Origin of the sequence: Halorutilus salinus (genome assembly GCF_026242195.1) — an archaeon.
Classification (GTDB): domain Archaea; phylum Halobacteriota; class Halobacteria; order Halobacteriales; family Halorutilaceae; genus Halorutilus; species Halorutilus salinus.
Window position 1 is genome coordinate 108,086 of record NZ_RKLV01000002.1, and the last position, 55,286, is coordinate 163,371.

Genomic DNA, 55,286 nt, shown 5'->3' on the forward strand with positions numbered 1-55,286 from the left:
CGCCGTCGGCGAACGCGGTGAGGCGTATCACCCACGCACCTACGAGCACCGTAATGAGAGGTAGATAGACACGCCGTAGACGCCTCGAAACCGCCTCGACCGCGGGCGTCTTCACCGCGGGTTCGCGCAGGTCGTCGCTCAGTAGCTCGCGCCAGTTCAACTGCTCCGCACCGTCGGCTTCGAGCGCGTTGGCGAAGACGTTCTCCTCCAGCAGACGTACACGTGACCTCCATATATCGTAGACACGGTACCGGCGCGCCTCTATACCGAGGAACACGGTTACGGTCGCCACGCCGACGAGTACGACGTAATGGGGACGCGTCTCCGACGAGAAAGCCCATGTTAGGAGCGTCGCCGTTAGCACGACAGCCCAGTTGGTCGTCCTGTCGATACGTGTACGCCAAGCCGTCGTACGTCCGAGTTCACCGCGGTACAGATGCGCCATCATCGACAGAAAGTCGGAGCGTTCGTCTGCTATATCTCCGGCTATCTCGCCCCCTTCCGCGTCATCTTCGTCGGGTGGTGCCTGCGCCATACCTACCGTACGTGACCTAACGTGTAAATCCTACGCCGGTTCAGGCTGACTGTGTACGTCGCTGGCGCGTTTCCGTAATTACGAGAACTCGCAGAGTTCTCTCATTAGGAAACGCGCTGTGACAGCGCGTTTCCGTAATCACGGGAAATCGGAGATTTCCCTGATTAGGAAAAACTCCCTGACGGAGTTTTTCCGTAATCGTTAATAACCGTACGCGCCGAACAACATCTACTCAGGAGAAAGAGGTGCAAGAATGGCTGACAAACCCCACATGAACTTGGCTGTAATAGGCCACGTCGACCACGGAAAGAGCACGCTCGTAGGACGCCTCCTTTTCGAGACGGAGAACGTCCCCGAGCACGTGATTGAACAGTACCGCGAAGAAGCAGAGGAGAAGGGCAAGAGCGGGTTCGAGTTCGCGTACGTGATGGACTCGCTCGACGAGGAGCGCGAACGCGGCGTTACCATCGATATCGCGCATCAGGAGTTCGACACCGACGAGTACTACTTCACCATCATCGACGCGCCCGGGCACCGCGACTTCGTCAAGAACATGATTACGGGCGCTTCGCAGGCTGACAACGCCGTACTCGTCGTTGATGTCGGCGACGGCGTCCAGCCGCAGACGAAGGAACATGTCTTCCTCGCCAAGACGCTCGGTATCGACGAACTCATAATCGCCATCAACAAGATGGACACCGTCGACTACGACGAGTCCGACTACAACCAGACGATCGAGGAGGTCAAGGAACTCCTCAAGCAGGTGCAGTTCAACACCGACGACACGACGTTCATCCCCGTCTCGGCTTTCGAGGGCGACAACGTCGCGGAGCCGAGCGACAACACCGACTGGTACGACGGTCCGACGCTCCTCAAGGCGCTTAATAACCTCGCGGAGCCTTCGGAGCCGACCGACCTTCCGCTCCGCCTCCCCATACAGGACGTTTACTCGATTTCGGGTATCGGTACAGTCCCCGTCGGACGTATCGAAACCGGCGAGATGGAGCCGGGCGACAACGTGACCTTCCAGCCGAGCGATGTTGGTGGGGAGTGTAAGACGATAGAGATGCACCACGAGGAGGTCGACTACGCGGGACCCGGCGACAACGTCGGCTTCAACGTACGCGGCGTCGGTCAGGACGACATCCGCAGGGGCGACGTATGTGGTCCCGCAGAGAACCCGCCCACGGTCGCCGAGTCGTTCCAGGCCCAGATCGTCGTGATGCAACACCCCAGCGTCATCACCGCGGGCTACACGCCCGTCTTCCACGCACACACGGCGCAGGTTGCGTGCACAATAGAAAGCATCGACCAGAAGCTCGATCCGTCGAGCGGCGATGTCGAGGAGGAGAACCCCGACTACATACAGGCGGGCGACGCCGCGGTCGTCACGGTTCGTCCCCAGAAGCCGCTCTCCATCGAACCCGCAAGCGAGATTCCGCAGTTAGGGAGCTTCGCCATCCGCGACATGGGACAGACCATCGCGGCGGGTAAGGTTCTCACCGTAGACGAGCGATAATGCAGACAGCGCGTGTACGCCTGTCCGGCACCAGCCCTGACGAGCTGGAAAACATCACGAGCCGTATCAAAGAGATCGCAGAGCGCACCGGTGTGAACTTCTCGGGTCCGGTGCCTCTACCGACGAAGAACCTCGAAATACCCGTTCGCAAGTCGCCCGACGGCGAAGGCTCGGCGACTTGGGAGCACTGGGAGCTACGCGTCCACAAACGCCTCGTCGACCTCGATGCCGATGAGCGCACCCTGCGACAGCTCATGCGCGTGCAGGTTCCCGAAGACGTCTCGATAGAGATAGAGCTGGAGAACTGAGAGCGCGACAAGGAGCGTAAGACGGATTACGGCGCATCCTCTACGTGTTAACGTGGGCCCATAGATCAGTGGTAGATCGCTTCCTTCGCAAGGAAGAGGCCCCGGGTTCAAATCCCGGTGGGTCCACTCGTTATCGTCTAACCCAACCGTATCTGTCAGGTACCGTCCTGAACCAGACGTTCCGCCGGCGTCGCCAAGCCGTTCGCTCCGGCGGTCGGCTCACCCTGTTTCAGACGAGACTTAAACTGCCCCGTATCGTGGGAGAAACCGACTTGTGTACGATAACGAATTATACTGTATGTCAGTACCCGGCGAGATAGACCGTTACTTCGAGATGTCCGACGAAGAGCTAAAGAACAACCTAACGTCGCTCCTTAACGACATCGACGATGTTGAGGCGCTCGTCGAACAGCGCTCCGAGGACGTTCCGCGTCTCCTCAGCCGTCTCGACGGCACGGATGTCGAGGAGTTCGCCAACGACGCGCCCGAGGTCGCCGAGGAGTTTCAGGACTTCCTCTGGGATGCGACGAGCGCGCTCGTCGACCGCGACGAGGAGCTACAGGAGAACATCACGCAGAACGCGACGGTCAACTTTGAGGCGGACGACTCGCCGATGCGCGGGCACCTCCGTGTCGAAGACGAAGCCGGTACGCTCGAAGGCGGTGCGGGACACGTCGACGGCGCGGATCTGCATATCACAGGACCGTCGAACACCCTCGCGGGCATGCTTACAGGCTCGACCGACCCCGTGCAGGGGTTCATGGCGGGCGAGTTCGAGATGGACGGCGATGTCGACACCGGAATGGAGCTTGCTTCCGTGATGACCCCTGTACACGAGCGCCTTAACAAGTACGCCGACGAGGAGGCGACAGACTGAGACGGTACGACGTACGCTGACCACATGAGGTCGGTGAGTGCGATACGCGTCTCGCATTCGAACCCTACGGGCTGAGACAGACCGTGTAGCGGGATAGATTTTTGTATCAGCGCTCTTACAACTACTAAACATGTCGACAGAAACGCAGGAGGTAACCGTGAGGTTTGAGACGGACGAGGCGGACGAGGTTGCGGAGGAGGTACGTGCCGCGGTTGAGGAAACGTTATCGGGGCAGAAGGCGGACGGCTTCGTGCGTGACACCACCGACGGGATCGCGCGTGTCGCACGCGAGGAAGGCTTCTCGGACAAGGTTGTCGTTGACGTAGCGGCTTCGGTCAGCGACTCGGTAGACGAGGCTGGCTTCTCCGACGACCTCGTTGACGAGGGCGCGGACACTATCTCCCAAACCATCTCCGAGAACGACCACGCCGACGAGATGGTAGATCGCGTCGGTGACGAGATAGTGCGCCTTCTGCAAGGACCCAAGTCGGACGAGATCGTGCAGGACGTTGCTGACATAATCATCGCGCGCCTACCCGGCGTCCGACGCGTCGGTATGCTCAAACGCGCGATCAAAAAGATAGCCGACAGACTACTCGGAAAACGCGCCGACCTCGTCGTTGCGGACGTGGGTGACGTCATCGTAGACAAGATAGTCAACGAGGGTCACGCCGACGAGATGGTTGAGAACACGCTCAACATCGCGGGCGGCGAGGTGATCGAAGGAGGTGACTCACACGAACTCGTCGACGCGCTCGTTATGATGGCGGCGACGGAGATAGCCCGACAGGAGGCTTCGGAGGAGGTCGTCGAGGACGCCGTGGGCGCGCTCGCCGAGAGGTACGTCAACGAAGGGGCTTCCGACGAGTTCGTTACCGCCGTCGCCGACGCTTGCGAGCAGAACCTTTCGGACGAAGACCTGCGCCAGCTCGCCGAGGGGATAGGACAGGAGTAGACGCGGTACCGTCTATCTCAGAACCAGAAGCCCCGAACCCCAGTCTGTGTCCGAGTCGAAGGCGTCGGTCGTATCCGAAAGCGAAGACGAGATTATGATGAAAGCCGCGAACAGCATCAGGTACACACCGTATCCGACCTCTGTCGTCACAGCACCGAAGCTGTCCGACCTCTCCACGAGTATAAAGACGGTCGTCATACCGCCGAGTAACATGACGTACCCGCCTGCGTGGTGAAAGACGGCGAGGAACGAACCCGCGAGAACGACGACGACGAGTATCAGTACGACGAAGCTTATATGAGCCTCAACGCCCGCCGCCGCTGTCGCCAAGACATCGACGACCGACTCCGCTGTTTCGGTCGCTCCGGGTGTGATAGGCGTGCGGAAGTACGGCGTTATGAGAGAGGCAAGCCCTACGCCTACCCCGACGGCGCGTATAAGCGCGGGTTTGTCAGTCGTCCTGTCCTTGCTCCCCGTCTTGGCGTCGGCGCTCGTTGCCTCTTTCACACCGAGCGCGAGACCCGTCACTGTCAGCCCGAATCCGAGAACGAACGACATCATGCTTATCTCCCTCCCCGCTACGCCGGAGATCCCTACCACCATGAGAGCCGCCCCCGTTGTGGGTAACGCTAACGTAGAGTTGCTAACCACCGTTCCACCCAACGACGGTAAGCGCCGGCGAGTAATAAGCCTTTACCGAGCCGGAAGGTCGTCTTTGCTCCCGTACGGTCGGCTTAACAGGGACGTTTCGTTACTCCATCAGAAACCTTTTGAGCGGATAAACGGATTAAAGAACGATGACCCAACTCAGGCTCTCCAACACGCTGTCGGGTGACACGGAGGTCTTCGAGCCTTTGGACGACGACCGCGTTCTGCTCTACGTCTGCGGTCTTACGGTGAGCGACGACCCGCATCTCGGACACGCACGCACGTGGGTCTCGTTCGATGTGCTCCACCGTTATCTGGAGTACAAGGGCTACGATGTCGAACACGTTGAGAACGTCACCGACGTTGACGACAAGATAATACGGCGCGCAGAGGAGGAAGGTAAGACAGCCGGGGAGGTTGCGGCGCGGTACGCCGAACAGGTCTACGACGACATGGTTGCCCTGAACCTCCGGCGTGTCGACGTACGTCCTCATGTCACGGAACACGTCGACGACATCGTACGTATGGTTGAACGGCTCGTCGAACGAGGCTACGCGTACGAAGCCGAGGACGGCGTCTACTTCGACGTCTCCGAGTTCGACGCCTACGGTAAGCTGTCGGGACAGCGTGTCGATCAACTCGAACAGGGCGAGGAGGGAACCACGAAGGAAGCGCCTGAGGACTTCGCACTCTGGAAGCTCGCCGACGGCGAGGCACCCGACGAAGAGCCGACTTGGGAGTCCCCGTGGGGCGAAGGGCGTCCGGGATGGCATATAGAGTGTAGCGCGATGTCGACGACCCATCTCGGCGAGACGATCGATATACACGGCGGCGGGCGTGACCTCGTCTTCCCTCACCACGAGAACGAGATAGCACAGACGGAGGCGGCGACGGGCGAGGAGTTTACGCGTTACTGGCTACACGTCGGCTCCCTCCGTGTCGACGACGAGAAGATGTCTTCGTCGCTTGGAAACTTCTGGACGGTCCATGAGGCGCTTGAGGAGTACGACGCCAACGAGATACGCGGCTTTCTGTTAGGGACACGGTACACGAAGCCTCAGCGGTTCACGCGCGATGCTCTCGACGACGGCGCGGCGCGGTGGGAACGTCTACGGAACGGCTACAGGACGTGCGAGGAAGCCATGGACTCGGAGGAGGCGCGTGCGAAGGAGACCGACGGCGCGTTACGCGATGCGACGGAGGAGGCACGCGAAGCCTTCGTGGAGGCGATGGACGACGACCTCAACACGCCCGAAGCGCTCGCGGCGCTCGACGGTATCGTAGACGCCGTAAACGCTGAAGTTGAGGAACCGCCGTACGACTACGCCGGTCTTTTTTGCGCTTGGCGCGCGCTCGACGAACTCGCGGGCGACGTTCTCGGATTCGACTTCTCGCGCGACGGCGACACCGCGCGCGTCGTCGGGTCGGTTCTCGCTCTCCGTGAGGAGATGCGCGACGAAGGTGAGTACGAGACTGCGGACGCGTTACGCGACGCCCTCGAAGACGCGGGTGCAGAGGTACAGGATACCGACGACGGCGCTACGTACAGGCTTTAGTAGCCGACGGGACAGCCACGTACCTCGCCGCCGCGCATACCGTCGGCGAGCCAGTAGACCGAGAGCGCGAGCAGTACGAGCGCGACGAGCGAGAACTCCAAGCCGTTGAACGGAAGTAGCGTTAGAACGCCCGCCGCACCGAACAGCGACAGGATGCCCGCGAGAACCGCGGTGCCGCACGCGGCGCATCCCGCGCCGAGGACGCCGAGAGCCATGCCCGCGGCGCTACCCGAACCTTCGCGCAGAGAGACGCGGTTCTCACGCAACTGGTACGTCAGCATCGACAGGTTGACTCCAAAGAAAGCGGCGACTACGAGAAGCACGACGCCCTCCGTCGCCGTGAACGCCGTCCCGACGAACGGGTAGAGTCCGAACAGGACGGCGAGGCGCGCATCGAGCGCGAGGGTCCCCGACACAACCACGTTTATGAACAGGTTGATGTTCTGCGAGACGACGAACAGGTTAAGACCGACGAATCCGGTGACGGCGGACAGCGCCGCGTACGCGGGCGACGAGTTGACCAGACGCACCGTCCGTGCGACGAGTCGTGCGTCGTCCGTGTTAGTCGGTAGCCTCATAGTCCGAGCGCGTTTCTGAAGACCGACGTCGACTGTGGTCCGACGACCTGTGCAACCACCTCGTCGCCGTCTACGAGGAAGAACGTCGGCGTTCCGCGGACACCGGCGCGCTCGCCGACGCTCATGTCCGAATCCACCTCGTCGTCGTACTCGCCGTTCCGCGCGCTCTCAACTATACCGTCCGCGTCGACGGACGTGTCCCCGAGGAACTCACGCGTCCTCGGCAGGACGTCGTCCGTCGTGAAGTCGAACTCGTCGTAGTAGAAGCTCTTGAGTTCCCAGAATACGTCCTCGTCGCTCGCGTACGTCGCTTCGAGAGCCTTCGACGCGTCCGTGCCCCAAGGCTGGACGGGCTGGGTAAACAGACGGTAGTAGAAACGCGTGTCACCCATCTCTATCATCTCCTCGCGCATCGTCGGGAGGACGTTGGTCTCGAAGCTATGGCACGAATGGCACGAAGGGTCTTCGAAGGCGACGACCGCAGTCGGCGCGTCCGACGCTCCCAAACTCGGCTGTTCTTCGAGTCCGTCGGAGATAGGGTGGGAGTCGAGGGGTACGGTGTCGCCTTCATCGTTGTTTCCGCCTAGACAGCCCGTCACACCGACCGCACCCGCGGCGGCGACCGAAGCCATAAATCTACGTCTGTCCATGCGGAGATTACCCCGCGCCCACGGATATACCTGATGCGGGCGTGTTACACCGAAGCAATCTCTACGAAGTTCTTGAAGATACGGTCTCCGCCTTCGGTATGAGACACCTCCGGATGCCACTGGACGCCGTAGACGGGACGTGTCTCGTGACGCATCGCCTCGACCTCGCAGACGTCGCTCCGCGCGGTTCGGACGAAGCCGTCGGGAACCTCCTTTACCTCGTCGGCGTGCGACGCCCAGACCGAAACCGTCTCACCCAGACCCGCGAGCACACCCGAGTCGTCGAGTATCTCTACCTCAACGTCTGCGTATCCGCCGTACTCGCCAGCCTCTACACGCCCGCCGAAACGATCCGCGACTATCTGGTGACCGAGACAGATTCCAAGCACCGGCACGTCCCTTTCGAGGTACTCGGCGCTGTTCCCCGCCTCGTCACGCGACGGACCGCCGCTGAGGACGACGCCGTCGGCGTCGGCGAGAACGTCGTCGACGGGCGCCTCGTTGTCGACGACCTCGCATTCGACACCGAGTTCGCGGAGCGCGCGCCCTTCGAGATGCGTAAACTGCCCTCCGTTGTCGATTACGGCTATCACGGTCACCCTTCGCGCGGAACGCACAAAAACGCGCGGGTTTCCGACGGACTAAGATATATATGTCCGCGCTCCGACCTTCGTCCATGCCTTGGTTCCCGACGGTCGAATGGTACGACGAGTACCGCGAGGTTCTGAACAACAACCCGCGTTTCCGCAACCTCATACGTGACTGGGGCGAGGGGTTCAACGGCTCATTCGTTTTCGAGGTACGTAACATACCTGTCGATGACCACACGCTCGACGACATCCCCGACGAGATGCTCGGCGTCGACAGGATGCCCGACGAGATCTGGGACGACCTACCCGAAGCCCTCGAAACCGAGATAAAACGTGAGGGCATCGACAAGCCCGTCTACAGGTCGTTCAGCCTCCTCGACGAGAGCGTCCGCGATGCCCTCTCGGATGAGATTCGCGCGCTCCTCGAAGAGTCGGAGGAGCTTTTCGACGCCGACCCGACGTACGTCGAGGCTGTCGACGAGATCTCCGAAGAGCTACGTGACTTCCTACCGCCGCATCTCGACAGCCTTGTTCATCAGCTCGAAAGCTTCGTCACCGACGACCACGGTGCGTACGCCTACCTCGATATCGACGACGGTGAGGTTTCTGAGGCGCGCGCTCTCGAACCCGACGAGGTTGAGAATATAGACGCGGGGTTCCATCTCTACGGAGACTACGACGACTGGGAGTACTTTATGAAGAGTGACGAAACCGTCATAGGCGTCGTCATGGACGAGGTTCTGAAGCCGGAGGGTCAGATGCTGACGCTTATGGAGTACGCCGACGCACTAAACGAGATGGGCGAGACGCGCCACGACGTAGAGACGCGTTACATATTCGATGTCGGCGAGACGGATACCGACGCCGAGGAAAAGGCGACGCCTTAGCTGTCGGCGTCGTCGACGACCTTACCGCCCTCTGTCTTCGCGCCGCTCTTCTCTACGTTGTACTCCATCTTCTCTACGAACTCCTCGCGCATGTCGATACCGCAGATACGTGCCATACCGAAGGCTACGATCGCAACGTCTGCGAGTTCCTCGCCCACGGCGTCCTCCTTGTCCTTGTTGACCGCCTCGGCGAGTTCGCCTAACTCTTCGGTAAGCATGGAGATCCAGAGGAGTTCGTCCTCCTTCGTACCCTCGTGGTCTATACCCGCGGCGTCGTGGAACTCGCGCGTAAGCCGTTTGTACAGATCGTCCGTATCCTCTTCCATGCCGAACCCGTGTCGGGGCGACGGTTAAACCTAACGCGCTATCTTCAGACCGATGAGCGTCGTCTCGAACAACGTCACCATCGTCAGCGCCACCATCAGACCCGCAAAGCCCGTCGGGTCGAGCGAACCCGCGAGGAGCGCGGCGGCGGTTATGCATCCTCCCCAGACGTAGAGGCGTTTGTCCTCGAACCAACGTACGGAGGCTACACCCATCTTGACGCCGAACGTCATCAGAAGCGGTATCTGGAAGACGATACCGAAGGCGAGAGCGACGAGAAGTATTATGTTGAAAGTCTCGCTTAGACCCAGACCCGCAGTAGCGACGCCCTCGGAGTAGAAGATGAAGTAACGGAAAAGCAGGGGTAACGCGAAGAAGTACGCGAAAGCGAGACCCAGCGCCGTGAGTATCAGCGACGCGGGAACGACGGAGATGAAGTACCGGCGCTCGTTCGGGTACAGACCCGGCTTCATGAACTCGAACGTCTCGTAGACCAGAACCGGTGTAGCGACCGCCAGACCCGCAACCGCGCTTAGCTTCAGACGCGTCAGGATCTCACCGAAAGGCTGGTAGACATGCGGGTCGGATTCGACGAAGTTGTACCATATCGTCTGTAGCAGACCCTCTGACATGACAAAGACGACAGCCATTACGACCGTCGAGGCTATTACAACCACCATGACGCGGCGCACGAGTTCCTCTATATGCGCCGTCAGCGGCATCTCTTCGTCTGTCTGAATCGACACACCGGCGGTATGCCCGCTCGGCGCATAAAGCCTGTGTTGGGCGCGCGTAAGCGGAAAGGTTGATACGCGATGCCGACCAACCACCGACGATGACCGATACCGGCGGCTTCGTGCGCGGAGCCTACGACATACTCGACGCGGCGCGCGAGAACCTCGTGACGGTTCTCGTGTCGTTCCTTCTCGGTCTCGTATCAACCGTTCTTTTCTTACGCCTTTATCTCTTCGACAAGATACAGGAACAGACGCTTGCACGCGCCGCGGCGCAGGGGTACGACGTTGAAACCTCGTTCGTCAACCCGTTTGAGGTGATACTCCTACAGGCGAAGATAGGCGTCATCGCGGGGGTTCTGGTCGTCGTTCCTGTCGCCGTCTACCTCGCGCGTGGCTCGTTGAAGAGACGCGGCGTATGGTTTCCGTCGTCGTCACGTCCCCGTGTCGCGGGCTTCCTGATCGGCGTCGCCGGTCTTTTCGCCGTCGGCGTCGCGTACGCCTACGTCGTCATGATCCCGTACATAATGAGGTTCGTAGCCGCCATCGCCGTACGTGCGGGTGTACGTCCCTTCTTCCGTATATCGAGCTTTATCGACTTCGTCCTCGTCTACTCGGTTATCTTCGGCGTCGCGGCACAGCTACCTCTCCTCATGGTCTTTACCGTACGTTCGGGCGTCGTCTCTTACAGCTTCTACCGCGACAAATGGAGGCATTTCGTACTCGTCGCCGCCGTCATCTCCGCTCTCGTAACCTCACCCGATCCTATGACACAGGTCGTCGTCCTCGGTCCCCTCGTAGCCGTCTACTTCCTCGGTCTCGGTGCCGTCCGTGTCTTCGCGAGTGAGAACCTCGACGAGGAGACGGCTATAGCGGTCGATGAGACAGCCGAAGCCGACCAAGACCAAGGCGGTCGCCCTTCGAACGCAACCGCCGAGGGTGCGAAGGCGGCGACGCGATCCGCGGCGGAGGCGGGTGTCGACGCCGTTATGGATCGCGGTGCTATCGACGTTGCGGGCGCGGTTTTCAAGGACATGCGTTCCCATTCGAAGAAGCTCGGAGGTGTCTTCCTCGTCGTCGCGTCCGTCTCCTTCTACTGGCTCATCTACCACGGTGTCGACGCCATACGCCGGCAGACGGTCTCTCAGATGCCTCCCGAACTCGCCTCACAGGTCGAGACCGTACAGCTTGAGATATTCGAGTTCGTCTTCCTCGTCGTCAAGTACAGCGCGCTCGCGGGTGCGGTTGCGACGGTTCCGTTCGTCGTCTACTACTCGCGCGAAACCCTCATCTCCGAGAACGTCATAGGCGGCGACGGCTCACCCCTCTACTACGTCTCACGCGCCGCGGTCGTCGTCTCACTCTTCCTCGCCGGCGCGGCGTACGCCTACTACGGCACCATACCCGTGCTCGTCAGCGTACTGTCCAACTCGATCGTGGAGAGCGGAATGGAGGCGACTTTCACCGTCGGCGAGTTCATCGACTTCGTCTTCATAGTCACCGTACTCGTCGGCGTCATGGCTGAGATGCCCGCGGCGATGTACTTCCTCATCTCGTCGAAGCTCGTACGTTACGAGACGCTCAAGTCCAAGTGGAAGCACTTTACGGTCGTCGTCTTCGTCGTCGGCGCTCTCGTAACCTCGCCCGATCCGTTTACGATGATAGTCGTCGCGACGCCGCTTTCGGGCTTCTACCTCGTGTCGCTCGTCGTCACACGTGTCCTGTGCCACGGTACCATAAAGAAGGTGCGTGACGAGCGCAGTCAGCTAGGGCTGGCGGGCGAGAGCAACTGAGCGCGCGTCGGCGACACGGTTATGTTCCGTGCGTCCGACTCTGGGACATGGTCGAACACGTACTCGTACCTGTCGACGGCTCTCCGGGGTCGAAGAAGGCTTTCGAATGGGCGCTCGACGAGTTCGACGCGCAACGCGTCACGGTTCTCCATGTCGTCCATCCCTCGGACACGAGCCGGGACGAAGGCGAGACTGTCGATGTTGCGAAGGTGCTGATGAGCGGGGCGGTTGATGTTCTCGACGGCTTCGACGCCGAACGCGAGGGCGTCGGTATAGAAAGAAAGCTCACCGTCGGTAGAAACGAAGGCGACGCTATCGTGCGTTACGTCAAGGACAGCGATGCCGATACCGTTGTCATGGGAAGCCACGGACGTACCGGCGTTTCGCGCGTCGTACTCGGAAGCGTAGCCGAGAACGTCGTACGCAGGTCGCCCGTTCCGGTCGTCGTCGTACGTTAGGCTCCTGAGATACGTCTGTAGACGGAGCGCGCGCGGTCACCGACGCCTTCGGCTACCCATGTGGCATCGTCCCTGACATCCCTCAGAAGCTCGCCGCGTACGCTTTCGCCCGCGTCGTCCTCGCCGAGAAAACCGGCGACGCCTTCCCACGTCTCGTCGTTGTAGAACATCGTGACGTGTCCCGTCAGGAAGTCAGCGCGTCTCACACAGTTTCCCGTTCCTCCTGTTAGCTCCGACAGACAGCCGTCGGCTATCTCCGAAACGCTCCTTCCGACACGGACGTTGGTGTCGCCCTCGCGCGTCTCTGGAAGCCTTGCGTTCTTACGCGGTATGACGAGAGGGTCGTTGAGCGTGTAGACGGCGCAGTAGTCGACACCGTCGGCGAGACCCGGGTCGTTGAGCGTCCGTAGGAACTGGCTTCCCGGCGACAGGTCGCGCGCGCCCTTGCTACCGAGCACGGGGATACCGAACGGTACACCTACCAACGTACCCTGATGCGGGGAGCCAAACGTGAGTATACTGTCGACCTGTTCCTCGTACCCGAGCTTTTCGACGAAGTACCGCGCCACCATACCGCCCATAGAGTGACCTACGACGACTATCTCAGCCCCCTCGTACTCCTGTTCGAGCGTGTCGTACATATCCTGTACACGTACCTCGACCTTCTCAGCGTACTTGCGCGGCGAGTCGACGGTACGCGCCAGACCGTCGAAGTTCACCTCGATGATGTCGTAGCCCCAGTACTCGAACTTCTCACGTACGGGTCTCCACCACGGCGTAAAGTAGTCGTCGGCGAATCCGTGGGCGACGAACGCGACTTTCTTAGCCATCCGTTCCCCGTAGTACCGACGGGAAGTAAAGTCTTACCGCGACCGTCGCCGCCAGATTCATACGGTACCCGACGAACCGTACCGTATGCGTCTACGAGACCTACGTAACGCCGACCTCGACGACCTAAACGTACTGTACGAAGACGCCGATCTTCCCGAAGAGACGCCCGAAGGCGGTATGCGGGGTGCCGTACTCGCCGGACGCGGACCCGCACGTACCCCTCTCTGGAAGCGCACGGTGAGGTACGCGCCTTGGTCGGGTATGCGCCTCGGAGATACGGCGGGTGCGCCCGACGAGGACGGCATAAACCGTCTCGGCTACGGATCTCTGACGTTCGAGAGGTACGGCTTTGAGTCGTACGTCGAGAGCGACAGGGACGACGGCGCGCTCGTACTCGACTACGACGTACGCGAGAACCCGTACGCGCTCCGTCGTCTCAAGGAACGCGTCCGGCGCGTCGACGGTCTCTACCTCGGTAAGGCGTACCTACGTGTCGGCGGTACGGAGGTCTTCCTCCATTACTACGCGATGGAACCCGCCGAGCGCGAGATACCGATAAGGGGCTAACACCCGACATACCCGCGAGCAGTTCGCCTATGATATTATCGACCGGTATAATTATTTATATTGATGAAGTCCGTACTATTCGATATGAAATCGCCGCACCGGTTCGCGCTGGCGGCAGGCTTGGTCGCAGTCTCGGGTGCCGTAAGCGTCCTTGTTGCGCCGGAACTACCCGAACGGATGGTGACTCATTGGAACGCTACGGGCGAACCGGACGGCACGATGCCGAAGTCGGTTGCACTCGCTCTCTTTCCCACGCTGACGGCTCTCCTCCTCGGTATGTTCGCCGTCATTCCTCGCATTGATCCGCTTAGCGAGAACATCGACGAGTTCCGCCCGCTCTACGACCGGTTCGTCGTTGGCTTCACGGCGTTCATGACGATACTCCACGTGGGAATCGTCGCGTTCAACCTCGGCTACGAGTTCGACTTCATACAGTTGGTGCTGGTTGCTGTGGTCAGCCTCTTCTATTTTGTCGGTGTCCTCCTCAACCATGCGGAACGCAACTGGTTCGTCGGCATCCGGACGCCGTGGACGATGAGTAGTACCGAGGTCTGGGAGCGGACTCACGATCTCGGTGCGAAACTCTTCAAACTCACTGCGGCTGTAGCACTGGTGGGGTTGCTCTTTGAGGGGTACGCGATCTACTTCATAATCGTTCCGGCGCTTCTGACGGCCGGCATCACGTTTGTCTACTCGTACGTTCTATACGAGCGCCTTGAGAACGAGCCGGGTGGCGTGTAGCCGGGTAGTTTCAACAGAGGTATCGCATTCGTCCCCCGTGTTCCCTGCCACCGACGCGCATCGGCTTCCACGACCCTGAGTAACGCCCGCCGCCGCGCGTCCGGTTCGTCCATCGAGTCACGGACGCTTCGTCAGGGACTGTCGGAACACCCGGTTCACGTACACGTTCTCCGGATCGTACCCCAGAGTCTGACGGACGAGCCCGTCGAAGACACGCGTACACGGCAAGGGCGTCGTAACCGACATCATCCGTCTGCCATCCTCTACGTCACGCCTCTACTTCAACGTGCAAACCTGAGAAGCTAAGAGATCTGTTCCTCAACCACAGCATCGACCTCGTCGACGAACTCCTTGACGGAGCCTTCGGGTATCGTCGCGCCCGCGGCTATGTCGTGACCGCCGCCGTCGCCCCCGACCGCCGACGAGCATTCGCTCATAACCTCTGCGAGGTTGAGTCCGCGACGTACGAGCGACTTGGTGGCGCGCGACGAAACCTTCTTTTCGCCGTCCTCCTCGACATCGGCGAAGGCTATGACGGGCTTCCCTCTGTTGACACACGACTTCGAGTAGCTCATACCTGCGATGATACCGACGATCGTATCCTGTATCTCGTCGCCCGCGTCGAAGTACTGGACGTTGTCCATCTCCGTCACCCCGTTATCGCCGACGTACTCGACGCCGTTACGCAGGTTGCGTCTGTGCCCACGGAGTAGCTCGCGCGCCTCGGCGAGCGCCTCATCCCTGTCGCCCTTGCAGACGGAGAAGCCGACATCGGCGCGGTCGTACCGCGCCGTCGAGTTGAGGAGTGTCGAGAACTCGCTTGCGTCACGTAACTCCGTACCCGGTTTCTCTTCGAGCAACGTGTACGTCTCGCCGACGAGTTCCTCTATCTCCGACGAGTCGACGCCGTTCTCGACGCATTTACTGAACAGCGCGTTCGTCAGGAGCCGGCGTTCGTCCTCCGAGAGATCGACCCACCGACGCCAGTTGCCGTCCTCCTTCGCCTCAACACCCGCCTCTTCGAGTAGCTCCTTCGCACCCGCCGAGTTCTTCGACACACCGGGTATGAAGACGTCTGTCGAGTATTCGAGTAGCTTCGGGAGCGCGCGCGTCTGCCTGCCGAAAAGGAGCAGATCCTGCTTGGCTTCGAGGACGCCCGCCTCGACACCTTCACGTACGACGACCTTGTTCGCGCCGCTCAGACCGCCGCCTTGGTTCTGCATGTCGCCGACAGCGCCTACGACGGCGAGCGCCGCTAGGTCGCGGTTGTTGCCGTCTTCTCCCTCAAGCGCCCTGCCGAGGACGTACGCCGTACCTGCGCCCGACAGTTCGGACGAGCCGTCTATGTCGAAAAGAAGAGGGTTGAGATGGTACTCCGCCTCGGCGTCGGTTGCCGGCTGGTGGTGATCCGCCACCACGGGCGTGAAGTTGCGCGTCAGTACCTCGTCGAGTATACCGCTTCCGAAGTCGGTGAAAAGAACGGCGTCGTGACCCGCTTCCTCTATACCGTCGAGGTCTTCGTCGTCCAACTGCTTCGAGAAACGCGTCTCGTGCTCTACCCCGGCACGGTCGAGCGCTGTCGAAGCCACGCCTGCGCTCGTCAGACCGTCGGCGTCGATATGCGATATGAGGAGGAGGTCGTCGGCGTCGCGCAGGAAGCCGGCGCAGTCGTGTGCGCGTTCGAGAAAGCCGTCGTCGAGTTCTTCCATACGTTGGGATACGTCGCGTCCACAAAAAAGACCGCGGTTAGCCCTCGTCCCTGTCGACGAACCCGAAACGTGCGCCGCCGGCGTCGGCGTCGGTGACGTTCACCGACCAGCGGTGAACCTCTGCGGTACGGCGTACCGTGGACAGACCGAATCCCCCGCCTCCCTCCTTGGTGCTGTATCCGCCTTCAAAGACCTGTTCACGGTCTTCGGACGGTATGCCGGCTCCGTCGTCCTCGACGTAGAAGACGCAGTCCTCGTCCGTACCTATCTTGATATCCGCCCCGTCGGTATGCTCGACGGCGTTCCTGAAAAGGTTCTCCAAGACGGTTCTGAGCCTGTCCCTGTCACCCCGGAGTTCTACCTCGGTTTCGACATCGACAGCTTCCTCGGACACGGGCACCCCATCGACGGCTTCCTCTACGACCTCGGACAGACGTAGACGTTCGGGTTCGTAGACCTCGTCGCCTTGACGCGTGAAAGACAGAACCTCGTTTATGAGGCGTTCCATCCTCCCATGGGCGTTCTCGACCTTACCGAACCTCTCTTCAGCCTCCTCCGCTTCCCCATCCCGCGCAAGATCTAACTGCCCCTGAGCGACGTTAAGCGGGTTACGCAGGTCGTGCGATACGATGCTTGCGAACTCGTCGAGACTTCTGTTTCTGTCGCGCAGAAGACGGTTGGTGCGTTCGAGTTCGTCAGCCTTCCGAACCAGAGCCGTGTAGTAGTAGCCTGTTGCGGTGCCGAAAGACGCCGTGAGCGAGACGCTACTTATCGTAAAATGGAAAGCCTGTTCGGGAAAGACACCGCCGAGAAGCAAGACGTACCACTGGTTGATAGCCACCCCCATCGTCGCCGAGACGACAGCCCATAGGGCGACGGAGGCGACGAACTCCGGGTCGCGTCTACGTCCTATACCCACACCTGCCCCTGCGACGAGGAGTGCGAGCGCGAGCGGCGCGCTCGTGTTGACGATCGTCGAGATCGCCGTTTCGGGCGATACCAGACTGTAGACAACGACGACAGCCACCGTACCGAGACCTACGGCTGTAAGCGACCATCTCTTTATGAGACGGACCATGACAAGCAAAAACGGATGCCCTACTTATCACTCTTTGGTGTAACGGGGTGTTTTTACACCTCGCTCGCAAAGAAACACCGATGACAGGTCACGAAGTCGTGGTCGTCGGTGGCGGCTGTGTGGGCGTATCGACCGCGCGTCATCTCGCACGACGCGGCGTCGACGTAGCCGTCGTTGAGAAGGAGTACGCCCTCGCTCAGCACCAGAGCGGTAGGAACTCAGGCGTTCTCCATCCCGGCTTCAACTACGAACCCGGTACGCTCAAGGCTCGTTTCGCAGTCGAGGGTACACGCCGTATGAAGACGTACTGCGCCGAACGTGGCGTCCCAGTCGACGAATGCGGTGTTCTCGTCGTCGCTCAGAACGACGACGAGACGGATCGTCTATATGACCTGAAGGAACAGGCGGACGAGAACGGCGCGGAGGCACGTATCGTCGACGGCGACTTCCTCAAGGAGCGCGAACCACACGCCGAAGGGGTCGCGGCTCTCCACGCACCCGGAGCGGCTTCGGTCGACTCGCGCAAGTACGTCCATGCCCTCGCGGGCGACGCCGAGGCGGATGGCGCGGGTTTCTACATGGGACACGAGGTAAGTGACGCGACGCGCGACGGTGACGGATGGCGCGTCCGTACCGACAAGGGCGAACTCGATGCCGAGTACGTCGTAAACGCCGCGGGGCTTTACGCCGATACGCTCGCGCGTAAGATGGGCGCGCCAACCAAACACCGCGTGGTGCCGTTCCGTGGCGAGTACTACGAACTCGAACCCGACGCCACAGACCTGTGTAGGACGATGATATACCCCACACCCGACCCCGAACTACCTTTCCTCGGCGTCCATTACACGCGCAGAACCGACGGAAAGGTCATCGTCGGACCCAACGCCGTTCTCGCATTCGGGCGCGAGGCGTACACCAACCGCTCCGTCTCGTTCCGCGAACTTTTCGGGACACTGTCCTACACCGGATTCTGGCGTCTAATCTCGTCGCGCAAGATGCTCGGTGTCGCGTGGGACGAGCTAAACAAGTCGTACCGCAAGAGCCGTTTCGTCAAAGCCGCGCAACGTCTCGTCCCCGAAGCGACCGCCGATGACTTCGCACGGTCGTACGCAGGTGTCCGCGCCCAGCTCGTCTCACCCGACGGCGAACTCGTCAAACAGCCTCTCGTGGAGCACGCCGAGGCGTCGACGCACGTCCTCAACGCCGTCTCACCCGGTCTGACGTGCTCGCTTCCGTTCGGAGAGCATCTCGCCAACGAGGCTGAGGAACGACTGTAACTGTTTTGTACCACGAGCGCGACGCCTACCGTATGCCCCAAGAAGACTTCGACGGCTACGGCGGTAGACATGTCCCCGACGAACTCGAAGAGGCTCTCGAAAGGCTCGCAGAGGCTTTTGACGCACACAAGGACAGCGATGCGTTCCGCGAGAGGTACGAGTGCGCTCCTACGTGACTACGCCGGACGCCCGACGCCTCTCTACCACGCAGAGACGCTCTCGGATCGGTACGGCGCTGAGATATACCTCAAACGCGAGGATCTCCTGCATGGGGGCGCTCATAAGATAAACAACGCTCTCGGTCAGGCGCTCCTCGCCGACGAAGCCGGAAAGACACGTCTGATCGCCGAGACGGGCGCGGGACAGCACGGAACCGCGACGGCGATGGTCGGTGCTCTCCTCGGTCTCGATACGGAGATATACATGGGCGCGAAGGACATCGAGCGCCAGCGTATGAACGTCTTCCGTATGCGTCTCATGGGCGCGGAGGTGAACGAGGTGACGCGCGGGGGCGCAGGTCTTTCCGACTCCGTCGACACCGTCGTCAGAACGCCGTCCGCGTTCTGACTGTCCATCAGACGTAGTCTGATGACAGCTCTCGAAGACCTCGTTGAGAACGTCGAGGACACACACTACCTCGTCGGTAGTGTGGTGGGTCCCGACCCTTTCCCGCGTATGGTGCGTGAGTTCCAGAGCGTAATCGGCGACGAGGCGCGCGAACAGATGCTCCAAAAGACGGGTGCGCTCCCGGACGCCTGCGTCGCCTGCGTAGGCGGAGGCTCGAACGCCATGGGACTGTTCGACGCCTTCCGCGACGACAACGACGTGGCTTTCTACGGTGCGGAGGGCGGCGGCAAGGGCGCGGACAGCGGCGAACACGCCGCGCCCCTCACGGCGGGCGAGGACGGCGTTCTCCATGGTATGAAGACGCGCGTTATCGACGACGGTACCGATGTACATTCGGTCAGCGCGGGTCTCGACTACCCCGGTGTCGGACCCGAACACGCTATGTTCCGCGAGACGGGGCGCGCCGAGTACCGCGCCGTGACCGACGACGAGGCGTTGGAGGCGTTCCGCGATCTGTCGCGCGCCGAGGGGATCATACCCGCGCTTGAAACCGCACACGGTCTGGCGCTCGCTAAGAGCGTCGCCGACGACCACGGTACGTTACTCGTCAGCCTGTCGGGACGCGGCGACAAGGATATGGCGACCGCGGCGGAGAGGTTCGACCTGAGTTAAGATGCGAAGCTCTTATCGGGTGGGGACAAGTACGTGTACGTGTATGGCGACAAAGAACATCACTGTAGCCGAGGACGCCTACGAACTACTCAAGGCGCACAAACGCGACGACGAGAGCTTCAGCGACACTATCCGCCGTCTCACGGAGGGTGCCGACGTGATGGAGTACGCGGGTTCGTGTTCCGGTCTCGCAGAGACCGCCGAGGCGGCGCGCTCAGAACTCGAAGACGACCTTGAGGAAAAGGGGAATGAACTGTTTGGACAGTAGCTTCGTAATCGACTTCCTCGACCCGGATGGCGAACACCACGCCGAGGCGAAGGAATGGATGCGGCGACACGCGGACGAACCTCTCGTGGTGCCGTACATCTGCGCCTTCGAGGTTCTTCGTGGCGCGGTTCGCGGCGATAGCTACGAGAAGGTCGAGTCTTTCCTACGTAACCGGAGCGTCGACGTGCCGCACTCAGGTCTTTCGAACGCCGTCGACGCCGCCGGGTTCGACTCGCGCCTTCACGACGACGGTTCGCCCCTGTCCGCCCGCGATACGCTCGTCGCTTCCCACGCGTGGACGAAGGGATACACCCTCGTAACGCGCGACCGCGACTTCGAAGACGCTCCTGTAGAAACCGAGTTCTACGTCTAAAGCCTCACCTCTCGTACGTCGCTTCGAGATGCGCCGTCGCCACCGTCGAACCGTCGAGCGCCGCCCCGAGTTCGTCGCGCCCCGCGCCCGGTTCGAGGTCGAGTTCGTCCTCAACGGCATGGACGACGAACCTGTACGTATGCTTCCCGTCGCCCTCCGGCGGACAGGGAGCCGTGTAACCCATCTCGCCGGCGTCGTTGGTTCCTTGACGCGCCCCGCCGAGCGCCCCCACGGTCGGTTCGGGGCGTACGCCTCCGGGTATGTTCCCCACCTCGGCGGCTACGAACGCGACGAAAGAACGTTTCGTTGTACGCATACGGGAAGACAGACGCGCTCGTACAAAAAACGAAGGGTTGCGTCTACCTACAGACCGACGTCGAGGGCGCGTTCGACGACGCCCTCGCCGTACATCTCTGCGAGTGCGTCGTGCTGATCGGGACGGTTGCTGTAGACATCCTTGAACAGCTTGACGGGCGTCATCATCGCCTGATACGTCGCTTCGTCCCACATACGGTCGCTCTGTATATCGATCTCGACGCCGTCTATACGGACGGTTGCGGAGCGCGACATCGCTATAGCGCCCTTTCCGGCTTCCTTGGCTGACTCGAACTCCTCCATCGAGTCGACGATATCGTCCATACTGGGGACGTACGCAGTAAGGTCGACGAGTTCCTCGCGTAGCTCGTCCTCGTCGAGAACGAGTTCGTCGCCGCCGACCTCAAGCTCGTACGTCTCGCCCTCCTTTTCGAGATCGATACGTTCGCCGTTGTAGACCTGCGCGTCGCCTTCGTCGTCGAGTTCGACCGTCCGTCCGTCCGCCTCTACGGTCCAGTAGCCTTCCTGCGGCGGAAGGGGCGTCTTGTTTGCGACCTCGACCTGTCCGGGCGTGAGCGACCAGATGCCGAGCATACCCATCGCGGCGTTCGCCGTGATACGATCCTTGTAGCCCTCTACGTCACGTATGTCGTCGAACGGACCGTCGACAGAAATAAGCCCCGCGGCGCTCGCACCCCGCGACGTGTTGTGCCTGAGTTCCTTCCACTCGGGGAGACCGCCCGTCGGCGTAATCGCGCGCATGTCCTTCGTGTAGTCGACCTCGCCGTCGACGAGGAGGAACAGACGTTCGAGGTTGTTCGTCGGCTTCCCCATCTCGTCGCGGAGTTCGCCCATCGCCAGTTCCGCCTGTCCGCTCTCGATAATGACCGACATCTTGAGCGAACCTTCCTCAAGACCGTACTCGTTCTCGACGATGGTTATGAACTCGTCTGCCTTCTTCCAGTCGTCGATGTCGCCTACCTCCGGGATGACGAAGCCGTCGATGTCGTCGACAGCTCCCTTTTCAGGGTCGGCGATTTCGAGCATGTGCTGAAGACCTTTGTAACGCGTACTCGGGTCGTCGCGGTGCCAGACGACGCGCGGATGTATCTCTCCGGGGAACCCCGCGCCGTCATCGGCGACGACCTCAGCGATGTTCTCCGCGCCCTCGTCGCGCATGTTCGGCGCGGTCGCGTCCTCGTTGTCGGGCACCCAGACGTCGGGAGCCTGCATCCCTCTCAGCTGTATTGCCTTTCTTAGCTTCTTCGCCGAGTCGTCGACGCCTTGCTCTGCGGTCGGCGTCGTAAAGAACGTTCGGACGAACTCGCGTCCGTGTATGCGTGGTTCCGGCATACCCAAACCGTTGTCGACGCCGGGTATATTCCTTTTGTATTGGCTCCGTACCCCCGCCGGACGCCGTACACGCCCAATCCTTCCGGTACGCTGTTCTTACGTCGGTCGTCGAAAACAGGCGGGAGTTTTATTTATCGTCATCTTCTATCCCATCCTACTCATATGTCAAAGATAAGGGTGGTTCTGCGTCTCATACAGGCGACCCGTGTCCTCACGCCGTTGATGATAACCCATATACGTGACAGACGGAGGTTCCTTCTGTTCGGAGGCAGACGCGAGCTTAGCTACGAACAGCGGAAGGCGCGCGCCGAGAGGATGGCGGACGCCTTCGAGGAACTCGGTACGACGTACATTAAGCTGGCGCAGTTCATGACGACGCGTCCCGACCTCGTACCGCCTCTGTACGTCCGTGCGATGGAACGTCTACAGGACGAGGTTCCTCCTGAGGACTACGAAAAGGTCGAGGCGCTCCTTGAGGAGGAACTCGGAAGACCGACTGACGAGGTATTCGAGTACTTCAACGAGGAGGCGGTGTCAGGTGCGTCGATCGCGCAGGTGCATTTCGCGGGTATCGACGGCGAGGATGTTGCGGTCAAGGTACGGCGTCCGGGTCTCGAAAAGGTGGTTCAGGCGGATCTCGCCGTACTGAGCTTCTTCCTACCCCTCGCGCGCCGTTTCCTCCTGTACATGGGTCAGGAGTCGCACGCAGAGTCGGCGGAGGGGATAGCGAAGGAGCTTAAGAAGACGATACAGGAGGAGATGGACTTCGGGCGCGAGGCGCAGATAATGACGGAGATACGCGAGAACATCGAACGCGACAACCTCGACGACCGCGTGATCATACCGTACGTCTTCCACGAGTACTCGACGGAGAAGGTCATTGTGATGAGGTACGAGGAAGGCATCGCCGTCAAGCACGACGAGAAGCTCAAACGTGAGGGACACGACCCAGAGGAGATCGTCGACGCCATCGCCGACGCGTACCTGCATATGGCGTTCAGGCACGATGTCTTCCACGCCGACCCCCATCAGGGCAACCTTGCCGTCGCGCCTGACGGACGCGCGATCATCTACGACTACGGTATAGCCCAACGTCCGCCGGAGGATATACAGGAGAACTGGAAGGAGATGTTCATAGGCGTCGGTATGCACGACCCCGGTCAGGTTGTCGACTCTTTACAGGAGATGGGCGCGGTCGACCAGGACGTTGACCGCGAGACGTTGCTTGAAGTCGCCAACGTCATGATAATGGATATATCGGGTCAGGGACTCGACGACGCCGACATAGAACGTATAGAGGCGAAGGTTGACGAGACGCTCTACGACTATCCTATGAAGTTCCCGCAGGAGATCATACTGGGGATGCGCGCGACGTTCGGCGTCGAAGGACTCTGCGCCGACCTCGCGCCCGACTACGACTTTAGTCAGAAGCTACACGACTTCTTCCTCGAAGATCTCGACGAGAATCAGGTTCCGGCGCTCTCACACGTCGGCGAGGGTCCACAGTACAGGTGGCTCGACGAGGCTGACAGGTTCCTCGGTAGCATACGTACATCCTTGCCCATACCCTACCTCGACAGCGACCGTCCCGTGACGGCGTTCATACTCGACAACGCGAGGTTCCTACGTGTCGATCTGATGGACAGAGCCGGAGCCGTCCAGAACGGGCACACGGACGACGAAAACGTGGCGGTCGATATAGGTACCGACGACATCAAGCAGGAGGTTCGTGACGAGATGAAAAAGAGCGGCAAACGTAACTTCCTCACAGTCCTCGGCGGTACGTTCGCTCTCAGCGCCGCCGTCCTGTACACGGGCGGTTCCGGACTCGCCCCGTACTCGTTCGGTCTCGGTGCGCTCCTGTTCCTTCTCGCGTGGAGGACGTTCAAGGAGCGCGACACGGGCGTCATGGGTCCCAAGTACGTCGCCACGCGCCACCGTATGGAGCAGTGGGACGACCCTGAGGAGGAAGCAGAGAAAGAAGCTGGCAACGCCGGTATAGACGAAACTACTGTCTCTGAGACGAACGGTGAACTCGGCACCAAAGACGACGGTTTCCAGAGGTATGACAAAGAGAACGCGAAAGAAGCCCCCATCAGATAACTGACCAGCATGATCTGTGCCTTAGATTCAAGTGTTTGGAGGGATATAACCTCATACATGTGCACTAAAGCCGGCTTACTGTTCCTAAGGAGGCGCTCAGATTGAGGTCTGAGATACAGACTGTCCTAAGAGACACCCCTGTCGTATGCATGGAGATTTCGGTGGAGGAAAGGCTAAAAATGTGCGATGCCCTTTGGTCTGACAAGGACTCCGGAGAAGAACCGAGCTCATATGAATGGCTTTCGGAACCGGACGAAGTCAGAGACAAGATTCTTGAGAAGGTTAGACCGACCGAAGATGCAGGTAGCATACGTCTTGAACTTGAAAACAGAGAACTTGCCCTGCTCAGAGATGTTCTCCGGAAGTCGGGCTACAGGAGGGTTCGGGAAGAGATAATTAAGATTGCCAGACCCATCGAAGACATGAGCGGACAGACTCAGATCGATGCCTCTGTCAGAAAGGATGTCCTAGAAAACAAAGGCGGTGCATGCGTTGGGTGTGGGATGACAAAGCGAGAACACATAGACAAACATGACTGCCGTCTCCTACTTTATCATGTCGTTGACTACTGTAGATTCAATAGACAAGAAGATGCCAATCGGCTCGATAATCTGATCCCTCTTTGCAGGGACTGCAACGAAGCGATAGAAGGAACTGAAAAAGAAGACTCTAAAAAAGGGGAGAATAACCACGAATCCGAAAATAAAGGAACGGCAGACAGATTACTTGCCAGGCGTTTCAACGGCTCTTGACATCCTCACCCGCCTAAAGTCGGATGAATCCCACGTTGGGAATTTAAGATTTCCAACCGACACAACCTTATCAGGTGTTTCCACCGTTCGCGGTTATATCGGTTCGTGGCAGTGCCAAACAGCCGTTACTCCTACCTTCCGTAAGAAGATTCGGAGTTATCTTTTTCACCGTGCTTGATGGGAGTTTTACAGTACACCTTTCAGGATGCACCTTCACAACCTCTTTCGGATACTGCCTCGTTACTTCGGGCGGACAAGCCGCTTCCGTAGGTCAGTTGACCTAACTACAACTAAATTCCTGACTGTATTAACACTAACGGTTAGTTGAATCGTTCGACGGATTCATCACCCGTTCAGAAATCGAAGGTTTCTGAGTAAGCAAATCTCTGATTTGGATACACCTAAAGGCGGGTGTATTCTCTTGTACTATCTATAAATAACTATCAAAACCGCTCACAAATAAACGACGACTGACGAGGGCTACAGTATATACGAAGGCGGCTAGTGTAACGGTAACTACCATTGATAATTTTTGGATAACGTGGTCATTGTGCTTGTCGTGATATAGACATACCTCGGTTAGGGCTACCGGGTTCTCGCGAACTTGTCGAACGCGATCCTCCGTTACTTTCTTGTTTATCTCCAGTTCTTTCGGCAGCTCCGCCTCAAGACGTTCTGTTCCTGCGCGAGTATCGGCTCAGAAATGAACCGCAGAACGAAGGAAGTCAGCTACGTTAGTGTCCGTCTTCGCCGCCGAAGCCTTCGGACTCCTCGATACGTTCCTTCGCCGCGGGGTCGAACTCCGTCTCTATCTCCTGGTAACGGTCGGTGTTCGAAAGCTCGTGGTGGCTCTCGGTCGGATGTCCAATGTAGTCCTCTTCGAGGTCCCACTGAGCCTGCTCGTCGTTCTCGGCGAGGTTCTTGAAGTCCTCGTAGACCTTGTGCGCGCCGGCGTGGAGACCGAACAGCGTGATGAAGATGTACTTGTAGCCGAGGTCGCCGAGTTCCTGGAACGTGAGCGCGTCCTCCTGCTCGCTCCATTTGAACGAGGACGAGTAGTTGAACGCAAGCTTGAGGTCGGGGTGGGTCTCGTGTATCGTCTCCGCGTACTCGACGGCGTCCTCGCGCGAGGGATCGGGCATCTCGGGCCAGACTATGTCGACGCCTGCGTCGGCGTACATACGTCCGCGTTCGAGATGCTCCTCCCAGTCGCCGTTGGCGCTACCGTAAGCGTCGGTACGCGCGATGATGATGGTGTCCTCGTCCTGCTTGGCGTCGACGGCGGCGGAGAAACGTCCCTTCGCCGTGTCACGGTCGACGATCTGCTTGCCCGCGATATGTCCGCATCTCTTGGGCGTAACCTGATCCTCGATATGGACGGCGGCGACGCCAGCCTTCTCGTACTCACGGACAGCACGGCGGACGTTGTGGATTCCGCCGTATCCCGTGTCACAGTCGGCGACGACGGGGAGGTCGGTAGCCTCGACGATACGTTTGGCGTTCTCGACCATCTCTGTCATGTCGACGATTTCGAGGTCGGAGAAGCCGAACTGACCGAGAACCGTCGAGTAGCCCGACATGTACGCGGCGTCGTGCCCCGTCATCTCTGCGAGACGGGCGTCGAGAGCGTGGTACAGACCGGGTGCGAATACAAAGTCCTGCTCGTTAAGCTTCTCGCGTAGCTCGCGCGCCTTGTAGTTGTCAACGTCCCTGTACGTGTAGTCGTGTTCGTCGCGTCTTTCTCCTTCTGGCATGAGTCATCTGTCAGTTTGAATAATGCAGGTTTAAGCTAATCGGTTCGGGACGAGCATGGGAAGCCGTGACAACCGCCCTATCCGCGCATACCGCCGTTGATACCGAGTATCTGACCCGTCATGTACGCCGAGTCACGCGACGCGAGGAAACGTACGATACCCGTCAGATCCTCGACTTCCGCGAAACGTCCGAGGGGTATACGGTCGCGTATCTTCTCCTTCACACCCTCGTCGACCTTTTCGAGCATGTCGGTGCTCGTGAACCCCACCGCGACGCAGTTTGCGGTCGAGTTCGACGCGGCGAGTTCGAGCGCGAGCGTCCGTGTAAAGCCGAAAAGTCCGCTCTCCGCGGCGGTGAAGTTCGCCTGTCCGTAGTTTCCGCGTTGCGCCATCACGCTCGATACGTTGATTAGGCGTCCGTTCGACGATACGGAGATATCGTTGAAGAACGCCTTGGTGGCGTTGAAAGCGCCGCCGAGGTTGGTGTCGACGACACGATCCCAGTCCTCGCGTTCCATGTTTACGAACTTTCTGTCGACCGAGACACCCGCGTTGTTTACGAGAACGTCCGCGCCGCCGTACTCGTCACGTACCTCGTCGCGTACCGTGCGCATGTCGTCGAGATCGGAAACGTCACCCTGTACGGCGATAGCGTCGCCTTCGCCCGCGTTGATCTCGTCGACGACCTCGCGCGCCTCCTCCTCGCTCTCGTTGTAGTTGACGGCGACGCTCGCGCCGCGGCGTCCGAGATCGAGCGCTATCCCCCGTCCGATACCCCGCGATGCCCCCGTTACGACACAGACCTGTCTTTCGACCATGGGGGAGACACGCGCCACGGACGCAAAACTCTTTGTCCGGTTCGAAAACCGCTTATGCCTGCACCTTCATCTCGCACCATGGAAGACACCGAACGCATAGACTCAGAAGACGTCGAACACGTCGCCGAACTCGCGCGTGTACGTCTCACCGACGACGAAGCCGAGGGTTTCGTCGACGGCTTTAACGACGTTCTCGGCTACTTCGAGACGCTCGACGACGTACCTGACGACGTTGAGGCAGAGGATGATTACCAGAACGTACTGCGCGCCGACGAACCCGAACCGTCGCTGTCGCAGGAAGAGGCGCTGAGCAACGCCGACGGAACCGAGGAAGGCTACTTCGTAGGACCTAGCGTATCATGAGCGCGAGCGACGACCTGAACGCCTTCGTAACCCGGTGCGACCTCGGGGGCGGTGACGGACCCCTCGACGACCTGACCGTGGGGGTTAAGGACAACATCTCCACCGAGGGGGTCGAGACCACCTGCGGTTCGAAGGTTCTCGAAGGCTACGAACCTCCGTACGACGCGACCGCCGTCGAACGACTCAAGGACGCCGGGGCGCGTATCGTCGGCAAGACCAACATGGACGAGTTCGGTATGGGGACGACGACGGAGACGAGCGCACACGGGGCGACACGTAACCCGGTCGACACCGACCATGTCCCCGGCGGGTCGTCGGGCGGGAGCGCGGCGGCGGTCGCTTCGGGAGACGTTGACGCCGCGCTCGGCACGGACACGGGCGGTTCGGTACGTTGCCCCGCGGCGTTCTGCGGTGTCGTGGGTCTGAAGCCGACGTACGGTCTCGTCTCGCGTTACGGTCTCATCGCTTACGCCAACTCGCTCGAAACCGTCGGACCCATGGCGCGCGACGTAGAGACGACGGCGCGCGTCCTTGACGTAATTGCGGGCGAGGACGACCGCGACGGCACGTGTAACGCCGAAACCGACGACTACGCCGCCGCTGTCGAACAGCCGACGGGCGATGTAACCGTAGCGGTTCCCGACGAACTCGTAGGCGAGGGCGTCGATGAAGGCGTACGCGGGACTTTCGACGACGCACTCGGTACGCTCCGCGACGAGGGCGCTACCGTGCGTGAGGTCTCGATGCCGAGCCTCGAAAAGGCGCTCGCGGCGTACTACGTTATAGCGATGGGCGAGGCGTCGTCCAACCTCGCGCGTTTCGACGGCGTCCGTTACGGACCCGGCGGCGAGGGCGACGGCTGGAACGAGGCTTTTGCGGACGCACGCGCCCGCTTCGGCGACGAGGTGAAACGCCGTGTCATGCTCGGCACGTACGCCCTGAGCGAGGGCTACTACGGCGACTACTACGACAAGGCGCAGAACGCGCGCGCTCTTGTACGGCGCGACTTTGAGGCGGTTCTCGACGAGGCGGACGTCGTCGCCTCACCCACGATGCCTATCACGCCGTTCGAGATAGGCGAGGCGCTTGACGACCCCCTGCAGATGTACCTCGCCGACGCCAACACGACGCCCGTCAACCTCGCGGGGGTTCCGTCGGTCAGCGTACCCGCGGGGCGCGCCGACGACCTACCCGTCGGTCTACAGCTAACCGCGGGGCGTTTCGAGGAGAAAAAGCTCCTCCGCGTCGCGCGTGGTTTCGAGAAGGCACGGTAGATGAAGGAGGGCGCACGCGCCCTCGGCGTCGCCGAGTCTTACCGCGGCACGAGCGGCGACTCGTACCTCGCGGGTGCCGTCGTCCGCGCATCCCGCACCGTCGACGGCTTGGCGTTCACGACCACAGACATCGGCGGTACCGACGCGACCGAAGCCGTCGTCCGCCTCTACGACCGCGCCGACCGCGAAGACGTACGTCTTATACTCCTCTCCGGCGTCGCCCTTTCGTGGTACAGCATCGTCGACCTGAGCGCCGTCCACCAAACGACCGGCGTACCCGTCGTCTCCGTGACGTACGAGGAGAGCGACGGCTTGGGCGACGATCTCCGTGACGAGTTTGACGGCGACGCGCTTGAACAACGTCTGTCCATCTACGACTCGTTACCCGAACGCCGACACGTACCCGTCGGCGGAAACGATCTGTACGTCCGTTCCGTCGGTGTCCCCGACAACCGCGCCGACGGGCAGGTACGCGGCTTCACGTACGACGGAAGACCCGAACCCGCGCGTGTCGCACACCTCGCCGCGCGTGCACTCCTCGGCTTCGAGGACTGATACGTCTCGACACCGAAGCCTCTTTGAAACGCGGAGACAAGCCGACGTATGGAGTACACCGTCGACGCGTGCGACCGTTGCGACAGCCTCGTGGAAAGCCGTTCACGTATCGTCAACGGCGTCGGCGACGGTTCGCTCGGCGTCGTCTTCGTCGGCGAGGCACCCGGCGCGGACGAGGACGAACAGGGCGAGCCTTTCGTCGGGAGAAGCGGCGGGATTCTTACCGAGAAGCTCAACGACCTCGGCGTATCGCGCGACGAGGTACGTATCACCAACTCCGTACGTTGCAGACCTCCCGACAACCGTGATCCGCACGTCGGCGAACTCGAAAGCTGTCGTCCGTACCTCGTCGCCGAGATAGACACGTACGACCCCGATGTCGTATGTACGCTCGGAAGGGTTCCGACAACAAACCTCGTCGACGGTGTCACGGCTATGCGCGACGTTGTCGGCGACGAACTCCGTACCCGACTCGGCGCGAAGGAACGTACTGTCGTACCGTGCTACCACCCCGCGGCGATGCTCTACGACCGATCGAAGGAGGGGGTCATAGACGAGACGCTGGGGCGCGTCGTCGAACTCGCGCGGTCATAGCTCCTCCAACCTCCGGCGGAGATCATCCCAGTGAGAGCCTTTCCAGTACGTCTTTCCGCAGTCGTCGCACCGCCACGCTCGCTCTACGTCGTCGGGTACGTCGTCGGCTTCCGTGTCCGTCTCCGACAGACCGCCGTTGCAGTCGGAGCACCGGCGCGGTTCGTCGAGTTCGAACGTCACGCCCGTTTGGCGTAGTTCGCGCACCTGCTCGCCCACCTCCTTCGACCTGACGAGCACACCGTCCGTACGTTCCGCGAGTTCCACGTCACGCGTCACGAGGGTTCTTCGCGTCGCGTCGACGAGTTCGGCTACCTCTTCGTCGTCCACCGCCCCTTCGTCAGGGGCGTAAACGGCGTCGAGACCCGCCATACGCATGTACGTCGTCAGCTTTCCGAGCATCGCGTCCGTCACGAAGCCTTCCGTACAGTCGTCAGCCATCGAGCCAGTCTTCGAGTTCGTCCGCAGTCCGCGTGTTGAGTACGTCTTCGACTTCCGCCCATCCACGGCGTGCCGTCCAGACGCCGTACTTGACGTATCCGTACTCGCCCGGCGCGTGGGCGTCGGTGTTGACTGCGACGGGTACGCCGTGTTCGACGCACCGGCGCACCTGCGTGTCGCGTATATCGAGGCGTCGCGGGTTGGCGTTGAGTTCGAGCGCGACACCCTCGTCTTCGGCGGCGTCGAGGACCGCGTCGAAGTCGTACCCGTACCCCTCTCGGCTGTTGATCAGCCTCCCCGACGGATGCCCTAGGATATCCACACCGTCGTGACGTACCGCGGATACGAGCCGTTCGGTCGCTTCTTCCTTCGCCATATCCATACCGGTGTGTACGGACGCCACGACGACGTCGAGTTGGGAGAGCGTACCGTCGGAGACATCGAGGCTTCCGTCCTTCAGAACGTTCGCCTCCGCACCCGAAAAGAGACGTACGTCCGTATCTTCGCCGAGCGCCCGCACGTCGTCGGCGAGCGTCAGGAGTTCGTCGTCCGAAAGACCGCCGACGACACCGAGAGCCTCCGTATGTTCGGTAACGGCGAGGTAGTCGAGTCCCTTCTCCTCGGCACCCGCTACCATCCTCTCCAAAGTCGCTCCGCCGTCAGTCCGGGACGTGTGGCTGTGAAGCTCTCCGCGTACGTCTTCGACGTTTACGAGATCGGGGAGCGTACCGTCGCGCGCCACCTCTACCTCGCCGCGATCCTCGCGCATCTCCGGCGGGATGTAACCCATGCCGAGCGCGTCGTAGACCTCCTCCTCCGTCTCCCCCGCGACGCGTTCGCCCGTCTCGGCGTCCCAGACACCGTACTCGTTGAGCTTCAGACCCTCGCCGACCGCGACATCGCGTGTCTTTACGTTGTGCTTCTTCGAACCCGTGAAGTACTGGAGCGCCGCGCCGAACTCGTCTTCCTCGACGAGATGTAGGTCGACCTCCTCGCCGTCGCGCCGGAAGCTCGTCTTACGATCCCCTTTCTGCACCAGCTCTACGTCCCTGTCGGCGAAGGCGTCTGCGGTCGCCTCGCGGTCGTCGGAGACGACGACTATATCTATATCGCCGGTCGTCTCCTTCCTTCTCCGTACGCTACCCGCCGCAACCGCACGTTCGACGCCGACGACGCCCTCGACGGTTTCGACGAGTTCGCGCGCCCTCGGAACCGACTCGCCGAGGGGCGTACGTTCGCCCGCCTCACGCGCAAACGGGATACCGTCAAGTATGTTTTCCTCCGTCTTCTCGCCGAAGCCGGTCACGTTCCGTATACGTCCGTCGCGCCCCGCCTCTTCGAGTTCGTCGAGGTCGGTAACACCGAGGGCGTCGTATAGCTTGCCGACGGTCTTCGGACCCACGCCCTCGACACGCGTCAAAGCCTCCATCTCGACCGGTGTCTCATCACGTAGCTCTTCGAGTTCCTCGACGCGTCCCGTCTCACGGAACTCGTCTATCTTTGACGCGATCGCGTCGCCGACATCGGGTATCCCCTTGGGCTGTTCGAGCGCGTCGCGCGACGTATCGCGCACCGACTCGGCGGCGTTCCTGTACGCGCGCGGCTTGTATTCGACGCCCTTGGCTTCGAGACGGTCGGCGAACTCATCGAGCATCCCGGCTACGGCTTCCCTCTCCGTCATAGACGGCTGTCGTCCCCGTCGCGTCCCTTCACCTTCTTTACGAAGCTCTGCCATCTCTTGGCGTCCGCCTTCTCCTTCGCCTGCGCCTCCGCCTCGATCCCCTCACCCGTCCCCTGAAGAACGTTCAGGGCGCGGTCGATACCTGCGACGCGTTCGACTATCTCCTCCCCTTCGTCGTACGTCATATCTTCGTCACGTATCTCGTCGAGGAGCGCGTTCCGTCTCCGTCGGAGTAGCTTCTTCTTTTCCTTGATATCGTCACCGTCCGTATCACCCGCGCGCGCCTCAAAGACGTACTCGGCGAGCGCCAGCTCCTTGCCGTCGAGTTCGACGGTTTGGGGTATACGGACGCCCACGGAGGCGCTGTCACGGTCGGCACGGTCGAGTAGAGCCTCGCGTTCGTACTCCTTCATCGTCCCGTCTACGCACCCCGTCTCCTTAAGCATAAAGAGATATACGTCACGCGCCGCACCTTACTGTATGCAGAGATGTGAGGAGTGCGGCGAGGAGGTTTCGATGCCGTACACCTGTAGCTTCTGCGGAAACAGGTTCTGCTCCCAGCACCGTCTACCCGAGAACCACTCGTGCGACGGTCTTTCGTCGTACGAGCGCGACGTACGTGAGAGCGGGAAGGTCTACGACGGTCCTTCGACATCCCCGCCGACGTCGACGGGCGAAACCGGCTACTCGCTTCCGTCTATCGACGGCAACGTCACGTACTACCTCCTCGGCGGCATGGCTCTCACCTTCGTCGTACAGATACTCCTCCTGTCGTTCGGCTACGGTCGTCTCCACAACGCCCTCTTCGTCCTACATCCCAACCGTCTCCAGTACGTCTGGACGTGGGTTACGAGCGTATTCGCACACGGAGGACCCGCGCATATACTCATAAACGGTCTCATACTGTTCTTCTTCGGCACCCTGCTCGAACGCAAGATAGGTAGCGAACGTTTCCTCGCACTGTTCTTCGTCGCGGGGATCGTCGCGGGTCTGTCGCAGGGCGTGGCGACGCTCCTGACCGTCGATGCCCTCGGACCACAGAACGGCGCTCTCGGCGCTTCGGGAGCGATCGCGGCGGTTCTCGGCGCTCTTACCGTCCTCAACCCCAACCTCCGTGTCTACCTCTGGTTCTTCATACCGATGCCGCTCTGGGTTCTCACGATCGGGTTCGCGGCGTACGACACGTTCTACGCCGCAACCGGGGGCGTCGGTGCGGGCGGCGTGGCGCGTCTCGCACATCTCTCCGGACTCGCTCTTGGTCTCGCATACGGCTGGAAGCTCAAGCAGGAAGGCGTCGCAGTACGTGACCGTCTCAACTTCGGAGGGGGTCCCGGAGGTCCGGGCGGACCCGGCGGCGGACGTATCTGAAACGACAGCGACAGCCTGATACGTTGCCGCGACAATCTCCGATGATGGAAACGCGTCTAACGGAGTTCTCCGACGACGTTCTCTCCGTATCGGAGGTTACCGACCGCGTCTCGCGTCTCCTCGATGACGACCGCGTTCTGAGCGACGCGCGCGTACGTGGCGAGGTATCCGACTTCTCGCACGCTTCGAGCGGGCATATGTACTTCACTCTCAAGGACGACGAGACGGCGCTCTCGTGCGTCATGTTCAGAAGCGCAAACGGAAAGCTCGGCTTCGAACCCGACGAAGGCGACGACGTTGTCGCCGAGGGCGGTGTCTCGGTCTACGAGGCGCGCGGCGAGTACCAGCTATACGTACGTGATATGGAACGCGCCGGACGCGGCGAGAGGTACGAGGAGTACCTGCGCCTCAGGAGCCAACTCGAAGACGAAGGTCTGTTCGACAACGACCGTAAGAAGACGCTACCCGACTACCCGACGACAGTCGGCGTCGCTACGAGCGCGTCGGGCGCCGCTGTTCACGACGTACACGACGTCGTCTCGCGCCGTTTTCCCGCGCGCGTCCTACTCGCACCGACGCGCGTACAAGGTGACGGTTCGGCGGAGGAGATCGCCGACGCCGTCGAACGTCTCGACTCGACCGATGCGGATGTACTCGTCGTCGGACGCGGCGGCGGAAGCGTCGATGATCTCTGGGCGTTCAACGAGGAAGCCGTGCCGCGCGCTATCGCCGACTGCGAAACGCCTGTCGTAAGCGCCGTCGGACACGAGGTCGATGTCACTCTCGCCGACCTCTCAGCCGACGAACGCGCTGCGACACCCAGCGAAGCGGCTGAACTCGTCGTTCCCGACGACGACGAGATACGCCAACGTCTCGACGGTATAGAGCGCCGTATCCGCGGTTCGGTTGAGCGCGCAGTCGAGAGCCGCCGCCGCACCGTCGAAAGCCACGAGGAGTTCCTCCGCCGCGCCCCAGTCGTCGATGAGTACGCACAACGTATCGACGAACTCGACGAGGCGCTTCGCACGGGCGTCAAGGAAACCGTCGAGGACGCCCGCGCCCGTGTCGACGAACAGACGCGCCTCCTCGAATCCGTCAGTCCCCTCAAGGTTCTGTCGCGCGGCTACTCGGTCGTCGAGTCGGAGGACGGCGTCGTGGAGACGGTCGAGGATGTCTCGGAAGGCGACAGTCTCGTCCTCCGTCTCGCCGACGGCGACATAGAGACACGTGTCGAGGAACTCCGACCCGACACCGACCGCACCGACCGGGGTTAGTCTTTTATTCGCTCCGGAGCAACTCTTCGTATGGAAAACGAACTCGACGAGATCGACCTTGCCGTTCTCTATGCGCTTCAGGAGGACGCACGTAACACCTCGTCCGGCGAGATAGCCGAAAGGATCGGCAGTTCGGGTAGCACGGTACGTAAGAGGATTCAGAAGCTCGAATCCGACGGCGTAATAAAGGGATACAGCGCCGATGTTGACTACCAAGGCTCCGGCTATCCGTTACGTATGCTTCTTTTCTGTACAGCCGACATACCTGAGAGGGGCGAGCTTATACACGATATACTCGGTATCCCCGGTGTTGTCTCCGTCCAGGAGCTTGTGACGGGCGACGAAAACCTCCTTGTAACAGCCGTAGGGGAGAAGGACAAGGATATAACGCCCGTCGCACAGGAGCTACTCGAACTCGGTCTGACCGTCTCCGACGAGGTTCTCGTGAGAACACACGAGACCTCGCCGTTCGAAGGCTTCTCACCCGACGAGGGATAGACCGTAACCCTCGACCGCGACGAACCCCGGGATAGCTCTGTCTCGCTTCTCACCCGACTATGGATAGCGCGCAATCAGAACGTATATTTCGGTGGATATACTCGTAGACGACCAAGTAGAACCAAAGCGCGGTACGGCTCCGAGAAGATCGTTTCGACATCTTGGGCGCTCCGTAAGCTTCATGGCTCTTGCTGACCGTAACGTTCTCTAAGAAGTCTCTGAGGAACGTTATGTTCAAATAGAAGGTTTTAATAGGTATTCTGTTCATACTGTGGGTGATGACAGGACAAAATACGTCACCTTCTACGGTAGGTCTGCCTGAGCCGCCTGACGAACCGTTGCTACCGAACGCCCTCACAAAGACCGTCTGGGCGGTCTGGCTGGCTTCCGCCGTCGCCGCTTTTCTCGTTCTGCGGTCGGGCGAAGCTACACTACTCGACGGACTCCTCAGGATCGACGGTCTGACCGTTGTCATGTGGCTCGTCGTCACCTTCTTCAGCGGTATCGTGCACAGCTACTCGCGGCGTTACATGTCGGGTGACCGCCGTGTCCGGAGGTTCTACACCGACGTCTTCGTCTTCACCGTATCCGTGATGGTGCTCGTTGCCGCTGACCATCTCGCACTCTTCTGGCTGTCGTGGCTCGCCATGGGCGTCGTGATGGCTGACCTCATAGGACACGTCCGCGGCTGGCGACAGTCCGAGGCGGCGCGTCGGATCGCGCTCCGGTACTTCGGCGGTGGCTCCGCCCTACTCGGCGTCGGTATCGTCTCCCTCTGGTGGACGACGGGTTCGGCTACCGTCTCAGGTGTCGGCGAAGCTGTCGACGCACTCCCTTCCGAAGCCGTCGTCGTCGGCGGTGGCGCTATCGTACTCGCCGCCATGATACAGTCCGCTCTCCTGCCTTTCCACGGCTGGCTTCTCTCGTCGATGACCGCCCCGACGCCCGCCTCGGCTCTGATGCACGCGGGCTTCGTGAACGGCGGCGGTATTCTACTTACGCGTTTCTCGCCCCTGTTCGTCGAGAGTACCGTGGCTATGACCGCTATACTCGTCGTGGGCGCTACGAGCGCTATACTTGGGAAGCTCCTCAAGTCGGTACAGCCCGATATAAAACGGAAGCTCGGATGCTCAACGGTCGGACAGATGGGGTTCATGATAGCCCAAGCGGGTCTCGGCTTCTTCGGTGCCGCTATCACGCATCTCATACTACACGGTTTCTACAAGGCTTACCTGTTCCTGTCGTCGGGCGGTAGGGTGACAAACCGCGCGCCGGGCGAGGAAGACGGAACCGTAACCACTGCAGGTATCGCGGTCACTGTACCAACGGCGCTCGCCGGCGGCGTCGTCTTCGCTGTCCTCACGGGGAAAGGGACAGCCCTCGACAGCGGTCTTATACTCGCTATACTCGTCGTAATCACCGTCATGCACGCGTCGCTCGGTCTCACTTCGAGGAAGGACGTACCGAGACTCGTCCGTTTCGCGGGTATACCCGTCGTCTTCCTGCCCGCTATCGTCGTCTACGGATCCGTCTACAACGCCGTCTCTTGGGCTATGTCGGGTCTCCCGGCTTCGACCGTACCGCAGGAACTCACACCGGTTCATATCGTCGTCGTCGCGGCTTTCGTCGTCGGCTATGTCGCCGTGGAGTACGACGTACAGACACGGAGCGAACGTCTGTATACGAAGCTGTTGAACCTGTCTCAGCCGTCACCCAAGACGGTTCTCACCAACAAGGGGGAGTACGATGACGGATAACGAGGTACGCGGACGGATAGAGAAAGCGTCCGAAGCCGTCGGCTCCGCCTGGCCCCTGCACTCGTTCGTCACTGCGAACCCGCTTTCGGGCTTCGAGGACAATCCGTTCGACGAAGCCGTCCGTGAGGGCGAGCACCTTTTCGGCGGCGACGGCTACCCGTCGCGTGAGACACTCCGCTCGGCGTGGGACGACGGACGTATAGACGAAGGTATACTCGCCGAGGAACTGAGCGAGGCTGGATACGAACTCTCACCCGACGAGGCGCTCGAACGTACCCGCGACGGCGGTACCTCTGCCTCGGTGTCCGACGACGGCGTCGACAGGGTGCTCGCCAAATGGCTCTCGGCGTTCTGCGACCAAGGGCGCGCCGAAGCCCCGATGCCACACCGCGAGGAAGGCTTCTACGAGGCGTGTAGACGTCTTGCGAAGTACGACCGCGACATCCCCGACGGCACGTCACTCGCCGATCTGCCCGACGACCCCGCCGAAGCCGTCGGTTCGGTCGCCTCCGACATCCCCGACGAAGACCGTGTCGAACTCTTCGAGCACCATCTGAGCGCACTCCCCGGATGGACGGCTTTCGTGAAACAGCGCGCAGAGGGCGGTTCGGGGTGGCAGGACGAGTACCATATCGATCTCGTCGAGTACCTCGCCGTCCGTCTCGCCGTCGCCGACCTTCTCGGCTCGGAGCTTCTTCCCGACGGAGACAGCGACGGAACGAGCGACGAGGACGACGATCTCCGCGCCGTGTTCCTTGCCGCGTGGGAACGTACCTACCGCGACAGCCTCGTCTCGCGTATCAGGGAAGCCACCGACGAAGCGACGCCGGAAGCCGGACGCCCCGACGCACAGATGGTCTTCTGTATAGACACACGGTCGGAGGTGATACGACGTGCGATCGAGGCGACGGGCGACTACGAGACATACGGCTATGCGGGCTTCTTCGGCGTCCCTGTCCGGTACGACGCCTATGACGACGGCGTGACCGTCGACGCGTGTCCGCCGATAGTCGAACCGGCGCATAGGATCCACGACAAGCCTGCCGACGGTAACGGCGACGGCGCGGACAGACGCGGCGCGTGGAAGGCTCTCAAGGGAGCCTACGTCAACCTCATAACCAAGCTTGAGACCAACGTTGCGACCGCTTACAGCTACGTCGAGATGTCGGGTGTCGCGTACGGCGCGAGGATGGCGGCGCGCACGCTCTTCCCGTCGGCTGTCCACGACGCGATCGAGTCGGACGTACCGTCACGGAACGAGGTCTGTGAACCCGATCTCCACGGCAAAGACGACGGACACGACCACGGACTCCCCGTCGGTATGACGAAGGAGGAGATGGCGGGCTACGCCGAGACGGCGTTCTCGCTCATGGGATGGGACAGGTTTGCGCGGCTCGCCGTCTTCGTCGGACACGCGAGCGAGACACAGAACAACCCGTTCGACTCCGCCCTCGACTGCGGCGCGTGCGCGGGTAACCCCGGAGGACCCAACGCACGTATACTCGCCGAGATATGCAACGACGAGGAGGTACGCCGTATTCTCGCCGACCGCGGGTACGAGATACCCGACGACACCGTCTTCCTCGCGGGTGAGCACAACACGACGACGGATGAGATCGACCTGTTCGCGCGTGACGTTCCCCAAAGCCACGCCGACGATCTCGAAAGCTTGCGTGAAGATCTCAAAGAAGCGCGCGTAAAAGCGAACTCAGACCGCGCCGAGACGATGACCGACGACGCCGACGACCCGGCGCGCGAGGTGGAGCGCCGTTCCGCCGACTGGGCGGAGACGCGACCCGAATGGGGACTCGCAGGTAACGCGTCGTTCGTCATAGGCTCACGCGAACTGACGAAGGGGATCGACCTTCAGGGACGCTCCTTCCTCCACTCGTACGACTGGCGAACCGACGACGGCGGCGACGCTCTCGAAGCTATCATGCAGGGTCCGATGGTCGTCACCCAGTGGATAAACTCCCAGTACTACTTCGCAACGGTCGACAACGGTGTCTACGGTAGCGGTTCGAAGGTGACACAGAACCCCGTGGGCAACGTCGGCGTCTACCAAGGAAACGGCGGCGACATAATGACGGGTCTGCCGATGGAGTCGGTTTACGCCGCGGACGACGTGCCGTACCACCAGCCGCTCCGTCTCTCCACGGTCATACACGCACCCGTCGGACGCGTGGAGTCGGTTCTCGAACGAAACCCGTCGCTCGCAACCCTACTCGACAACGGCTGGCTGTCGCTCACGGTCGTCGACCCTGAGAAAGACGGCGTCTTTGAGTACGAAGCGGGTATGAAACGCGTTCCCGAACCCGAGACGGATACGGAGGAGACGCCCAATCCGACGGTTAACGACTGATGCCGCGCCGACAATCAGGCTTATATCGGGCGGGTACGAAGCGAACGTATGTCTGAAACCGAGAGCTTTGAAGAGGAGTACGACCGTCTGGAGGAGGTGGTCGAACGTCTCGACTCCGGACGTGTAGGTGACGACCTTACACTCGACGAGGCGCTCGAACTTTACGAGGAAGGCGTCGAACTCGTGCGGCGCTGTCGCGGACATCTCGACGACGCGGAGGCGACGCTCGAAACGCTCGAAGAGACGACTGAGACCGATGCTGAGGCTGACGTATGAAGGTCGCACTCCTCGCCTCCACCGACTCGCCCGACGAACTCGCGTGCCGAGCCGCGCGTAACGACTACACGACGGAGTTCGTAGCCGACCGTGGGTTCGCCGAGGTCATGGAAGCTGTCGACGGCGGTACTGTCGAAGAGAAAAAGGCGAACCTTATCTCACAGCTTATGGAACGCGGTCATTACGGACCCTTCGAGCATCCGAACGCGACCTTCGCAGTACGCGGGATCTCACGTGTCTGTATGGCGCAGATTACACGTCATAGACACGCGAGCTTCGACGTTCAGTCACTTCGGTATACGATACCCGAACCCGGCTCCGACGTCCGCGGTTCGGTCGTAACGCCGCCGAGCGTCGAGGAAGCGGGTCTAAACGACGAGTTCCTCGAAGGATGTGAACGTCAGTTCGAACTCTACCATAACCTCATAGACGAGGACGCCCCCAAGAAGTTCCGCGGCGACGGGACGACGCCGCCTGAGGACGCGCGTTTCCTACTACCTATGGCGACGAAGGTCAACATGGTCTTTACGCTCAACGCACGCGCCTTGATGCATGTCGCCGACATGCGCGCCGCCGCCGATGCACAGTGGGAGGTGCGCGAACTAACCGACAGGATGCTAGAACTCGCCGAGGACTGGATGCCGACAACCTTCGAAACCTACCGCGAGGAGATGCTCGGACGCAAGAACCGTCTCGCTCCTTAGTCCTGCGCCTCTACGCCTTTCTCCGTTGTACCGCCGGTGTTAAGCGCCGACTCGTCACGTACGGCGTCGACGTACTCGGCGTATCCCTCGCGCGCCACGGAGTCCGCGAGACGCACAGCCGTTCCCGTACCCCTCTCGTCCCTTGCGCCCACGGCAACGAGGCTGTCGACGAAGGCGAGGCTTTCGGCGAATGATACGACCTCCTCGCCCGGTTGCTCCGCCCCTATACGAACCGCAGTCGTGTACACCTCTTCGAAGTAAGTCAGTATGTGCTCGAACCTACCGTCGCGTCCATCGGCTTCGAGCGCGCGCGCCTTCGTCTCCCCGAACGTGTTTACGAGCCTCGTCGCCGCCTCGTACTCGTCGAGGAGACGGTCGAAGCCCAAGGTTACGAGCACGTCCGCGGCGAGAAGCACCATGTCCTCCTCGACGGGTTCGACGCCGACTGCTTCCCAGCCGCCTTTGTCGAGCACGCGCCGTGTCGCATCGAGACCCGCGTGTACGAGCTGTACGCCCGCCGTCTCCTCCATGTCGGGTGTTTCGTCCGCCGACCGTGCAGACAGCATACAGAGGAGTGCGGGCGTCTCGCGTGTGGCTGAAAGCTCCCTGCCCACGTAGCTTCCCAACTCGTCAGGGTAGACGCCTTCTACGGCATCGTTAAACTCGGCGTCGAGCCTCTGACGGTCGTTTTCAAAGCCTCTCATCCACCAAAAATAACGTCCCGCGAACGCAAAGACCTTTGCATATACTCTCCCTCCGCCGGCTTAGACGGATATCTCGACGCCGTAGATCTCCTCAGGTAGCGTTACGCACGCACGCTCGACGGCGTCGTCGTACCCCTCGTCGAGCAAGGCGTCGACGCGGCGCGGTACCGTCCGCGTCCCCAGAACCGCGCCCGGACGTTCGGGGTCGTCGATGTAGTCGGTCTCCAGAAGAAAGTCACGTCCGTCCTCCACCGCCTCAAAGACGTTCTCCTCGTAAGCGATGACGGAGCGCTGAACCGCCGAGACCGATGGCGACGAGAAATGCTTCACCACACGGTCGGGCGGCATACCGACCCCCTCCGCCATACCGCGTATGTCGGTGAAGTCGTCGGCGCTCTCCGTATGTAACTGTACTGCGCAGTCGACCTCCGCACCGAGTTCGAAGGCGTGTTGCATCACGTTGTTCGACGTTTCCCACGTCGGTTCCTGTACGTCGTAGTGGGGACGCCCCGACTTGAGGGCGATCGCGCTCCCCTCCCCGACGTACTCGGCGGCGACTTCGAGACCCTCTTTCATTACGCGTTCGGCGCGTTCGACCGCCTCCTCGTTCTGGGGACCACCCCACCGACCGAGTAGCTTAGAGACGAGTCCGGGATGTACGCCAAGGACGCCGAAGGCGCGTCCTTCGAGAACCTCCGAAGCCTCTTCGACCGTCCGTAACGTCTCGTCGAAGACATCGCGGAAGTCGTCGCTCTCGCTCGCCTCGACGCCGAGGCTCCACGAAGGCTTGTTGACGATGCAGATATGCGTTCCTCCCGCGCGCGCGAAACGCCGCACCGCATCTATACCGTCGCCGTTGCGCGGGTCTATATGACAGTGGTTGTCGAGTACGGGCGTCGTCACGGCTTACAGAGAATCCTTGAGCGACGCGACGGCGTCGGTTAGCTCCGTCGCACTCTCCTCTGCGTCTTCGAGCGCACCAAGTGCGTCCTCTATACGGGCTACCTCTTCTTCGGCTTCGTCAGTAAACCCGTCGTCGAAGGCGTCGGCGCGCTCACCGATACCGTACCACTTCTTCGCCTCACGCAACGCCTCGCGCGCGTCACCCGGGTCGAGATCCGTCTTGAGGCTGTTGAGGACGCCTATGATGTTGTCACCCTCTACGCCGAGAACGTCGTCGGCTTCGGGGAGTGCTTCGCGTGCGTCTTCGAGCGCCGACTCCACGTCTTCGCGTATCTCGTCCGAAGCCTCATCGAACAGTTCGTCGTCTTCAAGCGTCGACTGTGCCATGATCAGAGAACGAACCTCTACAACTTAAATTAAACGTCGCGGACACCGTCGATACGCATCATCGGATAGCCGTCCTCCTCCCCCATCGTCGCTTCCACACGCACACCGTCCTTCTCGACCGTCACGCGCACGTCGAGCATCGTTCCTTCGAGTTCGTCGTACCCGAAACGGTTGTGCTCTACACCCTCCACGGAGACATCGGCGTCCACGACGTACCTCTGGCTCCCGACCGCCTCCTCCACGGCTTCTTCGAGCGAAGCGACCGAGTCCTCCGAGACGGGTGTGCCTATGAACTGGTGGTAGAGAGCGCCTAACTTTATACCCGTCTCGAAACACGCCTCGCGTGCCTTCTCTTCGTCCGTCACGGCTACCCGTACATCCCCGTCGTTGTCGCCGTCGTACTCTCCTCCTTCGCGTCCTGCATCTGTTTCGCCAACTGCTTCTTCGCCTCGGTTATCTGCTCCGACTTCTCAACCAGTTCGTCGGTACCGACATCGATACCCGTAATCGGCGCGACACCCTCGTCGATCACGACGCGCGACGCCGCAGGGTCAGGGAACTGAGGATCCGTCTCGACGACGAGACCCACGGAGTCCACGTCTCTGTCGTCCGCCTCGTTCAACAGCGCACCCGTGGGTCCGCTTACGACGCCGGGCTGTTCGGGCGCGCCGATGTCGCCAAGCAACCTCTCTGCGTCGCCCGTCGAGACGCCGAAGATCGACGGCTTTCCTTCGGGGCGTGTCGGAAGACCGCTTATGAACAACGGCGTTACGTCTTCTTCCTGTATCCATCCCATGAGACAGTCGACAAACCCCTCTGCTTTCGGCGATACGGGCACGTCGCTCTGTAAGACGAGGAGGTCGTTCCCCTCGTCCGCAAGGAGACGGACGGGCGGCTGTACGTCGTGTACGCCCTCGTCGAAGACAGCGACCTGTGGCAGACCGTCGCAGTCGACGGCGGCGTGGTACGACATCCCCAACGTTTCGCCGAGATGATCCGCGATTATCCCTCCCACGAGACCGACGCCGGGCAGACCTTCGACGAGGAAAGGCGAGTCGAGTTCGAGTTCGGTAACCGAACGTATCTGTGCCATAGAAAACCTTCCTCTTTCCTCCTGAAAAAGATGTCCCTCTTTCTTTGGATTTAAGTGGGTGGGAAGCCAACGCTTTCCATCACTCTCGAAACATGAACGACGAAGAGATAAACAAGGTTGCCGACGAACTCGAACGCGTCGTGGACGACGAAAACGTACCCGCGAACGTACGCGACTTGTTGGAGGAGGCTCTCGAATACCTACGCGACGACGGACGCGACCCGTCGGAGAGGGCGGCGAGCGCTATAAACGTACTCAACGACGTCTCGAACGACCCTAACCTTCCCACCCACACGCGGACGGTTATATGGAACGTATCGGGTGAGTTGGAGACAGCGACCACCGAATGACCGGCGAACCGACGCGCGTCCTGCATACGGGGGATACTCATATAGGTTACAGACAGTACGGCTCAGACGACCGCCGGCGTGACTTTCTCCGCGCCTTCGAACGTGTCGTTGACGATGCGATCGATGAGGGGTACGATGTCCTCGTACACGCGGGCGACCTTTTCCATTCGCGCAGTCCGCGTCTCGATGACGTACGCGAGACCGTAGAGCTGTTCCGGCGTCTCGACGACGCGGGTGTTGAGGCGATCGCGGTCGTCGGAAACCACGAGTCGAAACGTGACGCCGACTGGGTCGATCTCCTGCAGGATCTCGGACTCGTACGTCGTCTCGGGGACGAAGCCGTCGTCGTCGACGGCGTCGCCTTCTACGGTGTCGACCACAGACCGCCCTCGCGGTTCGACGCCTCGGAGATAGGCTTCGCGCCCTCGCCCCAAGACGCGTCGCACAACGTACTCGTCCTACACGGTCTTTTCGAACCGTTCCCTTTCGGCGACGTTTCGCTCGAAGGCTTCGTCGAGTCTTCTGACGTAGACTGGGACGCCTTCATGCTCGGTGACTACCACCACCCCGAACGCGATCAGGTCGGTGGCGTCGTTGCGTCCTACTGCGGCTCTACGGAGCGCGCTTCCGCCGACGAGGAGGAGGCGCGCGGCTACAACGTCTTCGGGTTCGACGACGGTGTCCGTATGGAACGCCGAGCGATCGAGACGCGCGACTTCGTAACCGTCGAGGCGGATCTCGTCGAAGGCGGAACCGACGAGGTCATAGAACGGACGCGCGAGCGCGACGTGGACGACGCCGTCGTAACCGTCGAGGTCAGAGGCGGCTCCGACGCCCCCGTCGTACAGAGCGAGGTCGAGGAAAGCCTACTCGGACGCGGTGCCGTCGTCGCGCGTGTAAACGACAGACGTGACAAGGACGAAGACGAGACGACCGAGGTCGAGTTCGCCGACCCCGACTCAGCCGTCCGTGAACGTGTGGACGAGATGGAACTCACCGACGCGGGGCGCGAGATAGACGCGGTCGTACGTGACAAAAACGTGGCACGGACACGTATCGCGGAGGAGATCGAGGAATCCGTCGAGGGGTTTCTCGACGCGGACGGCGACGAGGATGGGATGGAGGACGGGAAGCCGGAACAGAGCACCCTGGGTGACGTCTCTTGAGGTTCGAACGTCTCCGTCTGACCAACTTCCGTTGTTACGAGTCCGCGACGGTGGAGTTCGACGAAGGCGTGACCGTCGTCCAAGGAGGCAACGGCGCGGGCAAGACTTCCCTGCTCAAGGCGTGCTTCGTCGCCCTCTACGGAAGCGACGCGCTCGGCTCGAACGAAAACCTCGCGGACGTCGTGACCAACGGCACCGAGGAGTCGCATATCTCGCTGGGGTTCACGCACGCGGGTGACACGTATACGGTCGAACAGGAGATAGCGATGACTGGAAGCGGCGACGACAGACGTGCGACCACGCGTAAGAGCGTTCTGACGCGGAACGGTGAGGCGGTAGGCGACGACGGTGTGACATCGACGCGCGAGGAGATAGAGAGTCTTCTACGTATGGACGCCGACGCCTTCGTCAACTGCGCCTACGTCCGCCAAGGCGAGGTCAACAAGCTCATAGAGGCTTCGCCCGACGAGCGCAGACGTGTCGTCGACGAACTCCTCCAGTTGGGAAAGCTCGAAACCTACCGTGAACGTGCGGACGAGGCGCGTCTGGGGGTCAAACGCGTCCGTCAGCGCGTCGAGGATCGTCTCGAAGACAGACGCGAAGCCGTCAAGGAGATCGAGGACACAGACCCCCACGAACGTCTGTCGTCGTTACGCGAGAACGTCACGGAGAAGGAGGACGAGATAGAGAACTACGAGCGACAGGTCGAGAAGGCGCGCGACAGCCTCCGCGACGCCGAGGAACGTCTCGAAAGCCACGACGAGACGAAGGAGAGGCTCGACGAGGTCGAGGAACAGGTCGCACAGCTCGAAGGCGAGATCGACGACAGGACGGATCGTCTGCGCGAACTACGTGACGAAGCCGATGAGAAACGCGACGAAGCCGAAGGCACCGAAGCCGATCTAAAGGAAGCCCGCGATGAAGAGGAAGAAGCCGAGGAACGTGTCTCGTCGCTCCAAGATACGAAGACGCGTCTCGAAACGCGTGTCGGATCGAAGAGCGAGGCACTCGAAGACGCGCGCGAAGCCGTACGGAAGGCGAACGAGCGCGCCGAAAAGGCGCGTAACGACGCCGAGAAGGCGCGCGACGAACTCGCCGAGAAACGCGACGCGCTCGAAGAAGCACGCGCCGAACTCGAAGACGTCGAAGCCCCCTCGAAGGGAACGGACGAACTCCGGGGTACGCTCGCCGACAGACGCGATAGACGTGCATCCGTCGAGACACGTCTGAAGACCTTACGAGACGGTATCGAAGGGGCGGAGGAGAAGCTCGCCGATGGCGTCTGTCCAACCTGTGGTCAGGAGATACACGGCGAACCCGACTTCCTCCGCGAGGATCGCGAGGAGGCGGACGAACTCGAAGGGGAGCTGAAGAAGCTCGAAGAGAAGGTCGACGAAGCTGTAGAAGCCGTTGAGGAGGCGGAACGCGCCGAAGAGCTATACGAACGTACCGAACGGCTCGAGGACGGCGTTGATACGGCTATGGAACGCGTCGAAAGCCGTGAGGAGGTACACGAAGAGGCGATGGAAGAGGTCGAGGAAGCCGCCGGACGTCTCGAAGAACTCAAGGACGAACTCGGCGAGGCTGAGGAAGAGAAGGAAGCCGTAGCCGAGCAACTCGAAGACGCACGTGAACGCCTCCAAGAGGCGCGCGAGAGACGCGAGGAGGCGGAACGCGCCGAGGAACTCGCCGAGGAAGCCGAACGCCTCGAAGACCGTGCCGGATCCGTCGAGGAGGTTCTCGAAGAGAAACGCGAACGTCTCCGTGAGAAACGCGAACTCCGTGACGAGCTAAACGAACGGATAGGCGACGTGGACGTGGAGGAGCTACGCGACAGACGCGACGAGGCGCGCGACTACATCGAAAGCGCCACCGACAGGCTCGACAGCCTCCGTGACGAGAGGGACGAGATACAGAACGCCATAGGCGGTGTCGAGAACCGGCTTGAACGTCTCGACGGTCTACGCGACGAGATCGGCTCCCTTGAACAACGTCTCGACGACGTGGACGAGATGCACGACGACGCCGTGGCGCTCAAGGACACGTACGCCTCGCTCCGTCACGAACTCAGGTCACAGAACCTGCGCAGGCTCGATCAGCTTCTGAACGAGGTCTTTGAAACCATCTACGCCAACGCCTCGTACTCACGCGTCGAACTCGACGAAGACTACGAGATCACCGTCCACGAGAAGGATGGAACGACGCTCGACCCCGAACGTCTGTCGGGCGGCGAGCGCGCCGTCTTCAACCTCTCGTTACGTTGCGCCGTCTACCGTCTTCTCGTCGAAGGAACCGGTGCGAAAGCCGCGCTACCGCCGCTGATACTCGACGAGCCTACCACCTTCCTCGACGACAAACACGTCTCACGTCTCATACGTCTCGTGCGTGCGATGAACGACGAGTACGGCGTCGAACAGGTTGTCGTCGTTAGCCACGACGCCGAACTACTCGACGCCGCCGACAGCCGTATAGTAGTGGAGAAGGAGCCGACGACCAACAGGTCGCGTGTGGTCGAAGCTCCCCTAAGCAACCGTTAGACGCGGCGAGCGCAGTCACCATTCTCCGTCGAACCCCCGGTGCGTAAAGTCGCGCGCGTCCTCGCCGCGGTACTCCCCGACGACGTGTCCGTCGCCTTCTATGTACCACTTGTACGTCGTCAGACCTTCGACGCCGACGGGTCCGCGTGCGTGCGTCTTACCTGTGCTAATCCCAACCTCCGCGCCTAACCCATACCTGAACCCGTCTGAGAAACGCGTCGATACGTTGTGAAAGACGCTCGCCGAGTCGACGTTCTCCATGAAACGCCGTGCGCGCTCGCCGTCCTCGGTTACGATACAGTCGGTGTGCTTCGAACCGTACGTGTTGATATGCCCGACGGCTTCGGCGACCGAGCCTACGATCCTCACCGCGACCATGAGGTCACCGTACTCGGTCGTCCAGTCGTCGTCGGTCGCCTCCTCGGCGTCGATAACCTCGCGCGTCGCTTCGTCGCCGCGTACCTCTACGTTGGCGTCGTCGTACCTCTCGGCGATACGCGGGAGGAAGCCGTCGGCGGCGTCCTCGTGGATGAGCACTGTTTCGACGGCGTTGCACGCCGCGGGGTAGTCGACCTTCGCGTCGTATGCGACGTCTTCCGCCTTCTCTGAGTCCGCGTCTTCGTCGACGTAGACGTGACAGACGCCTTCGGTATGCCCCAGAACGGGTATCTTCGTGTTGTCCTGCACGTGCCTCACGAAAGCCGTGCTTCCACGCGGCATCAGAAGATCGACGTACTCGTCCATACCGAGTAAGGTCTCAACGTCCTCGCGCGATTCGATAAGCTGGAGCCAGCCGTCGGGTACGGCGTCGCTCTCGGCGGTCGCCTCGCGTACGGCGTCGAAAAGGACGCGGTTCGACCCCTCCGCCTCGCTACCGCCCTTCAGAACCGCTGTGTTGCCCGACTTGAGACAGAGCGAGGCTATCTGTGGCAGTGCGTCGGGGCGTGACTCGAAGACGGAGCCGACGACACCGATAGGGACGGAGACCTTGTACAGGTTCATCCCCTCATCGAGTTCGCGCGCCGTGAGCGTCTCGCCGATAGGGTCGTCCTGCTCAGCGGCGCCACGTACCATCTCGGCTATGCTCGCCACCTTCGCCTCGTCGAGCTTGAGACGGTCGACGAGCGCCTGCGTGTACTCGCCGCGTTCGAGCATCCCCTCCGCCTCCTCGACGTCGCGTGCGTTCGCGTCGAGGATCTCGTCCTCCTTCCCCTCGATGCTCCGTGCGATACCTCTTAACAGGCTGTTTCTATCTTCCTCCGATACGTTCGAAAGCTCAAGCGCCGCGTCGTTTGCTTTCTGAGCCTTTTGTTCTGCGTTCATCTTTCGTCTACCTCCGGTGCGAAGAACGTCCCCACGCGTTCGGCGTCGGCTACCCTTCCGAGGACGTTCTGTACCTCCGAACCCGCGATTATCGCGGGAATACCCGCGTCGTTGACGCGTTCCGCGCCCTCGATCTTGGTCGTTATCCCTCCGAAGTCCGCGCCGTCGTCTGTGACGTTTTCCCATACGTCCTCCGTCTCGTCACCGCGTACCTCGTCGATAAGTTCGGCGTCAGCGTTCCGTCTGGGGTTGTCGGTGTAGACGCCTTCCACGTCGGTCAGCGTCACGAGAAGGTCGGCGTCGACACCGACGGCGATAGATGACGATATTATGTCGTTGTCGCCGACCTGTATCTCCTCGACGGCGACGGCGTCGTTCTCGTTCACGACAGGCACGACGCCCCAGTCGAAAAGCGTCTCTACGGTGTTACGGAAGTTACTGAACCTACGTGAGTCTTCGAGATCGTGGTGCGTCACGAGTATCTGCGCCACGTCCTTACCGTACCTCTCGAAGCTCTCGGAGTAGTTACGCATCAGGTCGCTCTGTCCGACCGTCGAAGCCGCCTGTAGATCCTCGACGGAGCTGTTTGAGAGAGGTACGCGTCCCTTTCCCGCACCTATCGCACCCGACGAGACGAGTATCACGTCCCTGCCGCGTTCGACGAGATCCATGACGTCGTTGACCAGCTTGTCGAGCTTCAGACGGTCGAGGTTGGAGTCGTCGTCGGTCAGCGAGTTCGTTCCCGCCTTGACGACGACCCTTTCAGCGCCCGCGGCGTCGTCGCGCGTCATGTAACGTCCGGTCTCGGCGCTCATAGGTCGAGTTCCTCCGTTATCTCCACCGAACGCCTCTCCGCGGCACCGACGGCGTCGGCGAATGGGCGTCCCGCGTCCGACTCACGCAGAACCTCCATCCCCTCCACGGTCGTCCCGCCGGGTGAGCAGACGGCGTCTATAAGCTCGTCGAGCGACCTCTCGTCGTTCTGTACTATAGCCGCCGCGCCGCGGAACGTCTGAGCGACGAGCGTACCGGCGTCCTCCTCGTCCAAGCCGCCTTCGACGCCCGCGTCACGCATCGCCTTCATCGCGTAGAAGACGAACGCAGGACCGCTTCCGTTGACAGCGGTCGCTATATCCATGAGTTCCTCGTCCACCTCGACGTAGCTACCGAGGTCGTCGAGCACGCGCGCCACCTCGTCGGGAACGCCGTCGTCGGCACAGACCGCCGCCGTCATCTCGTTGTACTCGCCAGCGAGGTTAGGCATGACACGGACGGCGCGTCCGTCGGTACGTTCGCGGACGTAGCCGAGCGACACCGCGGCGGCGAACGATGCGACCACCTGTCCGTCGTCGGCGTCGAACGAACCGAGCACGGGTCCGACGACCTCGGGCTTGACGGCGACGACGACGAGTTCTGAGCCTTCGACAGCCTTCCCTGCGTCCTTCTCCTTCATGACACCGTCGCTCAGAGCGTCGAGCGCCTCCTCGTCCTTGTCGCACGCTACGACATCGTACCCCTTGTTGACGAGACCTTCCACGACCGCGCTACCGAGGTTTCCACATCCTATTACGGTTACCTTCATACAGACGAGCCTCTTTCCGTAGCACGGATTCGGGTCTGTAAATTATAAATACGTCGAAACCGGCGTCAGCCAAGTTCGGCGACGACCTCCTCTATGATGTCGAGCGCCTCGCGTAGGTTCTCGCGCGAGTTTGCGTACGAGAGACGCGCGTGACCCTCTCCCGCCTCGCCGAACGCCTCCCCCGGAACCGTGATGACGCCTTTTTGCAGGCACGCGTCGACGAAGCCGTCAGGGACGCGCGGGAAGGCGTAGAAAGCCCCGCGCGGCGTCGGGCAGTCGATACCCATCGAGTCGAGACGTTCGGTAACGAGGTCACGCCTTGCCTCGAACTCATCGCGCATCCCCGCAACCGCCTCGTCCGTCCGTTCGTCGTTCAACGTCTCCGCGACACCGTGCTGTGCGGCGGCGTTGGCGCACGCCTGCGCGTACTGATGTACCTTCACCATCTCGTCGACCGCCCCCGTCGGTGCGACGACGTAGCCGAGTCGCCACCCCGTTACAGCGAGTGTCTTCGACGCACCGTTTACGGTCACGACGTTCTCGCCGAACCGCGCAGGTGAGACGTGTTCGCCGTCGTAGACGAAACGGTCGTAGACCTCGTCGCTGATGAGCGTCACGCCGTGGTCGTCGGCTATCTCCGCAAACGCTCGCATCTCGTCCTCCGTCTGTACAGCGCCCGTCGGGTTGGCGGGCGAGTTGACGAAGAAAGCCGCCGTTTCGTCGGTGAGCGCCTCCTTGACCGCCTCGGGTTCGAGGCGCAGATCGTCGGTGAGTTCGACACCGACAGGGTTTGCGTCCGCTACCTTCGTCAGGGCGTCGTACGAGACGAAGCCGGGGTCGGGTACGAGAACGTCGTCGCCGGGGTCGACGAGCGCCTGCACGGCGACGTGTAGACCTTCGCTCGCGCCCGACGTTACGAGAACCTCGTCGGGCGATGCGTCGAAGCCGACGTACTCCGCCACCTCCTCGCGTAACTCGTCGATACCGACGTTGCTCGTATACCCCGCGGCGCGTCCGTCCTTGATGGCGTCCACAGCCGCCTTCTTTACATGCTCAGGCGTATCGAAGTCGGGCTGTCCGAGACCGAGGTTTATGTCGTCCTCGCCCGCCGCCTCGAAGACGCGCCGTATGCCGCTGATACGTATCCGTTGGGTTCGCCGGGAAAACTCCATGCCCTAAGAAGCGCGACGCAACGAATATATCTGTCGTCCTGCGTCACCTACCGCCGCCGTACAGATCCCTGTCCTTCTCACTCGTCTCGTACTTCATGAACGACGAAGCGACGATAACCAGAGCGCCCGCGACGGCGACGTACAGACCGATTTGAAACTCCGAGAAGAGTATCTCCGTAGGCGTCCCGTCCGTGACGAGACCCAGTATGTAGCCGTACCCCGCCGCACCGAAGAGGACGACGTAACCGCCGAGATGGTGGAGTATAGACGCGAAAGCCCCTGCTATCACCACCGACGCGAAGAGCAGGAGGGTAAAGCCGCCCGCGAGGTCGTCGCCTGAGAGCGTCTGTAGCGTCAAGCTTCCCTGATACAGACCGTTGATAACCGAGACGAAAGAGTAGCTCGTCCTTTCGGCACCCAGCTTAACCGGTAGACGGACGTACGGGAGAGCGAGCGACCCCAGCGTGACCAGAACCCCGATGATACGTACCCTCGCAGGCGTATCCGTCTCCGTGACAGCGCCGCTTCCGGTTTCGAGGCTTTCGCCCGTCCCTCCGAACGCCATGACGACGCCGGTCACCGCCGTCACGAAACCTCCCATCACGCCTAATATCCGTGTACCTGACCCCTGTCCCCCCGAACGCGCCCCTATGACGACGAACACGACGCCCGCCGCGATGAGCGCGAACCCCAGGCTCTTACGCATATCTTCGAAAAAGACCCCACCGAATAAAAGCTTGCGTCCTCCGTCGGACGGTGTTCTCCTCCTTCGGACGGTGTTCTCCCCGATCGAGCGGTGTTCGGATAAGCCGCTTTCGCAGGACGGAAAGCAACCGGCTGACCGTCTCTTGACCGTACCGGTATACGGTTTACAGATAACTTCAGATATCTTTGTGACAGAACCACGCGGTTCTGGCTTTCCCTACCTGAACACCGCCCTCAGCCGTCCTCTGTCTCAACGTCGTGACCGCCGAACTCGTGGCGAAGGACGGCGAGAACCTTGTCGGCGAACGTCCCCTCGTCGCCGACGCGCGAACGGTAACGCGCGAAAAGCGACTGCGCGATACCCGTTGCGGGTACGTCGTTCTCTATCGCAGTCTCGACCGTCCACCGTCCTTCACCTGAGTCGGGGACGTGCCCCTTGACGCCTTCGAGACGCGGGTTACGTGCGAAGGCACGGCGCGTGAGACGGGTGAGACGTGACTCGACGACGCTTCCGTTCGACCAGACCCGCGCGACGTCTTCGAGGTCTATGTCTTCGTACTCCCCCTCCGCAAGGAGTTCGAAGCCCTCGCCTATCGCCTGCATCATGGCGTACTCGACGCCGTTGTGTACCATCTTGACGTAATGCCCCGCGCCCGGCGGACCGAAATGCTCGTAACCGCCTTCGACGCTCAGGTCGTCAAAAAGTGGTTCGACGCGTTCGTACGCGTCGGCGTCGCCGCCGATCATGATCGAAAGACCTTCGAGAGCGCCCGACGGACCGCCGCTACATCCCGCGTCGAGGAGCGCAACCCCTTCGTCGGCGAGGAGTTCGGCGCGTTCGCGCGTCCTTCGGAAGTCGGAGTTGCCCGCGTCGATTACCGTATCCCCTTCTTCGAGCGCGTCGGCGAGCGCGTCGGCCGTCTCGTCCACGGGTTCGCCGTGGGGAACCGACATCCAGACGGTACGCGGAGGTTCGAGGGCGTCGGCGAGCGATTCGACGTTCTCCGCACCCTCACAGTCGGCGTCGTCGACCGCCGACCCCACGGCTTCTTCGTCCACGTCATACCCGACGACGCGGTAGCCCTGACCCACGAGGTTCTTAGCCACGTTGCTACCCATCTTTCCGAGACCGATGACGCCCAGTTCGTCTTTCACACAGCCACCTCCTCCGTCGACGCGACGGCGTCGCGTTCGAAAGCCTCGACGGCGTCGGCGTCCTCGACGGGGTTGGTGATATCAACAGCCTCGTTGTACTCCCAGACGGGTTCGTAGACACGGCGCAGACGTTCCTCGTTCACCCACGTACCTCCTCCGTCGACTGCGTCGGTGAGTTCGTCGACAAGCACCTCGTACGGTATGGGTCCCGTCGGCTTCCCCGACTCTACGACACGTCCGCCCTCGCGCCAGACCCATTCGCCGCGGTAGTCGGTCTCGAACTCGTCCTCGGAGTCGGCGTATACGAAGTCGACGTGTCCGCCTCCTGCGAGTTCGAAACGCATCCTCTTGTGCGTCTCGCCGAAGCCCTTGCCGACGTTTACTGTCGCGGTCGCGCCGTCGGCGAACATCTCTCCGGAGACTCCGAACTCAGCCTGCGCCGCCGTTGCACGCGACGAGTACTCGGGTTCCACGAGGTACGGCGTGCCGTCGCGGAACGACAGCGTACCCCCGCACGCGACGCCGAGAACCTCTATGGGATGTACCCAGTCGAGCATCACACCGCCGTTCTGTGGCTCGAATAGCCACGCGCGTCCCGCGTCCTCCTCGCTGTACCCTTCCATGAACGTAGCCTCGACGTGTTCGACGCCGCCGTCCGCCGTCGCGCGTTCGAGAACCGGCGGCATAACCTTCGTCGGCACCTTGTTGAGGTAGTGGAGATGTAGGAACGACGAGTCCCATCTTCCGTCGAGAACGTCGACCGCCTCCTCGAAGCCTTCGCGGTCCGCCGCATACGACTTCTCGGTGACGACGAACTTACCCGCGTCGAGCGCCTCGCGCGTCTGGCGCAGATGGTACTCGATGGGACTCGCCACCTGAACAACGTCGACGGAGTCAAGGAAACCGTCGGGGAGGGCGTCGCCGGCGTCTATCTCATAATGCCTTCCGCGCGGCACCCCGATAGCTCCGAGAAGCTCCCTCTTCTCGTCGTACGAAAGCACGTCGACGGTCGCGTGTACCTCAAACGGGTCGTCGGTGATGCCCTTAACGAGCCTTTTTGACCAGTGACCCGCGCCCACTATCCCTATACGGTGTACCATCTCACTCCTCTACGGCGTCGGCTATACGTTCGAGAGCCTGCCTTGCCTTGACGACCTCGACGCGTAGCTCCTCAACCTCGTTGACGAGACGTTCGTCACCGCCTTCGCCGCGTCCGCCCGGACCTCCGGGACCGCCGCCCATCATACCGCCCATTCCGGGTGGCATTCCTCCGCCCATCATACCTCCGCCTCCCATCATACCGCCCATTCCGCCGGGACCGCCTTCGCCCTCTTCGCCGCCTTCCATCATCTTCTTCATCCGTTCGCGCGGAGAAAGCTCTTCCTCGTCTTCGTTTTCGTCCTCTTCGGACATACGTACCGGTTCGGCTTCCGACGGGTTAAATCTTCATAACAACGCCGCCCTCTGAGTCCTGT

At 61.2% G+C, this 55,286-nt stretch carries 59 protein-coding genes, 1 tRNA gene and 1 pseudogene (1 of these 61 cut by a window edge); 31 read left to right on the forward strand and 30 right to left on the reverse strand.

Going from position 1 to position 55,286, the window contains the following annotated elements:
- Positions 1-535, reverse strand: the 5' portion of a protein-coding gene (locus tag EGH25_RS02330; RefSeq protein ID WP_266085891.1) for a DUF2270 domain-containing protein. It extends 158 nt beyond the left edge of the window; only the first 535 of its 693 coding nucleotides appear in the window; the start codon lies at positions 533-535; the stop codon falls past the left edge of the window.
- Positions 536-788: 253 nt separating this feature from the next.
- On the opposite strand from EGH25_RS02330, the gene tuf reads away from it, so the two are divergent.
- The 5 genes from tuf to EGH25_RS02355 all read left to right on the forward strand — a co-directional run bounded on the left by tuf (position 789) and on the right by EGH25_RS02355 (position 4,194).
- Positions 789-2,054, forward strand: a complete 1,266-nt coding sequence (gene tuf / locus EGH25_RS02335) for a translation elongation factor EF-1 subunit alpha (RefSeq protein ID WP_266085893.1) — start codon at positions 789-791, stop codon at positions 2,052-2,054.
- Positions 2,054-2,362 (forward strand): 30S ribosomal protein S10, encoded by a 309-nt coding sequence (gene rpsJ, locus EGH25_RS02340; protein WP_276591873.1) that lies wholly within the window; start codon positions 2,054-2,056, stop codon positions 2,360-2,362. Before tuf ends, rpsJ begins: the two co-directional genes overlap by 1 nt.
- Before the next feature lie 54 nt (positions 2,363-2,416).
- Positions 2,417-2,488: transfer RNA gene (locus EGH25_RS02345), tRNA-Ala, on the forward strand.
- 172 nt (positions 2,489-2,660) lie between these two features.
- Entirely contained in the window at positions 2,661-3,239 is a 579-nt protein-coding gene (locus EGH25_RS02350; RefSeq protein ID WP_266085895.1) for an SCP2 sterol-binding domain-containing protein, read from the forward strand.
- 130 nt (positions 3,240-3,369) lie between these two features.
- Positions 3,370-4,194 (forward strand): hypothetical protein, encoded by an 825-nt coding sequence (locus tag EGH25_RS02355; RefSeq protein WP_266085897.1) that lies wholly within the window; start codon positions 3,370-3,372, stop codon positions 4,192-4,194.
- A 12-nt stretch (positions 4,195-4,206) separates the two neighbouring features.
- Here the strand turns inward: EGH25_RS02355 and EGH25_RS02360 are convergent, their stop codons facing one another.
- The gene (locus EGH25_RS02360; protein WP_266085899.1) at positions 4,207-4,845 is read right to left on the reverse strand and encodes a hypothetical protein; all 639 of its coding nucleotides are present in this window, start codon (positions 4,843-4,845) and stop codon (positions 4,207-4,209) included.
- Positions 4,846-4,991: 146 nt separating this feature from the next.
- Here EGH25_RS02360 and cysS point away from each other — a divergent pair, with 146 nt between their 5' ends.
- Positions 4,992-6,398 (forward strand): cysteine--tRNA ligase, encoded by a 1,407-nt coding sequence (gene cysS / locus EGH25_RS02365; RefSeq protein ID WP_266085900.1) that lies wholly within the window; start codon positions 4,992-4,994, stop codon positions 6,396-6,398.
- Here the strand turns inward: cysS and EGH25_RS02370 are convergent.
- From EGH25_RS02370 to EGH25_RS02380, 3 genes are read right to left on the reverse strand one after another with little or no spacing between them, the layout of a single operon-like run.
- Positions 6,395-6,976 (reverse strand): hypothetical protein, encoded by a 582-nt coding sequence (locus EGH25_RS02370; protein ID WP_266085902.1) that lies wholly within the window; start codon positions 6,974-6,976, stop codon positions 6,395-6,397. The genes cysS and EGH25_RS02370 overlap by 4 nt on opposite strands.
- Positions 6,973-7,626, reverse strand: a complete 654-nt coding sequence (locus EGH25_RS02375; RefSeq protein ID WP_266085903.1) for a DsbA family protein — start codon at positions 7,624-7,626, stop codon at positions 6,973-6,975. Before EGH25_RS02375 ends, EGH25_RS02370 begins: the two co-directional genes overlap by 4 nt.
- Before the next feature lie 44 nt (positions 7,627-7,670).
- Positions 7,671-8,225: a GMP synthase subunit A gene (locus EGH25_RS02380; RefSeq protein WP_266085904.1), complete on the reverse strand. Its 555-nt coding sequence runs from the start codon at positions 8,223-8,225 to the stop codon at positions 7,671-7,673.
- Positions 8,226-8,302: 77 nt separating this feature from the next.
- Between EGH25_RS02380 and EGH25_RS02385 the strand changes: the two genes are divergently transcribed.
- Positions 8,303-9,103 carry a hypothetical protein gene (locus tag EGH25_RS02385; protein WP_266085906.1) on the forward strand — a complete coding sequence of 267 codons (801 nt, stop codon included), beginning with the start codon at positions 8,303-8,305 and terminating at the stop codon, positions 9,101-9,103.
- Here EGH25_RS02385 and EGH25_RS02390 read toward each other — a convergent pair.
- Together EGH25_RS02390 and tatC (EGH25_RS02395) are read right to left on the reverse strand one after the other, a co-directional pair.
- Positions 9,100-9,429, reverse strand: coding sequence for a MazG nucleotide pyrophosphohydrolase domain-containing protein (locus EGH25_RS02390; protein WP_266085908.1), 330 nt, complete (start codon positions 9,427-9,429; stop codon positions 9,100-9,102). The two genes, EGH25_RS02385 and EGH25_RS02390, sit on opposite strands and share 4 nt — an antisense overlap.
- 30 nt (positions 9,430-9,459) lie before the next feature.
- The gene (gene tatC / locus EGH25_RS02395) at positions 9,460-10,173 is read right to left on the reverse strand and encodes a twin-arginine translocase subunit TatC (protein ID WP_266085910.1); all 714 of its coding nucleotides are present in this window, start codon (positions 10,171-10,173) and stop codon (positions 9,460-9,462) included.
- An 89-nt stretch (positions 10,174-10,262) separates the two neighbouring features.
- On the opposite strand from tatC (EGH25_RS02395), the gene tatC (EGH25_RS02400) reads away from it, so the two are divergent.
- Entirely contained in the window at positions 10,263-11,954 is a 1,692-nt protein-coding gene (gene tatC, locus EGH25_RS02400) for a twin-arginine translocase subunit TatC (RefSeq protein WP_266085912.1), read from the forward strand.
- Positions 11,955-12,001: 47 nt separating this feature from the next.
- Complete coding sequence (locus EGH25_RS02405; RefSeq protein ID WP_266085913.1) at positions 12,002-12,412, forward strand: universal stress protein; 411 nt, start codon at positions 12,002-12,004, stop codon at positions 12,410-12,412.
- On the opposite strand, the gene EGH25_RS02410 is transcribed toward EGH25_RS02405, so the two are convergent.
- Entirely contained in the window at positions 12,409-13,242 is an 834-nt protein-coding gene (locus tag EGH25_RS02410; RefSeq protein ID WP_266085915.1) for a lipase family alpha/beta hydrolase, read from the reverse strand. The two genes, EGH25_RS02405 and EGH25_RS02410, sit on opposite strands and share 4 nt — an antisense overlap.
- 85 nt (positions 13,243-13,327) lie before the next feature.
- Here EGH25_RS02410 and EGH25_RS02415 point away from each other — a divergent pair, with 85 nt between their 5' ends.
- Positions 13,328-13,810, forward strand: a complete 483-nt coding sequence (locus EGH25_RS02415; RefSeq protein WP_266085916.1) for a hypothetical protein — start codon at positions 13,328-13,330, stop codon at positions 13,808-13,810.
- A gap of 84 nt (positions 13,811-13,894) precedes the next feature.
- A complete protein-coding gene (locus EGH25_RS02420) occupies positions 13,895-14,551 on the forward strand; it encodes an SdpI family protein (protein ID WP_276591882.1) in 657 nt (218 codons plus the stop codon).
- Positions 14,552-14,853: 302 nt separating this feature from the next.
- Here the strand turns inward: EGH25_RS02420 and recJ are convergent, their stop codons facing one another.
- Together recJ and EGH25_RS02430 are read right to left on the reverse strand one after the other, a co-directional pair.
- A complete protein-coding gene (gene recJ, locus EGH25_RS02425) occupies positions 14,854-16,260 on the reverse strand; it encodes a RecJ family nuclease (RefSeq protein WP_266085919.1) in 1,407 nt (468 codons plus the stop codon).
- A gap of 37 nt (positions 16,261-16,297) precedes the next feature.
- Positions 16,298-17,338 carry a sensor histidine kinase gene (locus EGH25_RS02430; protein WP_266085920.1) on the reverse strand — a complete coding sequence of 347 codons (1,041 nt, stop codon included), beginning with the start codon at positions 17,336-17,338 and terminating at the stop codon, positions 16,298-16,300.
- Between the two features lie 80 nt (positions 17,339-17,418).
- Here EGH25_RS02430 and lhgO point away from each other — a divergent pair, with 80 nt between their 5' ends.
- The 4 genes and pseudogenes from lhgO (at position 17,419) to EGH25_RS02450 (ending at position 20,495) form a co-directional block, all read left to right on the forward strand.
- Positions 17,419-18,615, forward strand: coding sequence for an L-2-hydroxyglutarate oxidase (lhgO, locus tag EGH25_RS02435; RefSeq protein ID WP_266085921.1), 1,197 nt, complete (start codon positions 17,419-17,421; stop codon positions 18,613-18,615).
- Between the two features lie 32 nt (positions 18,616-18,647).
- Positions 18,648-19,854 (forward strand): annotated as a pseudogene (gene trpB, locus EGH25_RS02440) (tryptophan synthase subunit beta).
- Positions 19,855-19,897: 43 nt separating this feature from the next.
- Positions 19,898-20,122: an antitoxin VapB family protein gene (locus EGH25_RS02445; RefSeq protein ID WP_266085922.1), complete on the forward strand. Its 225-nt coding sequence runs from the start codon at positions 19,898-19,900 to the stop codon at positions 20,120-20,122.
- Positions 20,103-20,495, forward strand: coding sequence for a PIN domain-containing protein (locus EGH25_RS02450; RefSeq protein ID WP_266085924.1), 393 nt, complete (start codon positions 20,103-20,105; stop codon positions 20,493-20,495). The genes EGH25_RS02445 and EGH25_RS02450 overlap by 20 nt, the downstream gene beginning before the upstream one ends.
- A gap of 4 nt (positions 20,496-20,499) precedes the next feature.
- Here EGH25_RS02450 and EGH25_RS02455 read toward each other — a convergent pair whose 3' ends face one another.
- Together EGH25_RS02455 and aceB are read right to left on the reverse strand one after the other, a co-directional pair.
- Positions 20,500-20,811 carry a YbhB/YbcL family Raf kinase inhibitor-like protein gene (locus EGH25_RS02455; protein WP_266085926.1) on the reverse strand — a complete coding sequence of 104 codons (312 nt, stop codon included), beginning with the start codon at positions 20,809-20,811 and terminating at the stop codon, positions 20,500-20,502.
- Between the two features lie 47 nt (positions 20,812-20,858).
- Positions 20,859-22,163 carry a malate synthase AceB gene (aceB, locus tag EGH25_RS02460; protein WP_266085928.1) on the reverse strand — a complete coding sequence of 435 codons (1,305 nt, stop codon included), beginning with the start codon at positions 22,161-22,163 and terminating at the stop codon, positions 20,859-20,861.
- 162 nt (positions 22,164-22,325) lie between these two features.
- On the opposite strand from aceB, the gene EGH25_RS02465 reads away from it, so the two are divergent.
- Positions 22,326-24,266 carry an ABC1 kinase family protein gene (locus EGH25_RS02465; RefSeq protein ID WP_266085929.1) on the forward strand — a complete coding sequence of 647 codons (1,941 nt, stop codon included), beginning with the start codon at positions 22,326-22,328 and terminating at the stop codon, positions 24,264-24,266.
- A gap of 101 nt (positions 24,267-24,367) precedes the next feature.
- Complete coding sequence (locus tag EGH25_RS02470; protein ID WP_266085930.1) at positions 24,368-25,018, forward strand: HNH endonuclease signature motif containing protein; 651 nt, start codon at positions 24,368-24,370, stop codon at positions 25,016-25,018.
- A gap of 734 nt (positions 25,019-25,752) precedes the next feature.
- Here the strand turns inward: EGH25_RS02470 and aceA are convergent.
- Both aceA and fabG read right to left on the reverse strand, forming a co-directional pair.
- On the reverse strand, positions 25,753-26,772 hold the full coding sequence (gene aceA, locus EGH25_RS02475; protein ID WP_266085932.1) for an isocitrate lyase: 1,020 nt from the start codon (positions 26,770-26,772) through the stop codon (positions 25,753-25,755).
- Between the two features lie 77 nt (positions 26,773-26,849).
- Positions 26,850-27,590: a 3-oxoacyl-ACP reductase FabG gene (fabG, locus tag EGH25_RS02480; protein WP_266085933.1), complete on the reverse strand. Its 741-nt coding sequence runs from the start codon at positions 27,588-27,590 to the stop codon at positions 26,850-26,852.
- 78 nt (positions 27,591-27,668) lie between these two features.
- Here fabG and gatC point away from each other — a divergent pair, with 78 nt between their 5' ends.
- From gatC to EGH25_RS02500, 4 genes are read left to right on the forward strand one after another with little or no spacing between them, the layout of a single operon-like run.
- A complete protein-coding gene (gatC, locus tag EGH25_RS02485; protein WP_266085934.1) occupies positions 27,669-27,953 on the forward strand; it encodes an Asp-tRNA(Asn)/Glu-tRNA(Gln) amidotransferase subunit GatC in 285 nt (94 codons plus the stop codon).
- Positions 27,950-29,227, forward strand: coding sequence for an Asp-tRNA(Asn)/Glu-tRNA(Gln) amidotransferase subunit GatA (gene gatA, locus EGH25_RS02490; protein WP_266085935.1), 1,278 nt, complete (start codon positions 27,950-27,952; stop codon positions 29,225-29,227). The genes gatC and gatA overlap by 4 nt, the downstream gene beginning before the upstream one ends.
- The gene (locus EGH25_RS02495; RefSeq protein ID WP_266085936.1) at positions 29,228-29,782 is read left to right on the forward strand and encodes an endonuclease dU; all 555 of its coding nucleotides are present in this window, start codon (positions 29,228-29,230) and stop codon (positions 29,780-29,782) included.
- A 48-nt stretch (positions 29,783-29,830) separates the two neighbouring features.
- On the forward strand, positions 29,831-30,376 hold the full coding sequence (locus EGH25_RS02500; protein WP_266085937.1) for a uracil-DNA glycosylase: 546 nt from the start codon (positions 29,831-29,833) through the stop codon (positions 30,374-30,376).
- Here EGH25_RS02500 and EGH25_RS02505 read toward each other — a convergent pair.
- From EGH25_RS02505 to EGH25_RS02515, 3 genes are read right to left on the reverse strand one after another with little or no spacing between them, the layout of a single operon-like run.
- Complete coding sequence (locus EGH25_RS02505) at positions 30,371-30,814, reverse strand: Mut7-C RNAse domain-containing protein (protein WP_266085938.1); 444 nt, start codon at positions 30,812-30,814, stop codon at positions 30,371-30,373. The two genes, EGH25_RS02500 and EGH25_RS02505, sit on opposite strands and share 6 nt — an antisense overlap.
- Positions 30,807-32,495, reverse strand: a complete 1,689-nt coding sequence (gene polX, locus EGH25_RS02510) for a DNA polymerase/3'-5' exonuclease PolX (protein WP_266085939.1) — start codon at positions 32,493-32,495, stop codon at positions 30,807-30,809. The genes EGH25_RS02505 and polX overlap by 8 nt, the downstream gene beginning before the upstream one ends.
- Positions 32,492-32,908, reverse strand: coding sequence for a DUF5788 family protein (locus EGH25_RS02515; RefSeq protein ID WP_266085940.1), 417 nt, complete (start codon positions 32,906-32,908; stop codon positions 32,492-32,494). Before EGH25_RS02515 ends, polX begins: the two co-directional genes overlap by 4 nt.
- A 67-nt stretch (positions 32,909-32,975) precedes the next feature.
- Here EGH25_RS02515 and EGH25_RS02520 point away from each other — a divergent pair, with 67 nt between their 5' ends.
- The 7 genes from EGH25_RS02520 to thyX all read left to right on the forward strand — a co-directional run bounded on the left by EGH25_RS02520 (position 32,976) and on the right by thyX (position 40,734).
- Positions 32,976-33,863 carry a rhomboid family intramembrane serine protease gene (locus tag EGH25_RS02520; protein WP_266085942.1) on the forward strand — a complete coding sequence of 296 codons (888 nt, stop codon included), beginning with the start codon at positions 32,976-32,978 and terminating at the stop codon, positions 33,861-33,863.
- Positions 33,864-33,907: 44 nt separating this feature from the next.
- Positions 33,908-35,137 (forward strand): exodeoxyribonuclease VII large subunit, encoded by a 1,230-nt coding sequence (xseA, locus tag EGH25_RS02525; RefSeq protein ID WP_266085943.1) that lies wholly within the window; start codon positions 33,908-33,910, stop codon positions 35,135-35,137.
- A gap of 30 nt (positions 35,138-35,167) precedes the next feature.
- Positions 35,168-35,635 (forward strand): Lrp/AsnC family transcriptional regulator, encoded by a 468-nt coding sequence (locus tag EGH25_RS02530; protein ID WP_266085944.1) that lies wholly within the window; start codon positions 35,168-35,170, stop codon positions 35,633-35,635.
- A 278-nt stretch (positions 35,636-35,913) separates the two neighbouring features.
- Positions 35,914-37,392, forward strand: a complete 1,479-nt coding sequence (locus EGH25_RS02535) for a proton-conducting transporter transmembrane domain-containing protein (RefSeq protein WP_266085946.1) — start codon at positions 35,914-35,916, stop codon at positions 37,390-37,392.
- On the forward strand, positions 37,382-39,754 hold the full coding sequence (locus EGH25_RS02540) for a DUF2309 domain-containing protein (protein WP_266085947.1): 2,373 nt from the start codon (positions 37,382-37,384) through the stop codon (positions 39,752-39,754). The genes EGH25_RS02535 and EGH25_RS02540 overlap by 11 nt, the downstream gene beginning before the upstream one ends.
- Before the next feature lie 48 nt (positions 39,755-39,802).
- Positions 39,803-40,030, forward strand: a complete 228-nt coding sequence (gene xseB / locus EGH25_RS02545) for an exodeoxyribonuclease VII small subunit (protein WP_266085949.1) — start codon at positions 39,803-39,805, stop codon at positions 40,028-40,030.
- Positions 40,027-40,734, forward strand: a complete 708-nt coding sequence (thyX, locus tag EGH25_RS02550; protein WP_266085951.1) for an FAD-dependent thymidylate synthase — start codon at positions 40,027-40,029, stop codon at positions 40,732-40,734. The genes xseB and thyX overlap by 4 nt, the downstream gene beginning before the upstream one ends.
- Here thyX and EGH25_RS02555 read toward each other — a convergent pair.
- From EGH25_RS02555 to EGH25_RS02575, 5 genes are read right to left on the reverse strand one after another with little or no spacing between them, the layout of a single operon-like run.
- Complete coding sequence (locus tag EGH25_RS02555) at positions 40,731-41,438, reverse strand: DUF7114 family protein (protein ID WP_266085953.1); 708 nt, start codon at positions 41,436-41,438, stop codon at positions 40,731-40,733. The genes thyX and EGH25_RS02555 overlap by 4 nt on opposite strands.
- Before the next feature lie 60 nt (positions 41,439-41,498).
- Positions 41,499-42,341 (reverse strand): TatD family hydrolase, encoded by an 843-nt coding sequence (locus EGH25_RS02560; RefSeq protein WP_266085955.1) that lies wholly within the window; start codon positions 42,339-42,341, stop codon positions 41,499-41,501.
- Between the two features lie 3 nt (positions 42,342-42,344).
- Complete coding sequence (locus tag EGH25_RS02565; RefSeq protein WP_266085956.1) at positions 42,345-42,728, reverse strand: DUF5790 family protein; 384 nt, start codon at positions 42,726-42,728, stop codon at positions 42,345-42,347.
- Between the two features lie 29 nt (positions 42,729-42,757).
- Entirely contained in the window at positions 42,758-43,093 is a 336-nt protein-coding gene (locus EGH25_RS02570; RefSeq protein ID WP_266085957.1) for a dihydroneopterin aldolase family protein, read from the reverse strand.
- Positions 43,094-43,095: 2 nt separating this feature from the next.
- Positions 43,096-43,821: a proteasome assembly chaperone family protein gene (locus EGH25_RS02575; RefSeq protein WP_266085959.1), complete on the reverse strand. Its 726-nt coding sequence runs from the start codon at positions 43,819-43,821 to the stop codon at positions 43,096-43,098.
- 92 nt (positions 43,822-43,913) lie between these two features.
- Here EGH25_RS02575 and EGH25_RS02580 point away from each other — a divergent pair, with 92 nt between their 5' ends.
- From EGH25_RS02580 to EGH25_RS02590, 3 genes are read left to right on the forward strand one after another with little or no spacing between them, the layout of a single operon-like run.
- Entirely contained in the window at positions 43,914-44,171 is a 258-nt protein-coding gene (locus EGH25_RS02580) for a stationary phase-response protein (protein ID WP_266085961.1), read from the forward strand.
- Positions 44,168-45,337, forward strand: coding sequence for a metallophosphoesterase family protein (locus EGH25_RS02585; RefSeq protein WP_266085962.1), 1,170 nt, complete (start codon positions 44,168-44,170; stop codon positions 45,335-45,337). The genes EGH25_RS02580 and EGH25_RS02585 overlap by 4 nt, the downstream gene beginning before the upstream one ends.
- Positions 45,334-47,874: an AAA family ATPase gene (locus tag EGH25_RS02590; protein ID WP_266085964.1), complete on the forward strand. Its 2,541-nt coding sequence runs from the start codon at positions 45,334-45,336 to the stop codon at positions 47,872-47,874. Before EGH25_RS02585 ends, EGH25_RS02590 begins: the two co-directional genes overlap by 4 nt.
- Positions 47,875-47,889: 15 nt before the next feature.
- Here EGH25_RS02590 and EGH25_RS02595 read toward each other — a convergent pair whose 3' ends face one another.
- The 8 genes from EGH25_RS02595 to EGH25_RS02630 all read right to left on the reverse strand — a co-directional run bounded on the left by EGH25_RS02595 (position 47,890) and on the right by EGH25_RS02630 (position 55,224).
- Positions 47,890-49,197: a glutamate-5-semialdehyde dehydrogenase gene (locus tag EGH25_RS02595; protein ID WP_266085965.1), complete on the reverse strand. Its 1,308-nt coding sequence runs from the start codon at positions 49,195-49,197 to the stop codon at positions 47,890-47,892.
- Entirely contained in the window at positions 49,194-50,012 is an 819-nt protein-coding gene (gene proB, locus EGH25_RS02600) for a glutamate 5-kinase (RefSeq protein WP_266085966.1), read from the reverse strand. Before proB ends, EGH25_RS02595 begins: the two co-directional genes overlap by 4 nt.
- A complete protein-coding gene (gene proC, locus EGH25_RS02605) occupies positions 50,009-50,779 on the reverse strand; it encodes a pyrroline-5-carboxylate reductase (protein ID WP_266085968.1) in 771 nt (256 codons plus the stop codon). The genes proB and proC overlap by 4 nt, the downstream gene beginning before the upstream one ends.
- A gap of 65 nt (positions 50,780-50,844) precedes the next feature.
- Positions 50,845-51,951, reverse strand: a complete 1,107-nt coding sequence (locus tag EGH25_RS02610) for a pyridoxal phosphate-dependent aminotransferase (RefSeq protein WP_266085969.1) — start codon at positions 51,949-51,951, stop codon at positions 50,845-50,847.
- Between the two features lie 43 nt (positions 51,952-51,994).
- Positions 51,995-52,657, reverse strand: a complete 663-nt coding sequence (locus EGH25_RS02615; RefSeq protein WP_266085971.1) for a hypothetical protein — start codon at positions 52,655-52,657, stop codon at positions 51,995-51,997.
- A gap of 233 nt (positions 52,658-52,890) precedes the next feature.
- The gene (gene gnd / locus EGH25_RS02620) at positions 52,891-53,811 is read right to left on the reverse strand and encodes a phosphogluconate dehydrogenase (NAD(+)-dependent, decarboxylating) (RefSeq protein ID WP_266085973.1); all 921 of its coding nucleotides are present in this window, start codon (positions 53,809-53,811) and stop codon (positions 52,891-52,893) included.
- Positions 53,808-54,911: a Gfo/Idh/MocA family protein gene (locus EGH25_RS02625; protein WP_266085975.1), complete on the reverse strand. Its 1,104-nt coding sequence runs from the start codon at positions 54,909-54,911 to the stop codon at positions 53,808-53,810. Before EGH25_RS02625 ends, gnd begins: the two co-directional genes overlap by 4 nt.
- 1 nt (position 54,912) lies before the next feature.
- A complete protein-coding gene (locus EGH25_RS02630; RefSeq protein WP_266085977.1) occupies positions 54,913-55,224 on the reverse strand; it encodes a hypothetical protein in 312 nt (103 codons plus the stop codon).
- Between the last annotated feature and the right edge of the window lie 62 nt (positions 55,225-55,286).

Excerpts from the sequence above, each read along its gene's own strand:
- tuf (WP_266085893.1), top strand. The coding sequence starts at position 789 with ATGGCTGACAAACCCCACATGAACTTGGCTGTAATAGGCCACGTCGAC.
- rpsJ (WP_276591873.1), top strand. The coding sequence starts at position 2,054 with ATGCAGACAGCGCGTGTACGCCTGTCCGGCACCAGCCCTGACGAGCTG.
- EGH25_RS02350 (WP_266085895.1), top strand. The coding sequence starts at position 2,661 with ATGTCAGTACCCGGCGAGATAGACCGTTACTTCGAGATGTCCGACGAA.
- EGH25_RS02355 (WP_266085897.1), top strand. The coding sequence starts at position 3,370 with ATGTCGACAGAAACGCAGGAGGTAACCGTGAGGTTTGAGACGGACGAG.
- cysS (WP_266085900.1), top strand. The coding sequence starts at position 4,992 with ATGACCCAACTCAGGCTCTCCAACACGCTGTCGGGTGACACGGAGGTC.
- EGH25_RS02370 (WP_266085902.1), bottom strand. The coding sequence starts at position 6,976 with ATGAGGCTACCGACTAACACGGACGACGCACGACTCGTCGCACGGACG.
- EGH25_RS02375 (WP_266085903.1), bottom strand. The coding sequence starts at position 7,626 with ATGGACAGACGTAGATTTATGGCTTCGGTCGCCGCCGCGGGTGCGGTC.
- EGH25_RS02385 (WP_266085906.1), top strand. The coding sequence starts at position 8,303 with ATGCCTTGGTTCCCGACGGTCGAATGGTACGACGAGTACCGCGAGGTT.
- EGH25_RS02390 (WP_266085908.1), bottom strand. The coding sequence starts at position 9,429 with ATGGAAGAGGATACGGACGATCTGTACAAACGGCTTACGCGCGAGTTC.
- tatC (WP_266085912.1), top strand. The coding sequence starts at position 10,263 with ATGACCGATACCGGCGGCTTCGTGCGCGGAGCCTACGACATACTCGAC.
- EGH25_RS02405 (WP_266085913.1), top strand. The coding sequence starts at position 12,002 with ATGGTCGAACACGTACTCGTACCTGTCGACGGCTCTCCGGGGTCGAAG.
- EGH25_RS02410 (WP_266085915.1), bottom strand. The coding sequence starts at position 13,242 with ATGGCTAAGAAAGTCGCGTTCGTCGCCCACGGATTCGCCGACGACTAC.
- EGH25_RS02415 (WP_266085916.1), top strand. The coding sequence starts at position 13,328 with ATGCGTCTACGAGACCTACGTAACGCCGACCTCGACGACCTAAACGTA.
- EGH25_RS02420 (WP_276591882.1), top strand. The coding sequence starts at position 13,895 with ATGAAATCGCCGCACCGGTTCGCGCTGGCGGCAGGCTTGGTCGCAGTC.
- recJ (WP_266085919.1), bottom strand. The coding sequence starts at position 16,260 with ATGGAAGAACTCGACGACGGCTTTCTCGAACGCGCACACGACTGCGCC.
- EGH25_RS02430 (WP_266085920.1), bottom strand. The coding sequence starts at position 17,338 with ATGGTCCGTCTCATAAAGAGATGGTCGCTTACAGCCGTAGGTCTCGGT.
- lhgO (WP_266085921.1), top strand. The coding sequence starts at position 17,419 with ATGACAGGTCACGAAGTCGTGGTCGTCGGTGGCGGCTGTGTGGGCGTA.
- EGH25_RS02445 (WP_266085922.1), top strand. The coding sequence starts at position 19,898 with ATGGCGACAAAGAACATCACTGTAGCCGAGGACGCCTACGAACTACTC.
- EGH25_RS02450 (WP_266085924.1), top strand. The coding sequence starts at position 20,103 with ATGAACTGTTTGGACAGTAGCTTCGTAATCGACTTCCTCGACCCGGAT.
- EGH25_RS02455 (WP_266085926.1), bottom strand. The coding sequence starts at position 20,811 with ATGCGTACAACGAAACGTTCTTTCGTCGCGTTCGTAGCCGCCGAGGTG.
- aceB (WP_266085928.1), bottom strand. The coding sequence starts at position 22,163 with ATGCCGGAACCACGCATACACGGACGCGAGTTCGTCCGAACGTTCTTT.
- EGH25_RS02465 (WP_266085929.1), top strand. The coding sequence starts at position 22,326 with ATGTCAAAGATAAGGGTGGTTCTGCGTCTCATACAGGCGACCCGTGTC.
- aceA (WP_266085932.1), bottom strand. The coding sequence starts at position 26,772 with ATGCCAGAAGGAGAAAGACGCGACGAACACGACTACACGTACAGGGAC.
- fabG (WP_266085933.1), bottom strand. The coding sequence starts at position 27,590 with ATGGTCGAAAGACAGGTCTGTGTCGTAACGGGGGCATCGCGGGGTATC.
- gatC (WP_266085934.1), top strand. The coding sequence starts at position 27,669 with ATGGAAGACACCGAACGCATAGACTCAGAAGACGTCGAACACGTCGCC.
- gatA (WP_266085935.1), top strand. The coding sequence starts at position 27,950 with ATGAGCGCGAGCGACGACCTGAACGCCTTCGTAACCCGGTGCGACCTC.
- EGH25_RS02495 (WP_266085936.1), top strand. The coding sequence starts at position 29,228 with ATGAAGGAGGGCGCACGCGCCCTCGGCGTCGCCGAGTCTTACCGCGGC.
- EGH25_RS02500 (WP_266085937.1), top strand. The coding sequence starts at position 29,831 with ATGGAGTACACCGTCGACGCGTGCGACCGTTGCGACAGCCTCGTGGAA.
- EGH25_RS02505 (WP_266085938.1), bottom strand. The coding sequence starts at position 30,814 with ATGGCTGACGACTGTACGGAAGGCTTCGTGACGGACGCGATGCTCGGA.
- polX (WP_266085939.1), bottom strand. The coding sequence starts at position 32,495 with ATGACGGAGAGGGAAGCCGTAGCCGGGATGCTCGATGAGTTCGCCGAC.
- EGH25_RS02515 (WP_266085940.1), bottom strand. The coding sequence starts at position 32,908 with ATGAAGGAGTACGAACGCGAGGCTCTACTCGACCGTGCCGACCGTGAC.
- EGH25_RS02520 (WP_266085942.1), top strand. The coding sequence starts at position 32,976 with ATGCAGAGATGTGAGGAGTGCGGCGAGGAGGTTTCGATGCCGTACACC.
- xseA (WP_266085943.1), top strand. The coding sequence starts at position 33,908 with ATGGAAACGCGTCTAACGGAGTTCTCCGACGACGTTCTCTCCGTATCG.
- EGH25_RS02530 (WP_266085944.1), top strand. The coding sequence starts at position 35,168 with ATGGAAAACGAACTCGACGAGATCGACCTTGCCGTTCTCTATGCGCTT.
- EGH25_RS02535 (WP_266085946.1), top strand. The coding sequence starts at position 35,914 with ATGACAGGACAAAATACGTCACCTTCTACGGTAGGTCTGCCTGAGCCG.
- EGH25_RS02540 (WP_266085947.1), top strand. The coding sequence starts at position 37,382 with ATGACGGATAACGAGGTACGCGGACGGATAGAGAAAGCGTCCGAAGCC.
- xseB (WP_266085949.1), top strand. The coding sequence starts at position 39,803 with ATGTCTGAAACCGAGAGCTTTGAAGAGGAGTACGACCGTCTGGAGGAG.
- thyX (WP_266085951.1), top strand. The coding sequence starts at position 40,027 with ATGAAGGTCGCACTCCTCGCCTCCACCGACTCGCCCGACGAACTCGCG.
- EGH25_RS02555 (WP_266085953.1), bottom strand. The coding sequence starts at position 41,438 with ATGAGAGGCTTTGAAAACGACCGTCAGAGGCTCGACGCCGAGTTTAAC.
- EGH25_RS02565 (WP_266085956.1), bottom strand. The coding sequence starts at position 42,728 with ATGGCACAGTCGACGCTTGAAGACGACGAACTGTTCGATGAGGCTTCG.
- EGH25_RS02575 (WP_266085959.1), bottom strand. The coding sequence starts at position 43,821 with ATGGCACAGATACGTTCGGTTACCGAACTCGAACTCGACTCGCCTTTC.
- EGH25_RS02580 (WP_266085961.1), top strand. The coding sequence starts at position 43,914 with ATGAACGACGAAGAGATAAACAAGGTTGCCGACGAACTCGAACGCGTC.
- EGH25_RS02585 (WP_266085962.1), top strand. The coding sequence starts at position 44,168 with ATGACCGGCGAACCGACGCGCGTCCTGCATACGGGGGATACTCATATA.
- EGH25_RS02595 (WP_266085965.1), bottom strand. The coding sequence starts at position 49,197 with ATGAACGCAGAACAAAAGGCTCAGAAAGCAAACGACGCGGCGCTTGAG.
- proB (WP_266085966.1), bottom strand. The coding sequence starts at position 50,012 with ATGAGCGCCGAGACCGGACGTTACATGACGCGCGACGACGCCGCGGGC.
- proC (WP_266085968.1), bottom strand. The coding sequence starts at position 50,779 with ATGAAGGTAACCGTAATAGGATGTGGAAACCTCGGTAGCGCGGTCGTG.
- EGH25_RS02610 (WP_266085969.1), bottom strand. The coding sequence starts at position 51,951 with ATGGAGTTTTCCCGGCGAACCCAACGGATACGTATCAGCGGCATACGG.
- EGH25_RS02615 (WP_266085971.1), bottom strand. The coding sequence starts at position 52,657 with ATGCGTAAGAGCCTGGGGTTCGCGCTCATCGCGGCGGGCGTCGTGTTC.
- EGH25_RS02625 (WP_266085975.1), bottom strand. The coding sequence starts at position 54,911 with ATGGTACACCGTATAGGGATAGTGGGCGCGGGTCACTGGTCAAAAAGG.
- EGH25_RS02630 (WP_266085977.1), bottom strand. The coding sequence starts at position 55,224 with ATGTCCGAAGAGGACGAAAACGAAGACGAGGAAGAGCTTTCTCCGCGC.